The organism is Sinorhizobium americanum (assembly GCF_001651855.1).
Lineage (GTDB): Bacteria > Pseudomonadota > Alphaproteobacteria > Rhizobiales > Rhizobiaceae > Sinorhizobium > Sinorhizobium americanum.
Map to the genome: position 1 here is coordinate 1 of NZ_LNQC01000064.1, position 55,299 is coordinate 55,299.

The window sequence follows — 55,299 nt, forward strand, 5'->3', positions numbered from 1 at the left end:
CCGCTCGCCGCGCTGATCGTCTCGCTGGCCGGCAGCTACGACACCATCGTTGCCGCCGCCACCTCGGTCGGCAAGAACGTCCTGCCGCGGGTTGCAGCACTTCTCGACGTCGCCCAGGTGTCGGAGATCATCGAGGTCATCTCTGCCGACACTTATCGGCGGCCGATCTATGCCGGCAATGCCATCCAGACGGTGCAGACGAGCGAAGCCAAGAAGGTCATCACCGTCAGGACTGCCTCGTTCGCCGCCGCCGGTGAAGGCGGTTCAGCGGCCATCGAGACGGTTGCGGCCGTCGCCGATCCGGGGCTTTCCAGCCATGTTTCCGATGCGCTGTCGTCCTCCGATCGGCCGGAGCTGACCTCGGCGAAGATCATCATCTCCGGTGGCCGGGCGCTCGGCTCGTCGGAGAAGTTCAAGGAGGTCATCCTTCCGGTCGCCGACAAGCTCGGTGCCGCCGTCGGTGCATCCCGCGCCGCCGTCGATGCCGGCTACGCCCCGAACGACTGGCAGGTCGGCCAGACCGGCAAGGTGGTCGCCCCCGACCTCTACATCGCCTGCGGCATCTCCGGCGCCATCCAGCACCTCGCCGGCATGAAGGATTCGAAGGTGATCGNACGCCGCACTCCGGCACGAAAAGGGCTGGAAAATCTGCCGGCTTGGCATTAACAATCGTACCGGGCCGTACCATCGGCCCGGTTTTTTGCATCTTCGGCAGCGCCGCTGCCGAGATTTCCTAAGGTGGATGTTCGCTTCGATGATCAAGACAATCGGAATTATTGGCGCGGGGCAGATGGGCTGCGGCATTGCCCATGTTTCAGCAGCCGCCGGTTACAAGGTACAGATCTACGATATTGCTGCTGACCGCATCGAGGCAGGGCTGGCGACCATCAACGGCAACCTCGCCCGGCAGGTTTCCTCCGGCAAGATGAGCGACGACGACCGCAAGAAGGCGCTGTCGCTGATGAAGGGTTCGACCGACATCAATGACCTTTCGCAAGCCGATCTCGTCATCGAGGCGGTCACCGAAGACGAAACCGTCAAGCGCAAGATCTACGGCCAGGTTTGTCCGGTCATGAAGCCGGACGCGCTGCTCGCCACCAACACCTCGTCGCTGTCGATCACCCGGCTCGCCTCGGCGACCGACCGCCCGGAACGCTTCATGGGCATCCACTTCATGAACCCGGTTCCGGTGATGAAGCTGGTGGAGCTGGTGCGCGGCATCGCCACCGACGAAGAGACCTTCCGGACGGCCAAGGAATTCGTCGCCCATCTCGACAAGACCGTCACGGTCGCCGAAGACTTCCCCGCCTTCATCGTCAACCGCATCCTGCTGCCGATGATCAACGAGGCGATCTACACGCTTTACGAGGGCGTCGGCACCGTCGATGCCATCGACACGGCGATGAAGCTCGGCGCCAACCATCCGATGGGGCCGCTGCAGCTCGCCGACTTCATCGGCCTCGATACCTGTCTGTCGATCATGCAGGTACTGCACGACGGCCTGGCCGATTCGAAATACCGTCCCTGCCCGCTGCTGGTGAAATATGTCGAGGCCGGCTGGCTCGGTCGCAAGTCCGGTCGCGGCTTCTACGATTATCGCGGCGACGTTCCGGTCCCGACGCGCTGAGGCCCGCGAGAGCCCTCAGCTTTCCGGAGGCGGCGCTATCGCCGCCTCGATCAGCCGCTTCGCATCGTCGCTATCCCAGGCGGCCGGCCCGTTCATCGAACCGATAAGGCAACCCTTCTCGTCGATCAGCAGGGTGGCCGGCAGACCGAAGGCAAGCCCCTCCTTCTTCAGCGTGTTGAAGACGCCCATCGAGGCGTCGCGATAATAGCGCAGGTCTTTGACCCCGATCTCGTCGAGGAAGGCCTTCGGCTTGTCGTCGCCACCGGTGTCGATGTTGACCGCAACGACCTCGAAGCGGTCGCCGCCAAGCGCTCCCTGCAGCCCGTCGAGCGCTGGCATCTCCTCGCGGCAGGGCAGGCACCAGGTTGCCCAGAGATTGACGAGCAGCGTCTTGCCGGCAAAAGAGGCGAGCGTCAGCGGCTTTCGGTCCGGCCCTGTGAAGTCGAGACCGCCGATCGGCCGCGGATTGGCGGCCGGTGTCATCGCCGCTACCTGGCCGCGCATCAGCGGCGTCAGCGCCGCCACCTTTTCGCCGGCGAGCGGGCATCTTGCGTCCGCCGTCCGGGCTGCGCCGCCATTGCCAGACCCGGTCTCCTTCACGTATACCGCAGCCGCACCGGCGATCACCCCAAATAGGGCGGCGAGCGCGAACAACTTCACGGCCGGAGGACGTTTCTTCTGGTCTTGCATTTCATTCTCCAAAGGCGGGCATTCCGATGGCTGACGGCAGTTCCGAGACGAAATCCTCCAACCAGATGTGGGGCGGACGCTTCGCCTCGGGCCCGGACGCGATCATGGAGGAGATAAATGCCTCGATCGGCTTCGACAAGAAGCTCTATGCCCAGGACATCCGCGGCTCAATAGCGCACGCCACGATGCTCGCGCATCAGGGCATCATTTCCGCCGAGGACAAAGACAAGATCGTTCACGGCCTCGACACGATCCTGTCAGAGATCGAAAGCGGCGCCTTCGAGTTCTCGCGCCGGCTCGAAGACATTCACATGAACATCGAAGCGCGGCTGGCGACGCTGATCGGCCCCGCCGCCGGACGCCTGCATACGGCACGCTCGCGCAACGACCAGGTGGCGCTCGATTTCCGCCTCTGGGTGAAGGAAGAACTGCAGAAGACCGAAAGGGCCCTGACAGCGCTGATCGGCGCCTTTCTCGACCGGGCGGAAGAGCATGCCGAAACGGTGATGCCCGGCTTCACCCATCTGCAGACAGCCCAGCCGGTGACCTTCGGTCACCATTGCATGGCCTATGTCGAAATGTTCGGCCGCGATCGCTCGCGCGTCCGCCACGCAATCGAGCATATGGACGAGAGCCCGATCGGCGCCGCCGCCCTTGCCGGCACCGGCTTCCCGATCGACCGGCACATGACGGCCAAGGCACTCGGCTTCCGCGAGCCGACCCGCAACTCGATCGATACGGTTTCCGACCGCGACTTCGCACTCGAGTTCCTGTCGATCGCGGCGATCGCCGCCACGCACCTGTCGCGTCTTGCCGAAGAGATCGTCATCTGGTCGACGCCGCAATTCGGCTTCATCCGCCTGTCGGATGCCTTCTCGACCGGCTCTTCGATCATGCCGCAGAAGAAGAACCCGGATGCCGCCGAGCTCGTGCGCGCCAAGACCGGCCGCATCAACGGCTCGTTGATCGCGCTGCTAACGGTGATGAAGGGGCTGCCGCTCGCCTATTCCAAGGACATGCAGGAGGACAAGGAACAGGTCTTCGACGCAGCCGAAAGCCTGGAGCTGGCGATCGCGGCGATGACCGGCATGGTCCGCGACATGACGATCCGCGCCGACCGGATGAAGGCGGCCGCCGGTTCCGGCTATTCGACCGCCACCGACCTTGCCGACTGGCTGGTTCGCGAGGCGGGTCTCCCCTTCCGCGACGCCCATCACGTCACCGGTCGCGCCGTAGCACTTGCCGAAGAGAAGGGCTGCGATCTCGCCGATCTCCCGCTTGCCGAACTGAAGGCGATCAACCCCGCCATTACCGACAAGCTCTTCGACGTGCTGACCGTCGAGGCGTCGGTCGCAAGCCGCACCAGCTTCGGCGGCACCGCACCGGCCGAGGTGCGCAAGCAGATCGCCTGGTGGCGGGCGCGCAATTAGCCACGCAGAATCAGGGTGCACAAGGGTTTGAAAACCCGATAAGAGATCGCACCAGAGCGAGAATGCGGGGCGCGCCCGCTGTCGCTTGTGACCTATCTGCTTCAGCTTCGGCGAGGGACATGACGATGACATTCACCAAGGCGGCCCGGCTTGCGCTCCTGCTGGCAATTCCGGGGCTGGTTCTCACCGGCTGCGGGCGCAAGGGCGATCTCGACCGGCCGGGCGCCACAACGGCGATCAACACGAAGGCGCCCGCCGGCACCGCCGAACCGAAGGAAACGGTCGAGGACCGCCCCTTCCTGCTTGACCCCCTCCTCTAAGCGAGCGCCCCCGTGAACCACTTCGACTATCGCGACGGAATTCTCTACGCCGAAGACGTCCCAGTGACGGATATCGCCCGTGCCGTCGGCACGCCCTTCTATTGCTATTCCACCGCGACGCTCGAGCGACACTACCGCGTGTTCGCACAGGCCTTTGCCGACGTCGATGCGATGGTCTGCTATGCGGTGAAGGCCAATTCCAACCAGGCCGTGCTGAAGACGCTCGGCCGCCTCGGCGCCGGTGTCGACGTGGTCTCCGAAGGAGAACTCCGCCGGGCGCTCGCCGCCGGCATTCCTGCAGAGCGGATCATGTTTTCGGGTGTCGGCAAGACGCCGCGCGAAATGGACCTCGGGCTCGAGGCCGGCATCTATTGCTTCAACGTCGAATCCGAGCCGGAGCTGGAGATCCTGAACCAACGGGCCGTGCGCGCCGGCAAGCAGGCGCATGTCTCCTTCCGCATCAATCCGGACGTGGACGCACGCACGCACGCCAAGATTTCGACCGGCAAGAAGGAAAACAAGTTCGGTATATCCTGGGAGCGGGCGCGCGCCGTCTACGCCCATGCAGCGACACTCCCCGGCATCAAGGTGACCGGCATCGACATGCATATCGGCAGCCAGATCACCGAGCTGCAGCCCTTCGACGATGCGTTCAAGCTGCTGCGCGAACTGGTCGATACGCTGCGCTCGGATGGCCACGCCATCGATCATGTGGATATCGGCGGCGGCCTCGGCATCCCCTATCGTGAAGACAACAATCCGCCGCCGCTCCCCGATGCCTATGCGGACATCGTCAAGAACCAGCTCAAGGGCCTCGACTGCAAGATCGTCACCGAGCCGGGCCGGCTGATCGTTGGCAATGCCGGCATTCTCGTCACCGAAGTGATCTATGTAAAGGATGGCGGCGAAAAGACCTTCGTCATCGTCGACGGCGCAATGAACGACCTGATCCGCCCGACCCTCTACGAGGCCTATCACGAGATCAGGCCGGTGAAGATTTCTGCCGCCAATGCGCCACGCATCAAGGCCGACGTCGTCGGCCCTGTCTGCGAAACGGGCGACTATCTGGCGCTCGACCGCGAGATGGCGATGCCGAAGCCGGGCGATCTCTTCGCGGTCGGGTCGGCCGGTGCCTACGGAGCGGTCCAGGCCAGCACCTATAATAGCCGGCTTTTGGTGCCCGAGGTACTCGTCAAGGGCGACAGTTTCCACGTGATCCGGCCGCGCGAGGACTATGACGCTCTGATCGGCCTCGACTCGGTGCCGGATTGGCTTGACTGAGTCCCGGTGTGGGACTTTCGACGGACCGCGCCCCGGCGCGATCACGGTTTGTTTTTCCTGTCGCCCTCGCCTTCGCCACAAAGGATGTTATCCTGACCTTTGACCGCCGCGGCGGTCAAAGGGATCGAAAGGGAACTTGGGCGGATGACGCAATTCCGGCAGGATGAAACGCCACAACCGAAGTCATTCGGCAGAATGCTGGCGACGAAGCGGTTCCTGGCACGCCTGATCCTGCTTTCCGAGCAGCTCCTGCCCCGTGCGCTCGCCCCTGCCTCGCTCGTCCTCCTCTTCCTCTCCGCAGGCTGGCTCGGCTTGTTCCGCGTTGCCCCTTTCTGGCTGCATGTCGTCATTCTGCTCGCCTTCGTCGCAGGGCTTTTCCTGACGCTGCTGCCGCTCACCCGCCTGCGTTGGCCGGATATCGCCGAAGCCGACCGGATGCTCGAAATCCGCAATCGGCTGCCGCATCAGGCGATCCGCGTGCAGGACGACGCGCCGGCGACGGAGGGAGCCGTCGGTGCGGCGCTCTGGCGCGAGCACCAGGCGCGCATGGCGCGTCTCGTCCACGGCCTCGATACGGGCCTGCCACGCCCGGACGTCGCGAGACACGATCCCCTCGCCCTGAGGGCTGTGCCGATACTCATCGCCTGCGTCGCCTTTGCCTATTCCTATTCGAACCGCGCCGGTCTGGTATCGGATGCGTTTCGGCTGCCCGAGCGTCAAGTCGCTGCTTCCGACATCCGCATCGACGCCTGGGTGACGCCGCCGGCCTATACCGGCCGCGCCCCCATTTTCCTCACCGGCCGGGAGGATATGGCAGCCGCCGACAGGGAGGCTGCCATCACCATCCCGCAGTTCAGCGACGTCACGGTCCGCGTAACCGGCGCCGGCCAGGAGACGCAGGTCAGCTATGCCGACACCGGCAACCCGCAGCCGACGGTCATCCCGGCCGTGGCCGGCAAGCCGTCGTCGCAGCAGTCGGCGGGAACGGATGCGGCCGGCACGCCGGCGAACGGCGCCCGCAATCATCTCTTCAAGATCACCCGCGACGGGACGCTTTCCGTTGCCGGACAGCGCTGGAACTTCAAAATCATTCCCGACAGTGTCCCGGACATCGCCTTCGACGGAGCTCCCCGTCCGACGGCGAACTCGTCGCTGGAGATAAGCTTCCTCGCTCATGACGATTACGGCATCGCCCAGGCCTGGGCAGAGATCAAGCCTCTGGATCAACCGGCTGCCGGCGCCAGGCCGCTCTATGCCCCGCCGGAATACCGCCTCGACCTGCCCCGCCGCAATCCGCGTGACGCCAAGGGAACGACCAGCCGGAACTTGAGCGAACATCCGCTCTCCGGCAAGCGCGTCGAGATCACCCTCGTCGCCCGCGACGCTGCCGGCCAGGAAGGACGAAGCGTGCCGGAGGAAATGGTGTTGCCGGCGCGGCGCTTCTTCGAACCGCTGGCCGCAGCGGTTGCCGAACAGCGGCAGGTCTTCGCGCTCGACGCCAACCAACTCCCCCACGCCATCGATCTCAATGATGCGCTGACGCTCTATCCCGAGGAGACGATCCCGAATCTCACGCATTTCCTGCTGATCCAGTCGGCCCGGACGCGGATGGAGCTCGCCCGCAACGACGACATGCTGCGCGATGCGGCCAAGCATCTCTGGGAAATCGCACTCGGCATAGAGGACGGCGACCTGTCGCTCGCCGAGCGCCGGCTCCGCGATGCCCAGCAGGCGCTCTCCGACGCGCTCGAACGCAACGCCTCGGATGAGGAGATCGCCAGGCTGATGCAGGAACTACGCCAGGCGATGCAGGAATATATGCGCGCACTCGCCGAGCAGGCGGCCAAAAACCCGGCGATCGCCGCCAATCCGGACATGAACAATGTGCTGCGCCAGCAGGATCTGGAAAAGATGATGGACCAGATCGAGAATCTGGCGCGTTCCGGCGCGCGCGATCAGGCGCGCCAGCTTCTGTCCGAACTGCAGCGGATGATGAACAATCTGCAGGCCGGCCGCATGCAGCAGGGCGGCGAGCAGAACAGCGCCATGCGCCAGCAGATGGACAAGCTCGGCCAGCTCATGCAGCAGCAACAGCAGCTGATGGACGAGACATTCAAGCTGGACCAGGCGCTGCGCGACCGGATGCAGCGCGGCGATCCGCTTCAGGGCGAGGACAACGAGCTCTTTGGCCAGGACATGCCCCAAAATCCCGGACAGCAGAGCGACCCGAACGGACAGCCGAACCCGCTGGACGAGATGACCGCAGAACAGCTGAAGGAAGCCTTGAGGCAGCTCAGACAGCAGCAGGAGGCGCTCGGCAAGCAACTGGGCGAGTTGCAAAAGGGCCTGGAGCAACTCGGCATAAAGCCTGGCAAGGGCTTCGGCCAGGCCGGGCGCGAAATGAAGGACGCCGCGGGCGCCCTCGGCCAGGGCCAGGGCGAACGGGCGGTGGGCAGCCAGGGCCGGGCGCTGCAGGCGCTGCGCGAAGGCGCCCAGGACATGATGAACCAGATGCAGGCCCAGGGTCAGGGGCCCGGCCCCGGTCAAGGAGTCCCGCAATACGGCCAGAACGGGCGCGATCCGCTCGGACGGCGCCAGCAGAACGCCGGACCGGATTTCGGCGACCAGGTGAAAGTGCCGGACGAAATCGACACGCAGCGCGCCCGGCAGATCCTGGACGCGATTCGGCGCAAGCTCGGCGATAATCTGTCGCCGGAAGTCGAGCGGCAATATCTCGAGCGCCTGCTCGATATGCGCTGAGGCCCCGCCGAGCAGGGCCTCAGGAAACGGTCAGGCTGCGAGCGCGTGCGCAACCGCCTTGCGGATGTCAGGCAGGGAAAACGGCTTGGCGATCACATCCACCACCTTGCCTGAGAGATCGTCGGCGCGCTCGCGTTGCTCGGCATAGCCGGTCATCAACAGGATCTTGAGCTGGGGAAAGGCCGCCGATGCCTGATGCACGAGTTCGATGCCGTCCATGACCGGCATCCGGATATCGGAAAGCAGCAGGTCGAAGCGTTGGTCCTTGAGGCGGGCGAGCCCGTCGGCTCCATCCCCGGCCTCGACCGTTTCGTGCCCATCGAGTTGCAACGCCCGCGCCACAAACGAGCGCAAGGCATCTTCATCCTCGGTAATCAGGATTTTCGCCATCATGGCCTCCCGTGTTCGCTCTCACAGAGCGCCGGCGTCATTCGCAAAGAAGACGCTCTACGTCGTTGAACATCCGTATCCACGCCGACTGCGGCCGTGACACCGCTCCAACCAAACAGGTTTTTGTTTGCTTTCGGTAAACGCGATCCCATCGATTTTCAGCATCTCGCGCTTGCAGGTAGAGAAAGAGCGAGTACTCGCCCGTGAGGCGCAAGGAATCACCGCCCTCGCCGCAAAGAGTGCAACCGGGAATCGGGGGCTGGAGAGACGCTATTCCGCGTCGCCCGTGACGACGCCGACGAACGGGAGTTCGCGAAAGGCGTAGGCGACGTCCATGCCGTAGCCCACCACGAAGTGGTCGGGGCATTCGAAGCCGACATAATCGGCTTCCAGATCGACGCGGCGCTTCATGCGCTTGTCGAGCAGCACGGCGACCGTGACATGGCGGGCGCCGCGTTCGTAAAGCAGATCCTTGGCAAAGCGCAGCGTCCGCCCGGATTCGAGAATATCGTCGATCAAGAGCACGTCGCGATTGTGCACGTCGCTGTCGATATCCTTGGTGATCTTCACGCCCTTGGATTCGGTTCCGGTGCCGTAGCTCGACAGCGTGATGAACTCGACCTCCGGCGCAAGTCCTGCGCCGTGCATGGCGCGGATCAGATCGGCCGCAAAGATGAAAGAGCCTTTGAGGATCGAGATGACGAGGAGGTCCTTGTGCGGCCCGCGCATGATCTCTTCCGCCATGTCTCGATTGCGACTGGCGATTGCCTCGGGACTATAAAGAATCTCGATATTCTTGCCGCGGACGACGGGCATGGCGGGTCTCCATTTTCCAGGAAGAACGCCTGCCCTCCCTTCAAGCGCCGATTAGCACAATCAGCGAGGCGAAACACTGTTTTCCGCAAAGGAAACGGCGACGTCGGGCATTTTTCCGCCAGTATAGGGAAGCCGGGTGACGAAGCGGCGGCTTTCGCCCGGCGCGATTGCCGCGCCTTCGTGCATCAGGCGCGTCGCCGTCACCGGCCGTCCATTGCTCATGATTTCGACGACCACAGGCGGCAGGCGCTGTTCGAGATCGGAGCGGTTGCCGATCGCCCCATAGACGGAAAGCACGCGCATGCCGCCGATATAATCGAGCGAGGTGGTGACCGCCTCAATGGCCAGCGGACGGGCATCTGCCTCTTTGTTCCCTCCGAGCCCTGCCACCAGAAGGAAGGCGGTCACGCCGAGGCCGGCGGCGAGGGCGGCGAAGCGCCGCGCCGGCATCGCACGCAGTTTCGCCTCCGCAATCGCGAGGAACCGGGTCCCTACCCCGCTTCGAATGGTCGTCGTCGGACGCGGCACCGGACGCGCCGCCGATCGCCGATTATCGTTGAAGACTGGATAGGGGCCGCGCCGCGGACCGGGAGCAACGGTCTCGAACTCGACGTCGACATAGTCGCGCGTCCTGACCGGGGGGATGCCCGCGCGCGGCACGCGCTCCGGCGGAAGGAGGTCGATATCTGCGGTCTTCGCGCGAAACGCCTGCATGGGGCTCTCCCATCGGAGTGCCGCGCCTCTGTTACACCGGGCGCGGCAAGCTCGCTGCCGCAAGACCCTGCAAAAAACAGGGCATTGCATCAAATCCTCACGGAACGTAAATCGGAATGGTTAATGTTTCGGAAAGAGCCGCGAAAGTGGCGTGTTTTCCTGGGACATTAACCGTCGCTTAACCATGGTTCCGCACTCGGTTTTGCCTTGGCAGGCGCGCTGTCCTACTGCATGGTCCTTCAATCGGCACCGCAGTTCAAAGCGATGCAGCGCGCTTCGTGCGCCCGGCGGGATGTAACGACGCTGGATGTGCGAACGGCCGGCTGCGGCGGTTGTCGAGGATCGTGACGAGAGATTGGGCTGTCCCGTTGATTCATTTCGAGAATGTCGGATTGCGCTATGGCATGGGGCCGGAAATTCTCCGGGACCTGACATTCGACATTCCGCGCCGTTCCTTTCAATTCCTCACCGGCCCATCGGGGGCCGGCAAGACGACGCTGCTGCGGCTGCTGTTTCTGTCGCTGAAGCCGACGCGCGGGCTCATTCGCATGTTCGACCGCAACATCTCCTCCATTCCGCGCGAGGAATTTCCGATGCTGCGGCGCCGCATCGGCATCGTCTTCCAGGACTTCCGTCTTCTCGACCACCTGACGACCTACGAGAACGTCGCCCTGCCGTTGAGGGTCCGCGGCAAGGAAGAGACGAGCTATCGGTCGGACGTGCTCGAGCTTCTCAAATGGGTCGGCCTTGGCGAGCGCATCAACGTGCTTCCGCCGGTACTTTCCGGCGGCGAAAAACAGCGCGCCGCAATCGCCCGGGCGCTGATCGACCGCCCGGAAATCCTGCTGGCCGACGAACCGACCGGCAATGTCGATCCGCCGATGGCAAGACGGCTGTTGAACCTTTTCCTCGAATTGAACAGGCTTGGCACCGCCGTGGTGATCGCCACGCACGACCTGTCGCTGATGGACCAGGTCGAGGCCCGGCGCATGATCCTTTCACAGGGGCGGCTCGATATCTATGAATGAGCAGCGCCCCCGCCGCGAGCCCGACCCGCCGCCGCAGCAGCGCCGCAGCGAAATGCGCGTGCGCCCGACCGGGCCGATCGTACCCTCCGCCAATGTCTCCGGTCATGCCCTGATGTGCGTCATTGCCATCATGTCCTTCCTCGCCTGCCTGACGCTCGGCGGGGTCAGTATGGTGCGGGCGACGGCGCAAAGCTGGCAATCGCAGATTTCTCGCGAGATCACCATCCAGATCAAGCCGGACGAGAACTTGGATATGGAGAAGGCGCTCGCCGACGCGCGCGACCTCGCCTTGACCTTCCCCGGCACGACGGGCGGCAACATCATCGACCGCGCCGCAACGGCCCGACTGCTCGAACCCTGGCTCGGCGGCAGCCTCGATCTCGACGAACTGCCGGTGCCGCGGCTCGTGGTGATAACCATCGATGAAAACAACCCGCCAGATTTTCCCGCCATGCGCAAGGCCTTGACGGAGACGATCCCGGAAGCCTTTCTCGACGATCACCGCACCTGGGTTGACCGTCTGGTCGCCATGGCCAACACAACGACGATGATCGGGACCGGCGTTCTGGCGCTGGTCTTTTCGGCCATGGTGCTGACGGTCGTCTTCGCCACGCGCGGTGCCCTCTCCGGCAATCGCCACATCGTCGAGGTCCTGCATTTCGTCGGGGCCGAGGCGGGCTTCGTGGCGTCCGAGTTCCAGAAGCACTTCCTCAGGATCAGCCTCAAGGGCGCCGGCGCCGGCGGGCTGCTTGCGGCGCTGTCGTTCGCCATCGCCAGTTTCTGGCAATCGCAGACGCTCGCAACTCCGGAAACGGACCAGGCGACCGCGCTCTTCGGCACCTTTGCGATCGGCTATACCGGCTATCTCGGCATCTTCGCGATCATCATCGTCATCGCCCTGCTGACGACGCTGACGGCGCGGCTGACCGTCACCCGCACGATCTACGAGATCGACCTCATCCGGTCTGACCCGGGCCGGACGGATACCTATCAGGGCTAACCCCTTCATGGACCCTGCAAAACCGTGAATCTCCCTCGACCGATCTATCCCCTGCCGCAATCGGCGGCTATGTGAGAGAATCACGATGGTTGAGGAGCTTCGCGAGAGCGGAATGGCCGATAGGGGCAAATGGCGAGACAGGGCCGCGCGCCGCCGTCGGTCTCGCAGCCTGCTGCGCAAAATCCTGCGGCGCGGCTTTTTCGTGCTGCTCGCCTTTCTCGCAATCTTCGTCGCCGGTTTCCTGCACTTCGCCGATACGGTCGCCTCGCTGCAGCCGCCTGCCACACCCAAGGCGGATGCGATCGTCGTGCTGACCGGCGGCTTCCAGCGGATAGACCAGGCGGTCGAGCTTCTGAAATCCGGCGCCGGCAACCGGCTTCTGATCTCCGGCGTCAATCCGGCGACGACGGAAAGCCAGATACGCCGCAACACGCAAAGTTCGGCTGACCTCTTCAAGTGCTGCGTCGATATCGGCCATGAAGCGGTCGACACGATCGGCAATGCGACCGAGGCGGGACAGTGGATCCTCGATCGCGGCTATCGAAGCGTCCTCGTCGTCACCAACAACTACCATATGCCGCGCAGCCTGCTTGAGCTGCGCCGGGTTCGGCCGGACACGCAGTTCATTGCCTATCCGGTTGTCAATTCGGATCTGAAGACATCCAACTGGCTGCGCAATCCGCTCTTCATCAAGGCCATCCTGCTCGAATACGCCAAATATTCGGTTGCGTCGCTGCGAGAGTTTGCGCGCAAGCACCTGGTGCCGGATTCGGAAGTCGACGCCCCTCGCCAAGCCCCGCAGGAAGAGTAGCGCGCTCGATCCTGCAAGAACTGTTTTCCTTGCTGCGAGTTTCGTGTAGGCAGCGGAACGGCAACCGCATTGCGGCCAGCGTCGCCTTCCCATCGAGAGCCTGCCTGATGATCATCCTGCGTTCGATCTTCTTCAACCTGGTCTTCTATGCCAATCTGATCGCCCAGATGATCGTGCTGACCCCGGTCTATTTCCTCGTGCCGCGCAAAACAGCCTGGTTCGTGCCGAAGAACTGGGTGCGCAGCAACCACTGGCTGATGGAGAAGATCGTCGGAACGACCTTCGAGATCGAGGGCCTCGATAACATTCCGCAGGGCGCCTACATCTTCGCGCCGAAGCACCAGTCGTTCTGGGACGCCTATGCGCTTCTGCCCTGGCTTGACGATCCGTTCTATATCCTGAAGCGCGAGCTGACCTGGATCCCGCTCTTCGGCTGGTACATCATCAAGCAACGCATGGTGCCGGTAAACCGCGCCGCCCGCGGCAAGGCGATGACGGAGGTCATGGAGCGTACCAAGCGGGAAATGGCCACGGGGCGCCAGCTGATCATCTATCCGGAAGGCACACGGCGGCCGCCCGGCGCGCCGCCGGAGTACAAGTACGGCATTGCCCGTCTCTACCGCGACCTGCAGGTGCCGGTCGTCCCCGTCGCCATGCATCCGGGCCTCTTCTGGCCACGCCGCAAGTTCCTGCGCTTCCCCGGCCATTTCAAGGTGCGGGTGCTGCCGCCCATCGAAGCCGGCCTGGATCCGGACGCCTTTTTGGCGAAGCTCGTCGAGGTGACCGAGGCCGCAAGCGACGAGCTCCTCGTCGAGACCGCCAAGGCCAATCCGCACCTGCCGCTGCCGCCGACGGCCAAACAGCGTCTGCGCGAGCTTGGCGCGGGATGAGGAAAAGTGTACGCGGTTTTCCGCGCGCATCCGGCGTTAAATTTTTGACGACCGATCAGGCCTGAGCCGATGCGGCTGTACCGTCGGTAAGATTGGCGGCGACTTCCTCAAGCCAATGGTCGCGGATGCCCATCTCCCTCAGATGGGCAAGCGTGTTGAGCACGTATTCGCGATTGTTTCCCGACTTGCCGACGGCGGTGGCGACCGTCGCAGCCGCCTGCTCCGCTTTCAGCGTCCCCGCATACTGCACGTGATTGCGGTCGATCACATAGGCGAGCGCCGGCACGCGGCGTCCGTCGGAGAGTTGCACCCGCATGGTCCGCTCCTTGTAGACATGCGTAACCAGTTCGCGCTCACGCAGGTAGTCGACCACCTCCGTCCTTTCGGCAGGAGGGACGCGAAATGCCATGCCGATGCAGGAGCCGCCATGGTCGAGACCGAGGACAAGGCCTGGATGCCGCTCGGTGCCGCGATGCACCCAGGAATGAACGCAAAGGGAGCGGCGATAGCCGAAGGCCCTTGCCGTCCGCTTCTCCTCGAAGCGAAAGCCCGGATTCCACATCAACGACCCGTAGCCAAAGACCCAAAATTCGTCCATATCCGCTGCCATTCAACCGATGTTGCCGCTATCGCCGAATCACCCATGAGCATGGCAGCGGCCGTCCAGAACTTTCTAGAGCGGGATCGGCAAAGGTGTGAAGCGGCTTTCCGCCTTCATCCTGCCCTAAGATCTTGAGAACTACGACGCAGCGCGGAAGAAAGGCCCCCGCGTCTGCCGCGCAGAAGTTAGTTTGTGGAACGGAACCGGCCACACGAAAAGCCGCTTTCGACGCAAGAGTGGAGTACGCGATACCATGACGGTAACCGAGGTCGCCAAGGGACGGCCAGCCAGCAGGAAGTTTCTCTGGCTTGCAACGGGCATCATTCTTGTCGCCGGCATCTATTCCGGCGCCTGGTTCGTCGCCGCCGACCAGATCGAGAAGCGGCTGCCGGCCTATCTGGCGGAAAAGCAGGCGAGCGGCCTTGGCGGCGAGTGTAGCGAACCCGAGGTGCGCGGGTTTCCATTCCGCATCGGCCTCTTCTGCGACAAGGTGCGCGTCGACGACACCCGCCATGGTGCGTCCGCATCCTTCGGCGCCTTGAGGACGGCGGCACAGGTCTACCAGCCGGGACGCGCCGTCGTCGAACTCGACGGCCCCGCGGAAATTCGTGTCTCACCCGGCGTTTCGGTGTCCGCCGATTGGACGCTGCTGCATGCCAGCCTCGCGGCGACGCTCTCGGGTGTCGACCGAAGTTCAATCGCCTATGACAATCTGACCGGCACCGTCCGCTCGCCGCTTCTCGGCAAGGGCATAGGCTTCGGTGCCAGCCACGGGGAGATTCATCTGCGACAGAACGGCGATGATCTCGACGCGGCGCTGAGCGTCGATAAGCTCGACCTGCGGCCCGAGGAAGGGCCGAGCCTCGCACCGCCGGCCAATGTTGCGGCCGACCTTACGGTCACCGGCAAGGCCGAATGGCTGCAAGGCGGCGCGATCAACCCGCACATGATGCGCGGCACCAGAGGCGAACTGCGACAATTGACGTTGGACGCAGGAAGCGGAATGACCGCCAAGCTCTCCGGGCCCTTCTTGGTCAACGACCAGGGGCTCGTTTCCGGCGAGTTCTCCCTGACACTGGTGAACATCGACGCATGGCGCGAGAACCTGGTGAAAGCCGTTCCCGAGGAAACCGACCTCATCAACAACGTCGCCAACGTCCTGGCGGCGCTCGCCGCCGGCAAGAACGAGGCGACCGTCAAGCTCAATGTGCGCGACGGCACCGCTTTCCTGGCGTTCGTTCCGATCGGTATCCTGCCGGCTCTTTGAATCCGGAAGTCAGATCTACTTCTGGTCCATGGCATGCCGGCCGAAGTCCGGCATCGCCGTATCCTGGCCGGCCTGGATGATCGACCGGCGGATCGCCCGCGTACGGGTGAAGAGATCGAACAGCTTGTCGCCGTCGCCCCAGCGGATCGCACGTTGCAGCGAGGCAAGGTCCTCCGAGAAGCGCGCCAGCATTTCGAGGATCGCGTCCTTGTTGTGCAGGCAGACGTCGCGCCACATGGTCGGATCGGAGGCGGCAAGGCGGGTGAAGTCGCGGAAGCCGGAGGCGGAATATTTGATCACTTCCGACTCGGTCACGGTTGCGAGGTCGTCCGCCGTGCCGACGATGTTGTAGGCGATGATGTGCGGAAGGTGCGAGACGATCGCCAGCACCATGTCGTGGTGCTCCGGATCCATCTCGTCGACCATCGAGCCGAGCGCCTCCCAGAAAAGCCTGAGCCTGGCGACCGCCTCCTCGTCCGTGCCAGGCGGCGGCGTCAGAATACACCAGCGGCCGCGGAACAGCCCGGCAAAGCCCGCATCCGGACCGGAGTGCTCGGTGCCGGCGATCGGGTGGCCGGGCACGAAGTGGACGCTGTCCGGCAGGTGCGGCGCCATCTGCGCGATCACCGACCCCTTCGTCGAGCCGACATCTGTGACGATCGCCCCGGGCTTCAGGTGCGCGGCGATTTCGGCGGCGACGGCGCCGGAAGCTCCGACCGGGACGGAGACGATAACGAGATCGGCATCCTTCACCGCCTCGGCGGCCGACAGCGTATAGCGGTGTCCGAGACCGAGCTCGCCGGCGCGCTTCAGGGTCGCTTCGCTGCGCGTCGAGACGACGATCGTCCCGGCGAGTTGCCTGTCGAGGATATCCCGCGCGATCGACGAGCCGATCAGGCCGATGCCGATAAGGGCGATGGTTTCGAACTGCTGAGCCATCATTTCCGTCCCATGAATTCGGTTAGCGCCGCGATCACGCCCTCATTCGCCTCTTCCGAGCCGATGGTCATGCGCAGCGCATTGGAAAAGCCGTAAGCGCCGACGGCACGCAGGATCAACCCGCGGCCCGTCAGGAACGCATCCGCTTCCTCGGCCGATCTGCCGCCCGTTTCCGGGAAATGGATCAGCACGAAATTGGTCACCGACGGCGTGACGCGGAGACCAATCGCCGTCAGGGCTTCGCTCACCCTTGCGAGCCAGGCAAGGTTGTGATCGACCGCCGCGGCGACGGATGCCTGGTCCCGGATCGCCGCCGCCCCGGCCGCGATCGCCGGTGCATTGAGGTTGAAGGGACCGCGCACGCGGTCGACCGCCTCCACAATGTCGCGCGGCGCATACATCCAGCCGATCCGCAGGCCCGCTAGGCCGTAGATCTTCGAGAAGGTCCGCGTCATCACCACGTTTCGGTTGCCCGAAACCAGCTCCACTCCCGCCTCGTAATCGTTGCGCCGGACATATTCGGCGTAGGCGGCATCGAGCACCAGCACGACGCCGGACGGGAGCCCGGCATGGAGGCGCCGCACCTCGTCGACAGGGATGTAGGTGCCGGTCGGGTTCGCCGGATTGGCGATGAAGACGATCTTCGTCCGTTCGGTGACGGCAGCGAGGATCGCGTCGACGTCGACGCGCGCGTGGCTCTCCTTGACCGTCACCGGCGTGCCGCCTGCCGCGGTGATCTGGATCTTGTAGACGAGAAAGCCATGCTCGGTGACGATCCCTTCGTCGCCGGGGCCGAGATAGGTGTGGCAGAGGAGCCCGAGCAGTTCGTCCGAGCCGTTGCCGCAGAGAATATTGGCCGGGTTCAGCCCGTGAACTGCCGCGATCGCGTCTTTCAGCGCGTGAGCCTGGCCATCCGGGTAGCGCTCGAGGTTGAACGCCGCCTGCTGGAATGCCTCTATTGCACGCGGACTCGCTCCGAGCGGCGTTTCGTTCGACGACAGCTTGTGGACCTTCGCAACGCCCGGCGCATGTTCCCTGCCCGGCACATAGGCGGCAATGTCCAGGATGCCGGGACGGGGCTCGGGGCTCTTCAGGGCAAGGTTCATCGGATCGGCTTTCGCGGGAAGAATGCGGTCCAGCCAATACCGGGGCGCAGCAAATTTGTCGAGTGCGACGTCGCTGCCGCGCTTACGGAGCTTTGATCTCTGACGCCCAAATGCGGGTGCTGGGAACGCCATGCGGCGCCAGCACCGGGACGAAGACGCGGCGCGAGGCGCGCGCCGCCACCGGCAGGCCCTGATAGAGCCGCTTCTGCGCCTCGACGATGATCACCCCGGAAAAAACCGGCCAGAGCGAGCGGCCGAACCGCTCGAGACCGTGGCGCAGGCGCAGGATCATCTTGCTTCTCGATGGCGGGAAGAAGAGCGCCTCGGAGCTGGCTCCCGGCGTGAAGTTGGTCTCGCGCAAAAGTGCAGTCAGTTGTCCCCGCGAATAGGGCCTTCCGGAACCGAAAGGCGTGTGTTCCATCCGCGCCCACACGCCGCGACGGTTCGGCACGACGATGACGAGCCGCCCGCCGGGAGCAAGGACGCGCCAGATCTCCTTCATCGTCTCGCGCGGGCTCTCGGCGAATTCCAGCGCATGGACCATCAGCACCCGGTCGATCGAGGCATCCGGCAGCGGCAGTTCCTCGTCGAAGACGAGCGCGGTGGAGGAGAGTTCGGCAACCGGCCAGTTCACTGCCCCCTGGCCGGCCGGCATGAAGGCGAAGGTACGTTCAGTGTCGGCGCGGAAACGCTCGAGATAGGGAACCGCGTAGCCGAGGCCGACCAGCCGCTCTTCCGGCATGCGCGCCCAGAGGGAAGCGATCGCCATGCTGACGGCTTGCTCCGCCATCCGGCCGAGCTCGGAATGATAGAATTGGCGGAGATCGACGATATCTGTATGCATGCGCAACATGTTAGCTTTGAAGCGGTAGACTTCAAGGCGATGCTCGCTACATTCGGCTAGACTGGAAACAGGCACCCCGAATGCCCGCCGCATGCTCCAAGGGAGGACCAAGCCATGGCCGCGCTCGAACTTGACCTCTTTCTCTGCCGTAGCGACAATTTCGGCGTTCTGGTCCACGATCCGGAAACTGGCGCCACGGCGTCAATCGACGCACCCGAAGAGAAACCGATCCTCGAGGCGCTGGAGCGGCGCGGCTGGCGCCTCACCCACGTCCTGACGACCCATCACCATGGCGATCATGTCGCGGCAAATGTCAGCCTGAAGGAACGCTTCGGCGTGACGATCATCGGCCCCAAGGGCGAGGCGTCGAAGATTCCCGGCATCGACAAGCAAGTGGCGCATGGGGAGCGCTTCGAATTCTCCGGTCGTCCGGTCGAAGTGATCGAAACGCCCGGTCATACGGCGGGGCACATCTGTTTCCATCTCCCGGAGGACAAGCTGCTCTTCGCCGCCGATACGCTGTTCGCGCTCGGCTGCGGGCGGCTCTTCGAAGGGACGGCCGAGACGATGTGGCAGTCGCTGAACCGGCTGATGGCGCTTCCCGACGATACTGCGGTCTTTTTCGGCCACGAATACACGCTGTCGAACGCTCATTTCGCCGTGACGATCGATCCCGAAAACACTGCGCTGAAAGAGCGCGCCGCCGAAATCGAGGAGACCCGTTCGGACGGCGGCTTCACGGCGCCGACGACGATCGGCCTTGAGAAAAGAACGAACCCGTTCCTGCGCGCCGCCGATTCGAAAATCCGCGCTCGCCTCGGAATGGAGAAGGCGAGCGATGCCGCCGTCTTCGCGGAGATCCGCAAGCGCAAGGACAATTTCTGATGAACGCCGCGCGAGAGATGACGGCGGCCACGATCATCGAGACTCTGGGGCTTGTCAGGCATCCGGAAGGCGGCTGGTACGCCGAGACCTTCCGCGATGCCGACGGCGGGCGGCGCGGTCACTCGACGGCAATCTACTATCTTCTCGAAAAGGGCGACCGCTCGCATTGGCACCGCGTCCGCGACGCCGCCGAAGTTTGGCATCACTACGCCGGGGCACCGCTCGAACTCAGCATTGCCGAACCGGACAGGCCAGCAGCGCGCCATCGGCTCGGGCCAGGCCTTTTTGGCGGCGAACGGCCGCAACGGGTGGTCCCCGCCGGCTGGTGGCAATCGGCCACCTCGCTCGGAGACTGGACGCTCGTCGGCTGCACGGTCGCGCCGGGCTTCGACTTTTCCGCCTTCGAGATGGCCGCACCGGATTGGCAACCGCCGCGAGATTGAGTGTTACTCGGCCGCCTGTGTCGCTGTCGCGCCGCTTCCGAGGATCATATCCTTCGCCGCGAGCACGGCGCCGCCCGTGACAAGCAGGCAGGCCAAGGCGATCCGCCAGGACGGCTCGGCAAAGTCGAACAGGACGAGGACCAATGTCGAGAGCACGGGCGCCGCATAGCTCGCAACGCCGAGTAACTGAATGTCGCCGTTCTTGACGCCGAAGTCCCAGGCATAAAAGGCGGCGCCGACCGGCAGAAGGCCGAGGCCCGCAACCGCCAGCCATTCCAAGGACGTCTGCGGCCAGACCGTGGTCTCGAGGCCGAGATGGCAGAGAAGGGAAAGGATCGAGGTCGCCAGGCAAAAGCCGGTCACCACGTCGGTCGAAACTGCGCCGAAACGCCGGGTGATCAGCGAATAGCCGGACCAGGTGAAGGCGCAGAGGAGAGCAGCTCCATAGCCGAGCGCATAGGCGTCGTCGAAGGCGACGCCATCGCGTGCCACGATCATGATGGTACCGGAGAGCCCCGCAAGCGCGCCGGCGATATGGTACCAGCGCAGCCTCTCACCCGGCAGCAGCGCCGAACCGACGACGATCAGAAGTGGCCAGAGATAGGCGATCAGGCCGGCTTCCACCGCCGGGGCATTCCGAAGCGCCGTGAAATAGAGAAAATGGTAGCCGAAAAGCCCGGCGATGCCGGTGATCCAGACCTTGGCCGGCTGCTTCAGAAGCGCGAGGCGTTGGGGTTTCGACGCCAATACGATGATGCCCGGCAGGCTGCCAATCAGGAAGCAGATCGCCGAAAGCTGGAAAGGAGGCACCTGGCCGGAGGCCGCGGTGAAGAGTGCCAGCAGTGACCACATTAGGATCGCCAAAAAACCGACCAGCGTTGCCTTGAACTTCATCCCACTTCCCCTCACGCATCCCTCGAAGGCGACGCCCGGCACCGGTACGGCCGCGTACCGCCGCCCTTCGAATTGTCCTGGATGTATCGCGCCCGTGCGATTTTCGAAAGAGGCGAGCGGCTCGCGTGACTACCCGCCAAACCGCGTCGCCGACACGGTCACGGGACCGATCTTGGTCGGAATGCGGACATAAACTGGGGCATAGACGTCAACCGCCTCGGACTTGGCGAACCAGATTTCCATGGTTGCCAGGCGGCGCAGATATTCGACGTCCTCGCGACCCTTCCTGTATCCCGCCTTCGGCACAAACTGGACTCCGCAGACGATCACCTCGCCGTCGAAGCCCTTGGTTTTGAAGTTGCGCGTCCCCTTGGCCGACAGCCTTATGTCGAGCCGCGATTCGCCGTCGAAGATCGGCAGCGTATTGGGGCAGACGCGGCTTGTCGCCGGAATGATCAGCCCGGAGAGCGGATCGAGGACGTTGCGCATGTCGCGGCTCGTCACCGGCACCCAGTTTTTCGGCAATGGCGTGCGCTTCGGAACCATGCTTGCGCGGACCACATTGCCGTTGCGGAAGCTGACGCTGATCGCCCGGGATTTCTTGCCGCTGCGATAGGACATCGAATACTGAGTCGCCCGGAGACGGTCGCGGCCGATCAGCCCGGAAACCCGCGTCTGGCCGGCGGTCGGGCTGATGATGTTCACCAGGCCGGCGGAATTCAACGTTCCCGAGATCGTATAGCGATTCTGTTCGACCTCGGTGTGGAACGAGGCCCGAGCCAGCGGCAGGCCGGCGAGCGCGATGCTGTAGTCCGTTTGATGCTCGATCTCCGCAGCGAAGCAGGCTGTGGAAAACGTCGCGGCGGCCAGGAGTGCCGGCACGCGAATACCAGTGCGCAACATCATTCCCGAAAGCCCCATTGCCAATCTCCTGCAGGATCCGTGAAGCGCAACCGGTTCAAGGACGAAACCATGCAGCAGCTCAAAATGTTACAGCGTCTTTCTGCTTCTCGACGACGACCGGCGCGGCCCTGCCGCAATCCCCTGAGATGCAAGCGGTTTGCGGCATTTCTGCGCCCGGTTCGTCACAATCACTCCACAAGCGAGACCAAGGGCTTGATTCCGCCTGCGCCAGGAGGAGATAGCGCGGCACGGCACGGCCGGAAAGATGACGGCTCGCAACCGCGCTGATTTTTTGGTAATCCTAGGCGAGGCACGGATTTTCAGGAAAGCGCAGGTTTGGCTTGACTGGCAGGCCATCACTGACTATAGAACCGCGACTTTCCAATAATGGCCAGTAGGAACGCGGCCTGGGCTCTGGGCCCGCTACCGCATTGTCCGGCGGCGAAAAGAAAATAGGTGTACCATGTCCCGTAGTTGCGAATTGACCGGCAAGGGCGTCCAGTCGGGTCACAATGTGAGCCACGCCAACAACAAGACGAAGCGCAAGTTCCTGCCGAACCTGTGCAATGTCACGCTGATCTCCGACGCGCTCGGCCAGCGTTTCCGGCTGCGCGTCTCCGCTGCCGCTCTGCGTTCGGTCGAACACCGCGGCGGTCTCGACGCCTTCCTGCTGAAGGCCGACGAGAACGAGCTGAGCATGCGCGCCCGCCTGCTGCGCCGCCAGATCGTCAAGAAGGCTGCCGAAGCCGCCTGATCGGCGCCGGAACCTTTCCGAACACGGCTTGAAAGGCTTGCGGATCCATCCGGCAAGCCTTTTTCTCGTGTTCGATTCATCGGCCGGTGCCTGCATTCGGTAAGATCCTCTCACTGGTGGCATCTCCCAGGATAAAAAAATGCTGATCAACCGTACGTTCTTCGTCTATGTCGCGCTGATGACCTTGGTGGTCGTCGCGTCGAACATCCTCGTGCAGTATCCCCTGCCCGGCTCGATCGCTGGCATGCAGCTCGGCGACCTCCTGACCTGGGGCGCTTTCAGCTATCCCTTCGCCTTTCTGGTCACCGATCTCACGAATCGCCAGTTCGGCCCGCGCATTGCGCGCCGCGTCGTTGTCGCCGGCTTCGTGGTCGCCGTCGCGCTTTCCTTCTTCGCCGCGACGCCGCGGATCGCGATCGCCTCGGGCTCGGCCTTCCTGCTCGGCCAGCTTCTCGACATTTCGGTATTCAACCGGCTGCGGCGTCAGACCTGGTGGCGCGCGCCGCTCGCCGGCTCGCTGATCGGCTCGGGCCTCGACACGGCGATGTTCTTCTCCTTCGCCTTCGCACCGTTCTTCGTCTTCCTCGGCCCGAACGACAGCTTCGCACTCGAAGCAGCACCGCTCCTCGGCCTCGTCGCCGATGAAGCGCCGCGCTGGATCTCCTGGGCGCTCGGCGACCTCGCGGTGAAGATCCTGTGCGGCATCGTCCTTCTGCTGCCCTATGGCGCGCTGATGAGCGTCATCAAGCCGATGCCGGCGGTCAAGGCCACCGCGTGAAGTTGAAGAGATGAACAGACCGGGCCGGTTTGGCCCGGTCGCGCTTCAGTTGGTGTAAGCGTCCCTCAGCCGAAACTCGAGCATCAGGTTGCGCTCGAGGATCGAATGGTTGTCGTCGGAAACCAGGATCAGCCGGGTCTCGCCGTCGGGCCGGACGACGACATCGAGCCCTTCCATGTTGTCGATCTGGTAGCCCATGTCGGCCTCGAGCAGCACCTCGCCGTCGACCACGGCGCCCGGGCGGATATCGGCGGCGGCGAGCCGCCGGATGCGCATGCCGAGTCCCGAGGCGAGATTGAAGCGGCGCTCCAGGACGAGCAGATCGCCATTCGGCAAGAACGCGCCGTCGGTCACCGCATAGGGATCGTTGCGCACCACCGCGAAGGCGCCCCGCAGCGGACCGTCGAGTATGCCGGCCAGGAGATTGTCGGACGGATCGACGCTCCGTTCCGCGACGATCACGGCAGCGCCGGCGAGCGGCCCATCCTTCGGCGCAATTGCGATCGTCTCCAGGCCGCCATTGCTGCGCAGCTCCTCGACCGGAAAGGGTAGGCTCATCTGGCCGATCGGCCGCGATGCGGCAAAACCCGGGTCCGGATAAACGTCGACCCGCGCCGCCTGCTCGAAGCTGACGATGACCGCGGCGTCGCGCAGCGCCAGCCCTTCGGAATCCACCTTCCATTTCTTGAGCTGAGCCCCGCCATTGGCATCGGTCATCGCGGTGATGGCAAGGTCGGTCAGGCCCTGTAGCCTGCCCGCCGCATCGCGAATAACGGCGCCCTCGACCCAATGTCCGGTATCGAGAACGGCGACGAAGGATTCGCCGTCCGGCCGGAAGCGGATCGCCGAAACCGCTCCGAACAGCGCATTGGGCGAGGTCATCTCGATGCCGCCGATGAATTCAAGCCTGCCGAAGGTCGTGGCGTCCGAGCCGACCTTGAACTGCGAGATCTGCCGGCTGTGGATCGGAACGATCTCACGGAGTGCCTCCGCCTCCGCAGCGACGGTCGACGCCAATAGGAAGAGAACGGCAAGGGATCGGCGGAGCATGGTCTAGGCACAACCTTCCAAGGAGGCGACGCAGGTGCTGACGGACGGGCAGCCTCCTAGCAGATGATGGAGATGCAGGCGAATTTGCGGCGTGGCAAACCGATCAGCCGGCCCGGCGCAGGCCTCCGACGCGGCCATGCCTCTCTTCCTCGAAGAGGGCGGCAAGCTGCTCGGTCATCGCGCCGGCCAGTTCGTCCGCGTCGACGATCGTCACGGCGCGGCGATAATAGCGGGTCACGTCATGCCCGATGCCGATCGCCAGAAGCTCGACCGGCGAGCGCGTCTCGATCTGCTCGATGACGGCCCGCAGGTGACGCTCGAGATAGTTGCCGGCGTTCACCGACAGGGTGGAATCGTCGACCGGCGCGCCGTCGGAGATCATCATCAGGATGCGCCGCTGTTCCGGCCGGCCGAGCAGCCGGTCATGGGCCCACATTAGCGCCTCGCCATCGATATTCTCCTTGAGCAATCCCTCGCGCATCATCAGGCCGAGATTGCGGCGCGCGCGGCGCCAGGGGGCATCGGCCGACTTGTAGACAATGTGGCGCAGGTCGTTGAGGCGGCCCGGCGACTGCGGTTTGCCGCCCGCCAACCATTTCTCGCGGGACTGCCCGCCCTTCCAGGCCTTGGTGGTGAAACCTAGGATCTCGACCTTGACGCCGCAGCGCTCCAGCGTGCGGGCGAGGATGTCCGCACAGGTGGCGGCGACGGTGATCGGCCGGCCGCGCATCGAGCCGGAATTGTCGATCAGCAGCGTAACGACCGTGTCGCGGAAATTCGTATCCTTCTCCCGCTTGAAGGAGAGCGGCTGCATCGGATCGATGATGATCCGCTGCAGGCGGGCAGTATCGAGGAACCCCTCCTCGAGGTCGAACTCCCAGGAGCGGTTCTGTTGCGCCATCAGCCGCCGTTGCAGGCGGTTGGCGAGGCGGCCGACGGCCCCCTGCAAATGCGCGAGCTGCTTGTCAAGGAAGGCGCGCAGCCGGTCGAGTTCCGCCTCGTCGCAAAGTTCCTCGGCGGTGATGGTCTCGTCAAACTCGCGCGTATAGACCGCGTAGTCGACCTTTTCGTTCAGGTCGGCGAAAGGGTGGTTCGGCCGCTTGACCTCGCCGGGCGTCTCGCTGTCCTCGTCGCCCTCGTCCTGAAGGTCGTCGTCGGAGATCTCGGCGCCGTCCATCTCGCCTTCTTCCATCTGCTCTTCGGCAGACTGGTTTTCGTCGGCGGGGGCGGCGTCGGACCCCTCCTCCTCTTCGCTGGCGTTCTCGTCCTGCTCCTGGCTGCGCGGCTGGTCCTCGTCGGTTTCGCTTTCCTGCTCGTCCGGCTCGATGTCGTCCTCGCCGTATTTCTCTGCGACATCCATCGAAGCGAGCATGTCGCGCACGACCCGGGCGAAAGCCTGCTGGTCGTTGATCGCCGCCGGCAGGTTCGTGATGTCGGTGGAAGCCTTCTGCTCGATGAAATCGCGCCAGAGGTCGAGCACCTTGCCGGCCGCCGCCGGCGGCTTCTTGCCGGTCAGCTTTTCCCGCACCAGCAGCGCCACCGCCTCTTCAAGCGGCGCATCCGCTTGCGCTTCGATCGCGCCGAAATTGGCCTTGGCATATTTCTCCTCCAGCATGGAGGACAGATTGTCGGCGACGCCGGGCATGCGGATCGACCCGATCGCCTCGACCCGCGCCTGCTCGACGGCATCGAAGATCGCCCGCGCATCGGCGCCCTGCGGCGACATGGTCGCATGGATGCGGTCGTTGTGGCAGGCCTTGCGCAGCGCCATCGAATCGCCCAGACCGCGCGCCACGGCGAGCTCGTGCCGGGTTGGACGCTTGGAAAGCTCCGGGAGCCGGATGCGCTCGCCGGTCATCCCCGGGCGCTCGTTCGCGAAGGCGACTTCGAGCTCCGCATCCCCGGCGATCGACCGGACGCAGCCGGAAAGCGCCCGCTTGAACGGCTCGGCGGCGTTTTCCCTCGTTTGCGGCTTCGCCTTGGAATTCGAGCTCACGACAGTTCCTTCTTCAGCCAGGTCCAGCTGATACCGAGCGCATCACCAATCTACCCGACAGCCGGCCCGGTACGGCCGGGGCCGGCGCCTGGGCGAACTCAGGCAGTCGCTTCCAGCACGATATTGGCAGCGCTTTCCTTGAGCTCGACTCCGAAGGCACGCTGGTAGTGCTCGGCGACCAAGGCCCGCTCCAGCTCGTCGCACTTGTTGAGGAAGGTCACGCGGAAGGCGAAGGCGATGTCGCCGAAAATGTGGGCGTTCTCGGCCCAGGTGATCACCGTGCGCGGGCTCATCACGGTCGAGAGATCGCCATTGATGAAGGCGGCGCGGGTGAGATCGGCGACGCGCACCATCTTCGACACGGTCTCGCGGCCCTTGTCGGCCGTGAAGCCCTTCACCTTGGCAGCGACGATGTCGACTTCCTTATCATGCGCCAGGTAGTTGAGCGCGGTTACGATCGACCAGCGATCCATCTGCGCCTGATTAATCTGCTGGGTGCCGTGATAAAGGCCGGTCGTATCGCCCAGGCCGATCGTGTTGGCGGTGGCAAACAGGCGGAAGGCCGGGTGCGGGCGGATGACGCGGCTCTGATCGAGCAGGGTGAGGCGGCCGGAGGATTCCAGCACCCGCTGAATGACGAACATCACGTCCGGCCGGCCGGCATCATACTCGTCGAAGACGAGCGCGACATTGTGCTGATAGGCCCAGGGCAGGATACCGTCCTTGAATTCGGTAATCTGCAGCCCGTCCTTGACGACGATTGCATCCTTGCCGACAAGATCGATACGGCTGACATGGCTGTCGAGGTTGATGCGCACGCAGGGCCAGTTGAGCCGCGACGCCACCTGCTCGATATGGGTCGACTTGCCGGTCCCGTGATAGCCGGAGACCATCACGCGTCGGTTGTGCGCAAAGCCTGCAAGAATGGCGAGCGTCGTTTCCCGGTCGAAAAGATAGTCGGGATCGAGATCGGGCACATAGGCGTCACCCTTCGAATAGGCTGGAACGCGCAGGTCCGTATCAATGCCGAAAGCCTCCCGGACCGAGATCGTCGTGTCGGGGAGGTTGGAAATGTCGAGGTCAATCTTGCTCATCATGTCTCCAGAGCGGCCGCCGAACGGCCGCCGCGCATTCGCCTGCAAAAGTGTTTTCTGTCTTAATCCGCGTTGTTAGCAGAAACCAGCCTGTTTTAACAATTGATAGGCTTGAATCACGGCCCGAAAACGGTCTTCCGAGCCCCTGTCTCCGCCATTCGCATCGGGGTGGTGTTTCTTGACGAGATCCTTGTAGGCGGCCTTGATATCGGCGGAGGTTGCCGAGGCAGCAAGCCCAAGTGTTTCGAACGCCTTGGCCTCGAGCGTCTTCAGCTTGCGCAACCGCGGCTCGTGCCGCGCCTGCCGGGCGCGCGCCTCATTGAAGAAGCCGAACGGATCCCGCATCCGCGCCTGGGCGCCGGCGCTGCCGGAACGCATCTGCGATTGTGTCGGACCATTACGGGTATTCTTGTTGACGCCGACCGTCCAGGTGGGGCGATGCCCGGTGACCGCTTCCTTCTGGTAGCGGGCGATCTCGGTGTCCGAGAGCCCGGAGAAATAATTGTATCCCTTGTTGTACTCCTTCACGTGCTCGAAGCAGAACAGGAAATACTCGCCCTCGGCATTGCGGCCGACCGGAGCCCGATGCACGCCCGTCTTGTCGCAGCCGTCCCACTGGCACGTCGGCGTAGTCGGCTCCACGCGCGCCTGTGCCCCCTTGGGGCGCGTGCGGATGCGATCGAAGTATTTTGAATCGAGCTTCATGACAGCCATTATGGGGTTTGCGACGGGTCACAACAAGAATTGACAAAGCGGAATGTTGCTGGCTTTGTGCGCGCATTTTGCATCGCCGACGCTATATCGAGGCGCCAGAGCAACAGGAAAATGGGACGGAAGCATGTCGCTGCAAAGCCGCATCGAAGAGAAGCTTCAGAAGGCCTTCCATCCCGAACGGCTGATGGTAATCAACGAAAGCCATCTGCACGCCGGCCACCAGCCCGACTTCGACGGCGGCGGCGAAACCCACCTGCGCATCCGGATCATCTCGAGCGCCTTTGCCGGCATGAGCCGCGTGGCGCGCCACCGGGCCATCAACGACCTGTTGAAGCCCGAACTCGATGCCGGTCTCCATGCCCTGGCCGTCGAGCCGTTTGCCCCCGGCGAACCGACCCGCTGGTAGACCTCAGAGCCCTGCCGCCTCCTCCTCGGCCGGGCGGATGCGCAGCTTGGTGATCCGGTTCTTCACCCGCTTCATGACGATGAAACGCTTGCCGTAGAAGGTGAAGGCCTGCCGCTCCTCCGGAATGCTCTTGGATTCATGGATGACGAGACCGGCGACTGTGGTCGCCTCCTCATCGGGCAGCGACCAGTCGAGCACCCGGTTGAGGTCGCGGATCGGCACCGAGCCGTCGACGACGATCGAGCCGTCAGCCTCCTGTCGAACGCCCTGGATGTCGAGGTCGTGCTCGTCGGCAATGTCGCCGACGATCTCCTCGAGAATGTCCTCCAGCGTGACCAGGCCCTGAACCTGGCCGTATTCGTCGACGACGATCGCCAGATGCAGTTTTCGCCTCAGGAAGGCGTTGAGCTGGTCCTTGAGATTGGTCGTGTCCGGCACGAACCATGGCTTCTGCGCGATCCTGACGATGTCAACGGTATGCGGTTCGACACCCGGCTCGGCGAGCGCTCTCTGGAGATCCTTCGAATGGACGACGCCGATGATGTTGTCGGTCGAGCCGCGCCACAGCGGCAGGCGCGTGAAGGGGCTGCCGAGGATCTCCCGGACGCAGACCTCCGGCGGCTCCTCCGCATTGACCGCCTGCATGGCGGTGCGGTGGATCATGATGTCCGATACCTCGAGCTCGCCGAGATCGAGGACGCCGCCGAGCCGGTCGCGATCCGCCTTGACCACCGCCCCTTCCCGGTGCAGCAGGTCGACGGCACCGCGCAATTCCTCCTGGGCCGAAAGCATCGGCCGGTCGGAGGAAACATTCACGCCGGACAGGTTCAGCAGGCGGCGCACGATCCCATTTATAAGTGCCGATATCGGGCCGACGATCGCCACGAAGCGCCTCACCATGGGCGCCACGGCAAGGGCGAACCGATCGGGAGAGGCGATCGCCCAGCTCTTCGGCAGCACCTCGCAGAAGAGGACGAGCAGCACCGTCATGCTGAGCGTCGCGATCAGCACGGCGAAGTTGCCGACGAGGCCGATCAGCAGGCTGGTCGTCAGCGAGGTGGCCAGGATGCTGACGAGGTTGTTGCCGAGGAGCAGCGTTCCGACCAGCCGGTCACGCCGCTCGATCAGCCGGTTGACGAGGCCGGCGCGCCGGTCGCCATTGACCTCGAGCGAATGCATGCGTGCCCGGGAGGTTGCGGTCAAGGCCGCTTCCGAACCGGAGAAGAAGGCGGAGAGGAGCAACAGGCAGACGACCGAGAGAAGCGACAGCCAGTGCTCCGCCAAGAACAGCCATGCCGCCTCGATGCTCATCGCGGATGCTTTTCCTTGAGAAAGCCCAGCACCTCGGAAGCCGGAACGTCGTCGGCGACGAAGGACTGGCCGATGCCTCGCGTCAGGATGAAAGTGAGCTTGCCGCCCTTGACCTTCTTGTCCTGGGCGATCGCCTCCATCAGCCGCTCGGCCGGCGGGAGGTCGCCGGGAATGTCGGCCATGCGCGTCGGTAATCCGACCGCCTGGAGGTGGGCTTCGACGCGCCGCGCATCGTCCGGACTTGCAAGGTTCATCCGGGTGGAGAACTCGTGCGCCAGCACCATGCCGATCGCAACGCCTTCCCCGTGCACGAGCCTGCGGCTGTCATATTCGGTCGCGGCTTCGAGCGCGTGACCGAATGTGTGTCCGAGATTGAGCAGCGCGCGCAGGCCGTTCTCGCGCTCGTCGGCGGCGACGACGTCGGCCTTCGCCTGGCAACTGACGGCGATCGCCTCAATGCGAGCCGACCCGCCGGCAAAGACCGCCTGCCAATTGCGCTCGAGCCAATCGAAGAAATCCGGCTTGTCGATCAGGCCGTATTTCGCAACCTCTGCATAGCCGGCGCGGAACTCGCGAGGGCTGAGCGTATCGAGCACGTCGGTGTCGGCGAGCACCAGATCCGGCTGGTGGAACACGCCGATCAGGTTCTTCCCGTGCGGCGAGTTGATGCCGGTCTTGCCGCCGACGGAAGAATCGACCTGTGCGAGAAGCGAGGTCGGAATCTGGATGAAGCGCGAGCCGCGCCGGACAATCCCGGCGGCAAAGCCGGTCAGGTCGCCAATCACGCCGCCGCCGAGCGCGATCACCGCATCGTTGCGCTCGATCTTCGCCGCGAGAATGGCGTCGCACACGGGGATCAGATGCTCGAAGCTCTTGGTCTTCTCGCCCGCCGGCAGGACGAGCGAGACCGCATCGATGCTGCTCTCCTTAAGGCTCGCCATCAGCGGCTCCAGATAACGCGGTGCCACGTTTTCGTCCGTGATCACCGCCATCCGGCGGCCTTTAAGGCGGGAGGCGATTTCCCTACCCGCCGCGGCGATCAAGCCGGGGCCGATGAGAATGTCGTAGGACCGGTCTCCGAGGTCCACCCGGACCTTTCGCTCGGCGGGCGTCACATGGTTCATCATGGCATCTCGGCTTTCTTGCAGTCGGCGATGGCGGCGAGGACCTCCTCGACCATCGTCTCCTTTTTCACGTCGCGCGACAGGACCACGAGGTCCGCTTCGGCGTAGATCGGGTAGCGGGCCCGCATCAGGTTCTCGAGCGTCTGCTTGGGGTTTTCCGTCTTGAGGAGCGGCCGGGTGTCGCGCTTGTTCACCCGCTCCCACAGCACGTCGAGATCCGCATTCAGCCAGACGGTCAAACCGCCCTTCTTGATCTGCCGGCGCGAGCGTTCGTTGATATAGGCGCCGCCACCGGTCGAGACGACCCGCGGCCCCGATCTCAGCAACCGCTTCAGCACCCTCGCCTCGAGCGCACGGAACTCCTCCTCGCCATAGGCGGCGAAAAGCTCGCTCACCGTCATCCGCGACACCCGTTCGATCTCGTGGTCGGAATCGACGAAGGGTATCCCGAGCGCCTGTGCGGTCAGCCGACCGATCGCCGATTTTCCCGCCCCCATCAGCCCGATAAAAATGAGGTTGCGTCTACCGAGAGCGAGCTTCGCCCGCTCGGCGAGCGTCGCGGAATCCGGTTCGGTCACATCGTTCATTAGGCGTCACAGTCCCCATTCCCCTTCCGTATCGACAAATCGGCGGGGGGCGTCAAGTCGTCGCGCCGGCCGGGCCACGCTTCTTGAACTTGCCGGACGAGCCGTTCATATAGATCACGGTCCGCAATGGCGTTACCCGCGTACTGGAGACTGAAATGCCAACCCTGTTCCGGTTCCTGTTCTTCTGCGCCGTGGTGGCCGGCATGATCTATGGAACCATGGTGGCACTCGTCACCTTCGTCGAACCGGTAGAGCGGGACGTGACGGTGCGCATTCCGTCTGAACGGGTCAACAAGCCGCAATGACCGATCTTTCGGAGGCCCACCTCGAAGCTTTCCTGGAAATGATGAGCGCCGAACGGGGCGCGGCGGTCAACACGCTGCAATCCTACGAACGCGATCTCAGGGATGCCAGCGCCTTCCTGCGCACCTGCGGCACGCGGCTCAATGCGGCCACTGCCGACGATCTGAGACGCTATCTCTCGCATCTTGCCGGCGAAGGCTTCAAATCCTCCTCGCAGGCACGCCGACTGTCGTCCCTCCGGCAATTCTACAAGTTCCTCTATGCGGAGGGGCTGCGCGGCGACGACCCGACCGGGATTCTCGACGCGCCCAAGAAGGCGCGCACCCTGCCGAAGACGCTCAGCATCAACGATGTCATCCGGCTGATCGGCCAGGCCGAGGCGGAGGCCGGCTCCGGCGGCGAGGACGCCTTCGCGAAGCTTCGCATGCACGCCCTCCTGGAGCTTCTCTATGCAACCGGCATGCGCGTCAGCGAGCTCGTCTCGCTGCCCGCAAGCGTGCTTGCGCAGAATGGCCGCTTCCTGGTCATCCGCGGCAAGGGAAACAAGGAAAGGCTCGTGCCGCTGTCGCAGGCGTCGATCCGCGCCATGCGGACCTATGGCGATGCGCTGCGTGCGATAGAGGCGGAAACGGAGAGCCCGTGGCTGTTCCCCTCCTCCGGCAAATCCGGCCACCTGCCGCGCCAGGTCTTTGCCCGCGACCTCAAGAGCCTCGCGGCTCGTGCTGGTATCAGGGTCGCGGCGATCTCGCCGCATGTGCTGCGCCATGCCTTCGCCAGCCACCTCCTCGCCAATGGCGCCGACCTGCGCGCCGTGCAGGAACTGCTCGGCCATTCGGACATTTCGACGACACAAATCTATACGCATGTGCTTGAAGAACGGCTGCACGAGCTGGTGCAAAACCACCACCCCCTTGCCAAACAGGCGAAAAAACAGGATTAGGACCGCCGGGCAGGTTGGCTTTGCCGGACGGTCCTTGTCGCAAAACGATCGGAAACGCATCTCATGCACAACTATCTCGACTTCGAAAAACCCATCTCTGATCTCGAGGGCAAGATCCTCGAATTGAAGAAGCTTGCCGGCGAAGACGAGAGCGTGAACACCTCCGACGAGATCGCGCGGCTCGAAGGGCGCGTTCGCGATGCGATGATGGAGATCTATTCCAAGCTGTCGCCCTGGCAGAAGACGCAGGTCGCGCGCCACCCGTCCCGGCCGCATTTCCTCGACTATGCTGCGGAACTCTTTACCGAGTTCACGCCGCTTGCGGGCGACCGCAACTTCGCCAATGACGATGCGATCCAGGCGGGCCTCGCGCGGTTTCGCGGCGCGCCGGTCGCGGTGATCGGACAGGAAAAGGGCAACGACACCAAGTCGCGCATCAAGCACAATTTCGGCAGTCCGCGTCCCGAAGGCTATCGCAAGGCGGTCCGCGTCATGGAAATGGCCGACCGGTTCGGCCTGCCGCTGATCACGCTCGTCGACACCGCCGGCGCTTATCCGGGCGTCGGCGCCGAGGAGCGCGGCCAGGCCGAGGCGATCGCCCGGTCGACCGAAATGTGCCTCAACGTCAAGGTGCCGATCGTCACCGTTGTGATCGGCGAAGGCGGCTCCGGCGGCGCGATCGCGATTGCGACCGGCAACCGTGTCTATATGCTCGAGCATGCGATCTACAGCGTCATCTCGCCAGAGGGGGCGGCCTCGATCCTCTGGCGCGACTCGACGCGCGCCAAAGAAGCGGCCAGCAACATGAAGATCACCGCCGAGGATCTGAAGTCCCTCGGCGTCATCGACGGCATCATTCCCGAACCGGTCGGCGGCGCCCACCGCGACCCGCAGGCCGTCATCGGTCGCACCGGCACGGTCATTGCCGATGCGCTGAAGGAGTTGTCCGGACGCAATGGCGAAGAATTGCGCGCCGACCGCCGGCAGAAATATCTGAACATTGGCCGCAATCTCTGACCGGCGAGGTGCGGCGTGATCAGCGGCGGCCTTTCGCTTTAACCTCGTTCGGAGCCCAAGGTTAACCATTGCGATCAACTTGGCGCTCTCGACAACCGGAAATCGGGACTGTGGCCAAATCTTGGCCATATTCATGACGTCATGAGAAACGGCCGTTCGCAGGGGGCGCCTGCACGGTTAAGATTTCGTGAAGGATAATGACTTACTGATTCGTTGACACCTCTCCCTCGCGGAAGGGCGTGTACGGATGGAATCTGGCTAAAACGGGCCTTTGCCAATGCGTTTCAGGAATCTTGTTGCCACCGCCGTCATTGCAGCCGCGCTCGCCGGCTGCACCAACGAAACGCTCGATTCGGTCAATCTCTCCTCCGTCAAGAACAAGACCGAATACCAGCTGTCCGGCAAGATGGTCGGCAAGATGAAGGAACTGGGGATGCAGAAGACATCCCCGATCCTGTTGCGCATCTTCAAGGAAGAGGGAACGCTCGAGGTCTGGAAGGCGAATGCGTCGAGCCGCTTCCAGCTTCTGAAGAGCTACAAGATCTGCGCCTGGTCGGGCAAGCTCGGCCCCAAGGTGAAGGAAGGCGATCGTCAGGCGCCGGAGGGTTTCTATCCGCTCTATCCGCACCAGATGAATCCCAATTCGAACTACTATCTGGCGATCAATACCGGCTTCCCCAACACCTATGACAAGGCGAATGGCCGCAGCGGCACGCATCTGATGATCCACGGCGCCTGCTCATCGTCGGGCTGCTATTCGATGACCGACGAGCAGATCATCGAGATCTTCGCGCTCGCCCGCGACGCCTTCAAGGGCGGCCAGGAGAACGTCCAACTGCAGGCCTTCCCCTTCCGCATGACGGCCGAGAACATGGCCCGCCACCGGGACAATCCGAACATCGAATTCTGGAGGATGCTGAAGGTCGGCTACGACCAGTTCGAGGTGACCAAGCGCCCGCCGCAGGTCAATGTCTGCGAGAGGAAATACGTCTTCAACCAGGAGTCCGATGGCAGCTTCAACCCGGCCGGCCAGTGCCCCGCCATGTCGACGCCGCCGGCCTTGCAGGTGGCCATGGCGAATTTCGATAAGGACTACCAGCGCGACTATCAGAAGGCGCTGAGGAAATACGACGGCATGGTCTGGTACGAGCCGAGCGAAGCGGAACGCAAGGCGATCGTTGCCGAGCAGCGCAAGGGCCGCGAGCTTGCCTATGCGCCGACAGGCACATCGCTCGACGCCGGCAAGCTGATGAAGGTGAGCGATCTCGAGAAACGGCTCACTGCGCAGAAGGAGGCCGAAGAGGCCAAGCAGGCCGCGCTGATCCAGAAGGAAGCGCTGGAGAAGGCGACGCGCGACGGCAAGGCGGTGCCCGTGCCGCAGCAAAGCCCGATCGAACGCCCGGTTCAGCAGGCGGCGCTGCAGACGGCACCCGCTCGGAAATCCTTCTGGAACCTGTTTTCGAAGAGCGAGCCGGAAGCACAGGCGTCGGCACCCGTCAACGCGGCGCCCGCGGAGCCGAGCGCAGCTCAGGCGGCGGCTCAGCAGCCCGCCCCCGGTCAGCAGCAGACAGCCGCGCCGGCCGAGGCAGATCCTCAGGTGGCCACCGCCCCTGCAGCCGGCAGCGAAACGGCCCCGGCGGAACAGCCGCCGAAGAAGCGCCCGTTCTGGAAGATCTGGGGCAACTGATGCCGGACGAGTCAAGGATCGTCTATGATTTGAGGGGGCTGAAATGCCCCCTTCCCGTTTTGAAGACGCGCAAGCGCATGGAAACGATAGCGCCCGGCGGGCTCATCGAGGTCGAGACGACCGATCCCCTGGCGGTGATCGACATCCCGCATTTCTGCAACGAGGATGGGCACCGGCTCGAGCAGGCGGCATCGACCGCCGGCGGCCATCGCTTTCTCATTCGCAAGAAGACTTAGCCAATTGCCGCAAGCACGGCCCCGGCGCCGGCTTGCCTCAGCCTCGGCAGACCGGGCTCCAAGGTAATCGGAATTCTTGCTATCATCTCGAGCCGAGAGGGGGCGGTGGATGAACGAGGCGAATGACAATTTCCGAGACAGTTCCGGTGCGGTGGTACGGCCACCGATCGCCTGGGTTCTTGCGGTCGTGGCTGGGATCGTGTTCGACGCCGTCTTCCCTCTGCCGTTCCTGTCCCCGGACGTGCCCGCCGGTTGGCTGGGCGCCATCGTGTTTCTCGCCGGGCTGGCAATGCTGATCTGGGCGGCGGCGACCTTCCGTCGGGCGGGCACACATATCCAGACTGTCGAGCCGACGACAAAAATCGTCGAAGACGGGCCTTACCGCTACAGTCGCAACCCAATCTATATCGGCATGTTCGTCGGCCTGATCGGCCTCGCTCTCGCCTTCGACAGCCTGTGGCTCCTCTTCATGCTGGTGCCGTTCTACTTCGTCATCCGCAACGGGGTGGTGGCCCGCGAGGAAGCCTATCTCGAGCGCAAGTTCGGAGACCTCTACCGCGCCTACAAGACCCGCGTCCGTCGCTGGCTGTAGCGCGCAGAGAAAGGCGTATCGGCCTTCCGGCGGCCCACCCAGTCTTCCCTTTACCGGCGCCCGGCGCGAGCACGCCGCTGTCGACATGCCGCAAAATTCTGCAGGGAAAATCGCCTGATCGCGCATCTTCTATCCGGTTAGCGCGGAAGATTGGTGACGTCCCGTTGCTGCTCTGCTGAGCCGTCTGTATCCAACTGCCGATTGAAGCAGATTGGATGGGAAATCGTCGATGGCAACCTACAAGCGCGTCGCTTCCTCGAAGAATGCGGTCACCGACGGTGTGATCGGCGGCTACGCCTGGACGTCGAAGACGCTGACCTTCGGGTTCACCAAGCAGGACATCGACAAGAACGGCGTAGACGATTTCGCAGAGGGAGACTGGAAGGACTTCTATCGCGAGATGTTCGCCGATATCGCGGCCTGCATCAACGTGACCTTCCGCGAAACCGCGGCCGCCAATGCCACGCTGAAGCAGACGCTGCTCGACACCGGCGGCGGCGGCTTCTCCGGCGGACCGGGACCGACCGAAGATACGGTAACGACCGCCGTCGGCATCGACCCGAAGAGTGTGAAGGCAGCCGCCGACATCATTCGCCTCGGCACCTTCTCGGACGTCTGGCTGCACGAGATTGCCCATAGCCTCGGCCTCAAACACACGCATGACTCCTTGGCGGGACCAACCTTGCCCGGAGTCGCAGACGAGGACGACAAGGGCACGGGCCTGCTCAACTCGTCGATCTATTCGGTCATGGGCTATACCTACGCCTTCTGGGGCGAGGACAACCCGTTTACCTCGGCCAAGGATTTCGGAGCGACGCTGAACGCGCAGCCGGGCTCGCTCGGCGCAATCGATATCGCCGCGCTCCAGCACATGTACGGCGCCAAGGCCCACAACACCGGCAACGACCTTTATCGCTTCAGCGACGATGTCGACTTCAACCGCGGCTATACGACGCTATGGGACACCGGCGGCAATGACACGATCGCCTATACGGGCACCAGCCGGGCAAAGATCGACCTGCGTGCCGCGACGCTGAAGGCGGAGATCGGCGGCGGCGGCTGGCTTTCCACCTCGGAGACGCTGACCGGCGGGTTTACCATCGCCAACGGCGTGGTGATCGAAAACGCCAAAGGCGGCGCCGCGGCGGATATCCTGATTGGCAATGCTGCCGGCAACGTTCTCGACGGCGGCCGCGGGGCCGATCAGTTGCAGGGCCTCACCGGCAACGACACCTATATCGTCGACAACAGCGGCGATCGCGTGTCCGAGGCGGCTTCAGCCGGAACGGATCTGGTGAAGAGCAGCGTCTCCTTCACGCTGGGTGCCAATGTCGAGAGCCTTCTCCTGGCGGGCACCCTCGGCATAAATGGAACCGGCAACGGCCTCGCCAACAGGCTCACCGGCAATGCCGCCGCCAACATTCTGAGCGGCGGCGCCGGCAACGACACGCTGGATGGAGGCCAGGGGGCGGACAATCTGGTTGGCGGTTCGGGCAGCGACGCCTATATCGTCGACAACAAGGGCGACAAAGTCGTCGAAGCGGTGAATGCCGGGACCGACCTAGTGAAAAGCAGCATTTCCCTGACGCTTGCGGCCAATGTCGAGAACCTTGTCCTGACCGGTAACGCAAGCATCAGCGGCAAAGGCAACGCGCTCGCAAACGCGATCACCGGCAATGCGGCGGCCAACACGCTGGACGGCGGAGCCGGCAGCGATCTGCTCTCCGGGAATGCAGGCCGCGATCAATTCGTCTTCAGCACGGCGCTCGGCGCCAGCAATGTCGATCATATCCGCGACTTGTCGGCCATGGACGATACGATCGTACTGTCGAGCAAAATCTTCACGACATTGATGCCCGGCACTCTGTCGCCGGGTCTCTTCAAGGAAGTTGCGGCTGCAAAGGTCGATACAAGCGATCGGATTCTCTACGACAGCAGAACCGGCGCTCTCTTTTATGACGCCGATGGTTCGGCCGCGGGCAAGGCGGTGCAATTTGCCCATCTCGACAACAAGGCGGCAATTACCTCTGCCGACTTCTTCATCGTGTGACGATCTCGGCACTGCCGCGCTCGGGCGGCGGCATGATCAGAACTTCAGGCCGAGCACGGCCAGCGGATTGTCGGTAAGCGCCTGCGCATCCGGACGATCGACGCGCGGCTTGCCGGTGAAGGCGTCGAACAGATCGCGCACGAAATCCTCTTCGAGGCCCTTGGTGATCAGCACCATCCGTGTCCGGCGGTCGGACGGATCCGGCCAGGCGGCAAGCCGTTCGGGCGCGTGAAAGACAGATTGGACGCCGTGCAGAACCACCGGCCGCTCCGGCCTATCCGCGACGCAAACGATCGCCTTCATGCGCAACAGCTTCTCGCCGTGGGCGGAGCGCAGCAGATCGATGAACATTTCCAGCGCCATCGGCTCGATCGGTCGGTCATGAACGATGCTGAACGAACGGATATCGGAACCGTGGCGATTGACATCGTGATGATGGTGGTGGCTGTGGTGGCCGTGGTGGCCATGGCCGTGATGATGGTCATGATCGTGACCATTCCCTTTCTCGTCCTGCAGCCAGCGGCCGACATCGGCGACCTTGGTCGATGCGTCGTAGAGGCCGCAGGCGAACAGTTCGGCGCGGCCCGCCTCCTGCCCGTCGCCGTCGATGATCGGTGCGCGCGGATTGAGGTCCTTCAGAATATCGGAAAGCGCGTCGAGCTGCTCCTTGCTCGCCAGCCCCGTCTTGCTGATGACGAGCCGGTCGGCAACCGCGACCTGCTTCAGCGCCTCGACGTGGCCAGCAATCGTCTGCGCGCCATTGACCGCATCGACGACCGTGACCACGCCGTCGAGGCGAAAGTTCTGGGCGATGACCGGGTTGCCGAGCACCGATTGCAGCACCGGCGCCGGGTCGGCAAGGCCGGTCGTCTCGATGACGACGCGCTTCAGCGGCTTGATGCGGCCGGTCTGCATGCGATCCATCAGGTCGGCAAGGGTATCGACGAGCTCGCCGCGCACTGTGCAACACAGGCAGCCGTCGGAAAGCTCGATCACGCCGTCGCTCGACGACTCGACAAGCAGATGATCGATCGAGACATCGCCGAATTCGTTTATGATGACGGCCGTATCGGCAAGAGCCGGATCCTTCAGCAAGCGGTTCAGAAGGGTCGTCTTGCCCGCACCGAGGAAGCCGGTGAGGATCGACACCGGCACGACCGGCAATGGACCGTTCATGAAAGGACTCCGTTATAGACTTGGGCGAGATCCAGGCGGAAATCGCGCACGCATTCTCATCGCGCTCAGAAGCTGGGGCGTGGCACCGGAACCGGGACGTTGGCGATCTCGGCGACATCGCCCTGGCCGGCGACATCACTGCCCGCCTTGGCGGTCTTGTCGCCACTGCCCGGAATAAGCCCGGCGAAGGCAAGCTTCAGCGGACGGTTGAACTCGTGGATATAGGGCGACAGCAGCTTTTGCCGGCCGGCCTCGTCGCGGCCTTCGCTGCGGACCTTCGCCGCCTGCTTGGAGCAGATCTCCTTGCTGACGTCCGAAACCACTTCACGGCCTTCGCCGTAAGGCGCGATGGCGGTCAGCGACGGTTTTTCGGCCGCAGGGGTCGTCAGCGCCATTTGAAGAAGCCGGGCCGACTCGTCGGCGCGGGCGCCGAGGCTATCCTCGCCGAGCACCACCGATATGACGCTGCGGCCAGAACGGGTCGCCGACGATACCTGGTTGAAACCCGACGCGCAGATGAAGCCGGTCTTCATGCCGTCGGCGCCTTCGAAGCGGCCGATCAGCATGTTGTAATTTGCATAATCCTTCTTGCCGGTGGTGAAGCCTTCCAGCGAGAAATAGGACGCGTATTGCGGAAATTCGCGCTTCAGCGTGATCGCCAGAACGGCAAGGTCGCGCGCCGTCGTATACTGGCCCTGCCCCGGTAAACCGTTGGCATTGATGAAGTGCGACGAGGTCATGCCGATCCGCCGCGCTTCCGCATTCATTCGGTCGATGAAGGCCTGCTCCGATCCGCCGACCGTCTCCGCGATCGCCACGGCGACGTCATTGGCGGATTTGACGAGCATCATCTTCAGCGCGCTGTCGAGCGTCATCGCCTGCCCGGGCTTGTAGAACATCTTGCTCGGAGGCTCGGCCGCCGCATTCTTCGTCATGATCACCGGGCTTTCCAGCGTCAGCTGTCCGGCCTGGATCGCCCGAAACGTCGTATAGGCCGTCATCAGCTTGGTCAGCGAGGCCGGATACCATTTCTGGAAGATGTCCTGATGCTCATAGACTTTGAGAGTTGCGACATCGACGACGAGCCGCGGATTGGCCGACGCCGGAAGCGCCGCCGCCAATGCCGCACAAACACCGGCGAGAACGCCCACCGCGCCTGCCCTGTTGCGCATCAGAAGTCGAACTGTCACCACTACCTTAACCTCGAATTTCCGCAGTTGCCTCGTATCGTCCGGCTATTTAGCCTATATGGCAAGGAGATGGCAAAGCCATTCCGCCTGCCCGTCCACCGAACAGACCCACAGGGAAGCATCATGCCGATATTGAACCGCGCCGCCGAACTCCAGAACGAAGTGACCGAGTGGCGGCGCCATCTGCACATGAACCCGGAGCTCCTGTTCGCGGTGGAAAATACGGCAGCCTTTGTCGAAAAGAAACTGAAGGAATTCGGCGTTGACGAGATCGTGACCGGCCTCGGCCGCACCGGCGTCGTCGGTCTCATCCGCGGCAATCTGGGCCCCGGTCGGACCATCGGGCTCAGAGCCGACATGGACGCCTTGCCGATCACCGAGACCAGCGGCCAGGCGTGGTCCTCGACCACCCCCGGCAAGATGCATGCCTGTGGCCATGACGGCCACACGGCCATGCTGCTCGGTGCGGCGAAATACCTCGCCGAGACGCGTAACTTCGCCGGCAGCGTCGCCGTCATATTCCAACCGGCGGAGGAAGGCGGCGGCGGCGGCAACGAGATGGTCAAGGACGGCATGATGGAACGCTTCACCATCGAGGAGGTCTACGGCATGCACAATATGCCGGGCATGCCGGTCGGCCATTTCGGCAGCCGCGTCGGGCCGATCATGGCCTCGACGGACGAGTTCACCATCACCATCAAGGGTCGCGGCGGCCATGCGGCGCAGCCGCACAAGACCATCGATCCGATCGCCATCGGCGCCCAGATCGTCAGCGCGCTGCAGACGATCGCCTCGCGCACCGTCGACCCGCTTGCCTCGATCGTCGTCTCCGTCACCAAGTTCAATGCCGGCTTCGCCCACAACGTCATTCCGGAACAGGCAGTCCTGGCCGGCACGGTTCGCGCGCTGACCCCTGAGGTGCGCGACACCGGCGAGGCGCGCATCCGCCAGATCGCCGAAAGCATTGCCGGCGCCTATGGCGCGACCGTCGACGTCTGGTACGGCCGCAACTATCCGGTCACCGTCAACCATGCCGAAGAGACCGGCCACGCGCTTGCCGTCGCCGCGGCGGTCGCCGGCCAAGGCAACGTCAATGCCGGGCTTGATCCGATGATGGGCGGCGAGGACTTCTCCTACATGCTGCTTGCCCGGCCCGGCGCCTTCGTCTTCATCGGCAACGGCGAATCCGCCGGCCTCCACCATCCCGCCTACGACTTCAACGACGAAGTGATCCCGCACGGGATTACCTATTGGGTGAAGCTCGCCGAAGCGCGGCTCGCCGCCTGAGAGACGCGAGCGGGGGCGGGCAGATGCACCAGATCGACAAGACCGACCGCCGGATCCTCAATATCCTGCAGGCCGACGGGCGGATCACCAATCTCGAACTGGCGGACCGCATCGGCCTCTCGCCGACCGCGACGAGCGAGCGGCTGCGGCGGCTCCTGAAAGAAGGCTACGTATCCGGGTTCGGCGCGCGCCTCGATCCGCATAAGCTCGGTTTCGGATTGCTGGTCTTCATCGAGGTGATGCTCGACAAGACGACGCCGGAAGTCTTCGACCAGTTCGCCGCCGCCATCAAACAGGCGCCTGCGGTGCTCGAATGTCACATGGTCGCCGGCGGCTTCGACTACCTCGTCAAGACCCGTTTCGAGGACATGACCGCCTACCGCAATTTCCTCGGCCAGGTGCTTTGGACGCTGCCGGGCGTCAAGGAGACGCGCACCTATGCGGTGATGGAGGAGATCAAGAACGACGGGCCGCTGCCGCTTGTTTGACGGCAGCGGCTCATCAGATCATGCCTTGATCGAAGCCATGTCGATCACGAAGCGATAGCGCACGTCGCTCTTCAGCACCCTCTCATAGGCGGCGTTGACCTCCTCCATCCGGATTGTCTCGATCTCCGAGACGATGCCGTGCTCGCCGCAGAAATCCAGCATCTCCTGGGTCTCCTTGATCGAGCCGATCATCGAGCCGGAAATGCTGCGCCGCGCCGGCACCAGCGAGAAGGCATGCACCGGCACCGGCTTCTCGGGAATCCCCACGACCACGAAATCGCCGTCGACCTTCAGCAGGTTGAGATAGGCATTCCAGTCGATCTCGGTCCCGACCGTGCAGATGATCAGATCAAAGTTTCCGGCCAGTTTCTCGAAGGTCTGCGGATCGTTCGTTGCATAATAGTGGTCGGCTCCGAGTTTCAGCCCGTCTTCCTTCTTCGAAAGGCTCTGGCTGAGGACGGTGACCTCCGCACCCATCGCATGGGCGAGCTTGACGCCCATGTGGCCGAGACCGCCCATTCCGACGATCGCCACCTTCTTTCCGGGCCCTGCCTTCCAGTGGCGGAGCGGCGAATAAAGGGTGATGCCGGCGCAGAGCAGCGGGGCGGCCGCGTCGAGCGGCAGGTTCGCAGGGATCGAGAGGACATAGCCCTCCTTGACGACGATGTGATCCGAATAACCGCCCTGGGTGGGGGTCTTCCCATCGGCCTCGACACCGTTATAGGTCACGACCAGGCCGGGCATATAATGTTCGAGATCGAGATCACGGGTCGCACAGGTCGTGCAGGAATCGACGAAGCAGCCGACGCCGACCCGGTCGCCACGCTTGAACTTGGTGACCTTGGAGCCGACCGCCCGAACGATGCCGACGATTTCGTGGCCGGGCACCATCGGGAAGGTCGAGTTCCCCCATTCATTGCGGGCCTGGTGGATGTCGGAGTGGCAGACGCCGCAATATTGGATGTCGATGACGACGTCGTCGTCGCGCGGTTCGCGACGTTCGAAGGTGAAAGGGGCGAGCGGCTGCGATGCGTCCGTTGCCGCATATCCTCTTGCGATGGCCATGGGGTCTTTCCTTCATGTCTGGGAATAGCGCGCCGCGCGGAGGCATGGACCTCGGGCGGCAAGGCGGACTATGCTGTTCCCGTACGACACTGCGTTAGTGCGATCCTGCAAAGTTTTTGCACAATCCTGCAAGAATGAGAGAACGGCGTTGCGCCGCAACGTCCTCCTCCTATCTGTGCCCCATCTCGCAAGCCCCAAGCACCGGAAAGAATACCGAAGATGTCAGATATGCAACGGACGCCGCGCCAGGAGATGATCGAGATCATTGCCCGGATTGCCGGGGTGGACGGCGATCACCCGACGATCGTTCCGGGCCTCAGCGTTCATCGCCATTCAAGCTCCGCCAAGCCGAATTGTGCCGCCTACAAGCCGAGCCTGGCAATCATCGTCCAGGGAGCCAAACGCGTCCTGCTCGGCGGGGAGCTGTTCGTCTATGGCGCTTCGGACTATCTGCTGACCTCGATCGACCTGCCGGTCCTGTCGCAAATTTCCTTGGCTTCCAGCGAAGAACCCTATCTCAGCATGAATTTCCAGATCGATACGGCGAAGATTCCGGGACTTCTCGACAGGGTCGGCGACCAGACGGCAAGGTCACCCGCTTCGCCGCGGGGCATGACGGTCAACAAGCTGACTGCGGAGCTGGAAGACGCGGCGCTGCGCCTGCTGCGGCTCCTTGAGCGCCCCGCCGAGATGCCCGTCCTGTTGCCCCTCATCGAACAGGAAATCCTCTATCGGCTGCTGATGGGGCCGCATGGCGCGAGGCTTCGGCAGATGACGACCGCTGAAAGCCAGCCGCACCAGATCGGCCGGGCCGTCGCCTGGCTGAAGGAGCACTATTCCCGCCCGCTCCGCATCGACGACCTGGCAAGCCGGGTCAGTATGAGCGTCTCCTCGCTCCACCATCATTTCAAGGCGATCACGGCGATGAGCCCGCTGCAATACCAGAAGCAGCTCCGCCTGCAGGAGGCCCGGCGCCTGATGCTGGAGGAGCGCCTCGACGCGGGCGATGCCGGTCATCAGGTCGGCTATGACAGCCAGTCGCAGTTCAGCCGCGAATATGCGCGCCACTTCGGCGAGCCGCCGATGCGCGACATCGGCCGGGTTCGCCGAAGCCTCGTCGATCTTTTGACCGGTGAGCCGGAACTGCTGAGCGAGGGATAGGCTGCTACCACCCCTCCTCCAGCACCTTTGCCAGCATGTCGGCAAAGAAGTCGGCACTCTCGCGGCTGAGGCAGAGCGGCGGCTTGATCTTCAGCACATTGAGGTGGTCGCCGGTCGGCTGCATGATGACGCCGAGGTCGAGCAGACGGTCACAGATCGCCGCCGTCTCCTCCGTCGCCGGCTCCAGCGTCCCGCGGTCGCGGACGAATTCCACGCCGAGATAGAGCCCCATGCCGTGGACTGCACCGACGATCGGGAATCGCTGACCGAGCGCTTGCAACCGCTCCTTGAGGTGATCACCCACCGTGCGGGCGTTCTCCTGCAGTGCCTCGTCATGCAGGATGTCGAGCACGGTCAGCCCGACGACGGAGCTCACCGGGCTGCCGCCGGCGGAAGAGAAGAAATAGCCCTCCTTCTCGAGCGCCTCGGCGATTTCGCGGCGGGTAATCACCGCACCGAGCGGGTGGCCATTGCCCATGCCCTTGGCGACGGTGATGATATCCGGCACGACCCCCTGTTCCTCGAAGCCCCAGAAATAGTGACCGAGCCGGCCGTAGCCGACCTGCACTTCGTCGGCGATGCACACGCCGCCGCGCGCCCTGACCATCTGATAGACTGCTTCGAGATAACCGGGCGGCAGCGGGATGCCGCCGGCATTGCCGTAGACGGTTTCGCAGATGAAACCGGCGAGGCCCCCGCCCTTCTCATCCAGTTCCTCAAGCTTTGCCGCGACCGCCCCGACATAGTCGCCGGCCGAGCTTTCGCCGCGATAAGGGCCGCGATAGGTGTTCGGCGAGACGACCGGTTGCACCCATTCCGGCCGCGTGGTGAGCGCCTGCGGATTGTCGGCGATCGAGGTCGAGACCGCGTCGCTTGCGACCGTCCAACCATGATAGGCCTCCAGCAGCGAAAGCAGATTGCGCGCGCCGGAATAGGCCCAGGCGAGGCGGATGGCGAGGTCGTTCGCCTCCGAGCCGCTGTTGACGAGAAAGACCGTATCGAGCCCTTCCGGCGCAAGAGCGGTAAGCCGCTCGGAGAACTCGGCGACGGCCGCGTAGTGGAAGCGGGAATTGGTGTTGAGCAGCGACCATTGCCGTCCGACCGCAGCGGAGAGGCGCGGATGGCCGTGCCCGACAATGGTGACGTTGTTGACCATGTCGAGATAGGCCCGCCCCTCGACGTCGAAGAGATGCTCCTTCCAGCCGCGCTCGATCTGCGGCGGCTCGCGGTAATAGTTCTTCTGCGGCCGCGCGAAATGGCGCTGCCGTCGATCGAGCAGCGCCGCCGCTTGCGGCGGCGGCGCATCGCAATCGAAACCGAGGATTGGCCCCGGCGACGGAGAGAGCCTGCGCCAGGCCTCCGCCTGATGCGGGGCCGCGAAAGGCGGCGGGTCGATTTCCGCGGCGGTACAGAATTGCACGCGCATGAAGCCGAGCGCTGAAGCGTCGCCGGGGACCGTGCCGATCCGGTCCCCTGCCTCGACGCTCCCATCTTCAAGTCTTGCCGGCTCGATCCCCAGCAGATGGAGGTGGAGGCCATGCGTCGAAAGAATCAGCCTGCCGCCGCGCTGGTGCAGCTGGCCGGCAAAGGGGGCATGAACTGCGGTTTGCCCGTGCAGGCAGAGGTCGACGTGGAGGGCGAGCGTCTGGGGAGGCTTGGCCTGGAGGAGCCGTGTTTCCGTCAGGCGGAATTCGCCGTAGCGGGTCGCGGCCGTGCCGGCCGCCCGCGCCGCCGACTGAAGGAGCAGCGCCTCGGTATCCTCATAGTGCCAGCGGTCGGCGGGCAGATGCGGCCCGAGCAGCGACAGGTCGACGATGCCGACCCGGTGAGTGTCGATGTCCGGCAACAGGCGGCCAGTCTCCGGCAGGGCGGGCGATGCCTCCTCCTTGCCGATCGCCTGATGGATGGCGTGATCCATGAGCTCGAAGGGGACGGAGACCGCGACATCGAAGATTTCGCGCTCATGCGCGGCATTTCCCTGCACATAGGCATTCTCCGGCTCGATCTCGAGCTGCCGTGCCGAGCTCGCGACGAGAATGCCGGCGCGCGCGACGATCAGCGGCCAGAGCGCCTTGATTTCCGCCTCGGTCAGCGGGCAGACGGCATGGAACGCCGTGACCGCGGGCAGGATGCGGAAAGGATCGCCATCGGCGTGGTGAAGCAGCGACGCACAGGTGACGGCAAGTTCGGCGACTAGCCAGCCTTGGATCACGTCGCCGAAATCGATGATGCCCTCGGGCATCAGGCGGCCGCCCTTCTCCGCCCTGCTCACCACATTGTCGTCGGTGACATCGTGATGGATCGCCTGCAGGCGCAGCTCCGGCATCAGCGGCTGCACGCGGCGCATCGCCCCCACCATCGCCTCGGCGATGCGCTTGCGCAAATCGACATCGGTCATCGCCGAAAGCAGCTGGAGCGCCACCGGACCGGCCCGTCGGAGATCCCATTGCAGCTGCCGGACGAGCCCCGGATGGTCGAAGTCCGCGAGTGCCACGGCGAGCCGGCCGGCGAGGTCGCCAAGGGCCGAGACCGTTTCTGCCGACAGGTGTTTGCGGCGCGTAAGCGGCGTTCCCTCGAGAAAGGTCAGCAGCCGGAACTGGTAGATAACGTCGCGCACGGCGGCGCTGACGATCTCTTCGCCATCGCCTGCCGGGATGACCCGCGGCACCATCGGCGCGTTGGTCTTGGCGCCCACATGGCGCAACGCCGCGTTTTGGGCATCGAGTTCGACGCGCTCATATTCCGCCCTCGCTATCTTCAGCACGAAGCGGCCCTCGCCGGTATCGACGCGATAGTTGCGGTCCTGCTGGCTGCCGAGTTCGGTAACATCCTCGGAGATGCCGTAATGCTCGAGCAGGATCGCCTTTGCCTCGTCCACCGACACGTCGGGCCTTGCGAGCTCAGTGCGGCGTTTCAGCGAGTCCTCTTCCATCATTCCGCTCCCGTCCGTCTCAAGGCTTCTTACGATGAAACGCCTTCGAGGCGATAGCGCGTGCCGGGATAGATGAGCCGCGCGACCGTGACATTCCTGTTTTCCGACCAGGTCCGGCGGCGGATCATCAGGCAGGGTTCGTTGCGGCCGATCGAAAGCAGCTTGCACTCCCAGGGCTGCGGCAGCACTGCCTCGACGACCTGTTCGGTGCGGGTGATCGGCGCCACCAGCGTCAGATAGGCGTTCGGCGTCGTGCTCACGAAATCCTGCTGCAGATAGTCGGGGCAGATCACCGGATTGACGAAACGATCCTCGAGCTGGATAGGCATGCCGTTTTCCGCGTGAACGATGATCGAGTGGAAGACCCGCGCCCCGGTCGAGAGCCCCAGCGCACCGGCAATGTCGGGGTTTGCCGATATCTCCTCGAGACGATCGATGCGAGAGCTGTGACGATGACCCCGCTCGCGAATCTCATCGGCGATGTTGCGGACTTCGAGCAGCGCCGTGCTGCCCTTGTGAGGCGCGACGAAGGACCCGACACCTTGCACCCGGGTGATGGCGCCCTCGCTTGCCAGCTCGCGCAAGGCGCGGTTCGCGGTCATGCGGCTGACCCCGAGATCGGCAACAATGTCGTTTTCGGAGGGGATGCGATGATGCTCCGGCCACTCGCCGCTTTCGATGCGGCTGCGGATGAACTGCTTCACCGCCTCATAGCGCGGGATGGGTCCATCCTCGAAGGCGGATGCGTCGCTTTTGCGCTCCATTGATGGCATAGAATGCTCCGTTCGTCGATGCCGGACCGACATGCGACCGGCGACCACGACTTGTTTTCGACGATTTTCAGGTTGCGCGCCACCAGAAAATATCTATAGTTCCATATACAACCACGTACAGGGAGGAAGCGATGTCTGCCTTTTCCGCTCACCGGCTCTTTGCCGAGCAGGCGCTTCTGTCGACCGGTTGGGCGGAGAACGTGATCATTTCCCTCGACAGTGACGGATGGATTGCCGCCGTCGAAACGGCCCAGGCGCCGGCAGCGGGCGACGAACGCATCGCCGGCCCCCTTGTCCCGGCCGTGCCGAACCTGCATTCCCATGCCTTTCAGCGCGCCATGGCCGGCCTTGCCGAAGTGGCCGGTAGCGGCGACGACAGCTTCTGGACATGGCGCGAGACCATGTACCGCACCGTCGGCCTTGTCGATCCGGACGATGTCGAGGCGATCGCCGCGAAGCTTTATGTGGAAATGCTGAAGGGTGGTTTCGGTCGCGTCGTCGAATTCCACTATCTTCACCACCAGGAGGGCGGCACCCCCTATGCCGATCCGGCGGAGATGTCGCTGCGAATCCTCAACGCTTCGCACCGCGCCGGCATCGGCCTCACGCACCTGCCGGTCTTCTATGCCCATGCCAATTTCGGCGGCATGGAGCCCAATCCGGGCCAGCGCCCATTCCTTCACGATCCGGATCGCTTTCTTGCCCTGCTCGAACGGCTGGTTCCGGCGAGCGCCGAGGCCGGCGCCGAGCTCGGCTATGCCATCCATTCCCTCCGCGCCGCCACGCCCGACGAGATGCGAACGATCCTCGGGTCGGCACCGGTTTCCGGACCGATCCACATCCACGTCGCCGAACAGACCCGGGAGGTCGAGGATTGCCTCGCCTGGAGCGGCCGTCGCCCGGTCGAGTGGCTGCTCGACGAGATGCCGGTCGACAAGCGCTGGTGCGCCATTCATGCGACGCATATGACGGCGGAGGAAACCAAGCGGCTGGCGAAATCGGGAGCGGTTGCCGGCCTCTGCCCGGCGACCGAGGCGAATCTCGGCGACGGCATCTTCCTAGCCACCGATTTCCTGGCAGCCGGAGGACGCCTCGGCATCGGCACCGACAGCCATGTGGCGACCAGCGTCGCGGAAGAATTGCGGCTTCTCGAATACGGCCAGCGGCTGCGCGACCGCAGGCGCAACCGGCTCGCCGCTCCCGGCGCCTCGGTTGGCAGGACGATCTTCGAGGCCGCACTCGCCGGCGGTGCCCAGGCCGCCGGCCTCGGTTCGGCGGGCATTCAGGTCGGCACGCGAGCGGACCTTGTCGTGCTCGACGGCGCCAATCCCTATATCGCCGCTGCAAGCGGCAATCAGATTCTCGACCGCTGGCTCTTTGCGCTTGGCGGCGAGACGGTCCGCGACGTCATGGTGGCGGGCGAATGGAAGATCCGCAATGGACGCCATGACCGGGAGGAAGACATAGACCGCGCCTTCGCGCGGGTTCTGACCAAGCTGAAATAGCAATCCAGTCGACGATCAAAAAAGGGGAATGCGCATGTCGATCAGCACAATTAAACTCACTTTCGCCGCCGCCGGCCTGATGCTTGCGGCTTCTGCGAGCACGGCGAATGCCTCCTATTGCGGCGACGGAAAGACCGTGACCTTCGCCGGCATTGATTGGGAAAGCGGCGCCTTCATCACGGAAGTCATGAAGACGATCCTCGCCAAGGGCTACGATTGCCAGGTGGATTCCATCCCCGGCAATTCCGTGACGCTCGAACAGGCGACCGCCAACAATGACGTCCAGATTTTTGCCGAGGAATGGCTCGGCCGCTCGGACATCTGGAACAAGGCGGTCGAGGAAAAGAAGGTGGTTGCTGTCGGCAAGACCTTCGTCGGTGCCAGCGAAGGCTGGTTCGTGCCGGACTATGTCGTCCACGGCGATCCCGCTCGCAACATCGAAGCCAAGGCGCCGGATCTCAAGAGCGTCTCTCAGCTTTCCGACCCGAAGCTCGTCGAAGTCTTTGCCGACCCGGAGGAGCCGTCCAAGGGACGCTTCCTGAATTGCCCCTCCGGCTGGACCTGCGAGGGTGTCAGCACCGCCAAGCTCGAGGCTTACAAGCTCGGCGAGGCTTATGTGAACTTCCGCCCCGGCACCGGCACGGCGCTCGATTCGGCTATCACCTCGGCCTATCTCCAGGGCGAGCCGATCCTCTTCTACTACTGGTCGCCGACCGCCATCATGGGCAAATTCAAGCTCGTCCAGCTTGAAGAGCCGGCTTACAACGAGGCTTGCTGGAAGGAACTGAGCAGCGCCAATGGCAAGCGCGACCAGGGCTGCGCCTTCCCCTCGGTCGATGTCGCCTATGGCGTGAACAGCACCTTCGCTTCGGAGGCTCCGGAGATCATCGCTATCCTCGAAAAGGCGACCTTCCCGCTCGAAGCGGTCAACGGCAGCCTTGCCTATATGGCCGACAACAAGGTCGATGCCGCCGCTGCCGCCGCGGAATTCCTGAAAGCCAAAGCCGACGTCTGGGGCAAGTGGGTCTCCGAAGAGGCCCGCGGCAAGATCGAAGCGAGCCTCAAGTAAGACGAGCTGAACTCCGTCTGCGTTCGCCGCGCCTTACCCTTCGATCATGGTGAGGCGCGGCGCCTGCAATCTGCCAAGGTGCCCGCGGACAGGCGGCGATGATCGCCGGCGGCTATCCGAGCAAGGATTTTTCCGATGTTTCCGGACTCTCTTAATCTTTCGATCCGCGCCCCGGTGAATGAGTTCATCCAGGCGCTCGTCACGAACTACGGCTGGGTGTTCAAGGCGATCAGCGGCGTCATCCTGAAGGCCGTGCTGTTCATCGAATGGATCCTGCGTGGCCTGCCCTGGTGGCTGGTGATTCTCGCCTTCATGGCGCTTGCCTGGCAGAGTTCGAAGCGCTGGACGCTGACGCTTGCCGTCGGTGCGCTGCTTCTCGCCGTCGGCGTGCTGGGCCTCTGGGACCTGACGATGCAGACGCTGGCCCTGATGCTGATGGCGACCATCGTCTCGGTGGTGATCGGAGTGCCGATCGGCATCCTGGTCGCCAAGAGCCGCATCGTGCGCAACGTCACCCTGCCGGTCCTCGACGTCATGCAGACCATGCCGAGCTTCGTCTATTTGATCCCGGCGCTGATGCTTTTCGGTCTCGGCAAGGTGCCGGCGATCCTCGCCACCATCATCTATGCGGTGCCGCCGCTGATCCGTCTGACCGATCTCGGCATCCGCCAGGTCGACGGCGAAGTTGTCGAAGCGGCAACCGCCTTCGGCGGCAGCCCGACGCAGATCCTGTTCGGCGTCGAGTTACCGCTCGCGACCCCGACCATCATGGCCGGCCTCAACCAGACGATCATGATGGCGCTGTCGATGGTCGTCGTCGCCTCGATGATCGGCGCGCGCGGCCTCGGCGAGCAGGTGCTGAACGGTATTCAGACGCTCGACGTCGGCAAGGGGCTCGAGGCCGGCATCGGCATCGTCATTCTCGCAATCGTGCTCGACCGCATCACCCAGGGCTTCGGCAAGCCCCGGACGGAGGACGCCCGCAATGGCTGATATCGAAATCCGCAACGTCTACAAAATCTTCGGACGGGACGCGAAGAAGGCTCTCGCCATGGCGAAGGACGGCTTGGTCAAGGCCGACATCCTTGCCCGCTCCGGCTGCAGCGTTGGTCTCAACGATGTCAGTCTCAAGATCGGCGCCGGCAAGATCTTCGTGATCATGGGGCTTTCCGGGTCTGGCAAGTCGACGCTGGTGCGCCACATCAACCGGCTGATCGAGCCGACGAGCGGCGAGGTCCTGTTCGACGGCAGCAATATCCTCGATCTCGACGCAAAGGCGCTGCGCGCCTTCCGCATGCGCCGCGTCAGCATGGTGTTCCAGAGCTTCGCGCTGATGCCGCACCGGACCGTGCTGCAGAACGTCGTCTACGGACAGCGCGTGCGCGGTGTTTCGAAAGCCGATGCTCGCGAGATCGGCATGAAATGGATCGAGACGGTCGGCCTTTCAGGCTATGACGCGAAGTTCCCGCACCAGCTCTCGGGCGGCATGAAGCAACGCGTCGGCCTGGCGCGGGCGCTCGCCGCGGACACCGACGTGATCCTGATGGACGAGGCCTTCAGCGCCCTCGATCCGCTGATCCGCGCCGATATGCAGGATCAATTGCTGCAACTGCAGCAGAACCTTGCAAAGACCATCGTCTTCATCACCCACGATCTCGACGAGGCCCTGCGTATCGGATCCGAGATTGCGATCTTGAAAGACGGTCAGGTCGTGCAGGTCGGCTCGCCCAGTGATATTCTCGATAATCCGGCAAACGACTATGTCGCGCGCTTCGTCCAGCGCCGGCAGGGAAGACCCGAGAAGCATGATTGAAACGATCACCATCGATGGTTCGCTGACGTGGAGAGAGATCGCCGCCGTTGCCGACGGTGCGCGCTTCGCCCTGTCCGAGCGGACGCGTCAGCGGATCATCGATGGCCGGCGGATCGTCGATGCGCTGGTCGAGCGAGGCATCCGCGGTTACGGCATCAATACCGGCGTCGGTGCGCTTTGTGATGTCGTCATCAGCCGCGAGAACCAGGAGGCCCTGTCGCGTAACATCATTCTGAGCCACGCCTGCGGCGTCGGCGAGCCGCTCGGGCGGGCCGAAGCCCGTGCCGTGATGGCAGCGCAGATCGCCAATTTTGCGCATGGCTACTCCGGCGTTCGCATCGAGACCGTCGAGGCGCTGCTTGCCCTTCTGAATGCGGATATCATTCCGCACATCCCCTCGCGCGGGTCGGTCGGTTATCTCACGCACGCTGCCGCGATCGGGCTCGTTCTGATCGGTCATGGCACGGCCGCGCACGGGGCCGAAAAGCTCACCGGCGCGGAGGCGATTGCCCGCATCGGGCTGGAGCCCTTGCGGCTCGAAGCGAAGGAGGGTCTCAGCCTCGTCAACGGCACGCCTTGCGCCACCGGCCAGGCGGCGCTGGCGCTGGCCCGCACGGAACGGCTCTTCGGCTGGGCCGACGTGGCCGCGGCGCTGACCTATGAGAATCTCGGCAGCCAACCGGAGCCCTTTGCCGAGGCACCCCTGGCACTACGCCAATCGCCGGGTCTTCAGGCGGTCGGCAAGACCTTGCGCCGCTGGCTCGCCGAAAGCCCGATGCTCGCGGAGACAGCCGGCAGCCGCACGCAGGATCCTTTAAGTCTGAGAGCCGTACCGCAGGTGCATGGCGCGGCCCGCGACTCCTTCTCCCAGGCAGCCGAAATCGTCGACTGGGAACTTGCGAGCGTTACCGACAATCCGGCCGTTTCCGGTTCGCCGGAGAACCCCCAGGTCCACTCACAGGCGCATGCCGTCGGAGCTGGACTCGGACTTGCGATGGACAGTCTCGCCGTCGCCGCCGCGGAAGTCGCCGCGATTTCGGAGCGCCGCATCGACCGTTTGGTCAACCCGCTGGTGAGCGGTCTTCCGGCCTTCCTTGCCGATGACAGCGGCGTCTCCTCCGGTTTCATGATCGCGCAGTACACTGCCGCGGCCCTCGTCGCCGAGAACCGCCGGCTGGCTGCGCCGGCAAGCCTTGACGGCGGCATCACCTCGGCGCTGCAGGAGGACATCCTGACCCATGCCACGCCCGCCGCATGGAAGGTCCTTTCGATCCTCGACAATCTCGAACGGATCGTCGCGATCGAATTGCTGGCGGCGGCCCAGGCCTATGACAAGCAGCCCAAAACGCGCGGCAGGGCGCCGCGCACCGATGCTCTTTATGGCCGCATTCGCGGAGCAATCTCAACCTATGCAGACGACCGGCCGATGAACGAGGACTTCGACCGGATGCGCGACCTCATGCGAGGAGTGGCACCATGAAAATCCTGCGTTCAAACGACTACAGGCACATGCCCTGGAAGAACGGCGGCGGCGAGACCATCGAAATCGCCGTGTCGCCGGATCGCGCGCCGCTTTCCGATTTCGACTGGCGCGTCAGCATGGCGACGGTTGCCAATGACGGCCTGTTTTCCAGCTTTCCCGGCATCGACCGGACCCTCTCCATCCTCGAGGGCGCCGGCATGACGCTCTCGATCGAGGGCCGGCCGCCGAAGCTGTTGACGACGGCCGACGCCCCCGTCTCCTTCCCTGCCGATGTTGCGACCTCGGCCAAGCTCGCGAATGGCCCGATCACCGACCTGAATGTGATGAGCCGCCGGCAGACGCTCCGGCACCGGGTGCGAAAGCTCCATGTCGAGCACTCGCAGCCGATCACCTCGCACGCCCGGGAACTCATCCTTTTCTGCCACCGCGGCAGCGTCGCGCTGTCGACCGAAGGCGTCTCTGCGACGCTGCACGCGCTGGACACCGCAGTCCTTCAGCAGCCCGTCGCCGTCACGCTTTCGGCCGACATCGCCTCGGAAGTCTTTCTTGTCGAGATCAGCTCCGCTTAGAGCACCAGGGCGTAGCGGATCGCACCGAAAAGCAGCAGTATAGCGCCCAGCGCCATCATTGCCACCCCGGGCCAGTTCCGCGTCAGCCCGAGGAATCGCAGGCTTTGATGTCCGGGTTCCAGGGTCTGTGGATCATTGTCGAGGGGATGCGGCGGCTCGCTCAGCCGCCTTCGGCCAAGCGCTTCCCATGTCATGACGAGAACGCCGCAGATAAACAGGAATGCACCGGCGAGGACTGGCCACACGCGCTTGCTCCGCAATCCACTGCGCGATCACGCCTCAGCGTGTGCGCGTTTGAGGACGCACGACATTCATCTGCAGCTCATGGGCCGAAGCATATCTGCCGAGCACCTTGATCAGGCGCTGCTCCTCGGCCTTGTGAAGGCCGGTTCGCCTGCAGTACTCCGCCACGTCCCAGACATGCTTGGCATCGGTTCTTTCGAGCTTGCGGATGTCCATGTGTCTCATTCTACACCTCCCACCTCTAGCGAGAAAACGTCGCCACGCCGG

Annotated in this window: 56 protein-coding genes; 32 read left to right on the forward strand and 24 right to left on the reverse strand. The window is 63.9% G+C overall.

Features of this window, described 5'->3' with window-relative positions; all coding sequences use genetic code 11:
* Together ATC00_RS18880 and ATC00_RS18885 are read left to right on the forward strand one after the other, a co-directional pair.
* Positions 1-613 (forward strand): electron transfer flavoprotein subunit alpha/FixB family protein (locus tag ATC00_RS18880; RefSeq protein WP_153045249.1); only part of this gene is annotated, 613 nt, incomplete at both ends.
* Between the two features lie 141 nt (positions 614-754).
* Positions 755-1,627 carry a 3-hydroxybutyryl-CoA dehydrogenase gene (locus ATC00_RS18885; RefSeq protein WP_037388924.1) on the forward strand — a complete coding sequence of 291 codons (873 nt, stop codon included), beginning with the start codon at positions 755-757 and terminating at the stop codon, positions 1,625-1,627.
* Positions 1,628-1,642: 15 nt separating this feature from the next.
* Here ATC00_RS18885 and tlpA read toward each other — a convergent pair whose 3' ends face one another.
* Positions 1,643-2,317, reverse strand: coding sequence for a thiol:disulfide interchange protein TlpA (gene tlpA / locus ATC00_RS18890; RefSeq protein ID WP_037388554.1), 675 nt, complete (start codon positions 2,315-2,317; stop codon positions 1,643-1,645).
* Positions 2,318-2,343: 26 nt separating this feature from the next.
* Here tlpA and argH point away from each other — a divergent pair, with 26 nt between their 5' ends.
* The 4 genes from argH to ATC00_RS18910 all read left to right on the forward strand — a co-directional run bounded on the left by argH (position 2,344) and on the right by ATC00_RS18910 (position 8,108).
* On the forward strand, positions 2,344-3,747 hold the full coding sequence (gene argH, locus ATC00_RS18895; RefSeq protein WP_037388556.1) for an argininosuccinate lyase: 1,404 nt from the start codon (positions 2,344-2,346) through the stop codon (positions 3,745-3,747).
* A 119-nt stretch (positions 3,748-3,866) separates the two neighbouring features.
* Positions 3,867-4,067: an LPS translocon maturation chaperone LptM gene (lptM, locus tag ATC00_RS18900; protein WP_037388559.1), complete on the forward strand. Its 201-nt coding sequence runs from the start codon at positions 3,867-3,869 to the stop codon at positions 4,065-4,067.
* A 12-nt stretch (positions 4,068-4,079) separates the two neighbouring features.
* Entirely contained in the window at positions 4,080-5,348 is a 1,269-nt protein-coding gene (lysA, locus tag ATC00_RS18905; protein WP_037388561.1) for a diaminopimelate decarboxylase, read from the forward strand.
* A gap of 144 nt (positions 5,349-5,492) precedes the next feature.
* A complete protein-coding gene (locus ATC00_RS18910; RefSeq protein ID WP_064253964.1) occupies positions 5,493-8,108 on the forward strand; it encodes a TIGR02302 family protein in 2,616 nt (871 codons plus the stop codon).
* A gap of 30 nt (positions 8,109-8,138) precedes the next feature.
* Here the strand turns inward: ATC00_RS18910 and ATC00_RS18915 are convergent, their stop codons facing one another.
* From ATC00_RS18915 to ATC00_RS18925, 3 genes are all read right to left on the reverse strand, one after another.
* Entirely contained in the window at positions 8,139-8,498 is a 360-nt protein-coding gene (locus ATC00_RS18915; RefSeq protein ID WP_037388564.1) for a response regulator, read from the reverse strand.
* Between the two features lie 270 nt (positions 8,499-8,768).
* A complete protein-coding gene (hpt, locus tag ATC00_RS18920; RefSeq protein WP_037388568.1) occupies positions 8,769-9,314 on the reverse strand; it encodes a hypoxanthine phosphoribosyltransferase in 546 nt (181 codons plus the stop codon).
* A 60-nt stretch (positions 9,315-9,374) separates the two neighbouring features.
* The gene (locus tag ATC00_RS18925; RefSeq protein ID WP_037388570.1) at positions 9,375-10,028 is read right to left on the reverse strand and encodes a hypothetical protein; all 654 of its coding nucleotides are present in this window, start codon (positions 10,026-10,028) and stop codon (positions 9,375-9,377) included.
* 404 nt (positions 10,029-10,432) lie between these two features.
* Between ATC00_RS18925 and ftsE the strand changes: the two genes are divergently transcribed.
* The 4 genes from ftsE (at position 10,433) to ATC00_RS18945 (ending at position 13,757) form a co-directional block, all read left to right on the forward strand.
* Complete coding sequence (gene ftsE / locus ATC00_RS18930; protein ID WP_234782359.1) at positions 10,433-11,056, forward strand: cell division ATP-binding protein FtsE; 624 nt, start codon at positions 10,433-10,435, stop codon at positions 11,054-11,056.
* The gene (locus tag ATC00_RS18935) at positions 11,049-12,056 is read left to right on the forward strand and encodes a cell division protein FtsX (protein WP_064253965.1); all 1,008 of its coding nucleotides are present in this window, start codon (positions 11,049-11,051) and stop codon (positions 12,054-12,056) included. The genes ftsE and ATC00_RS18935 overlap by 8 nt, the downstream gene beginning before the upstream one ends.
* A gap of 112 nt (positions 12,057-12,168) precedes the next feature.
* Positions 12,169-12,867, forward strand: a complete 699-nt coding sequence (locus ATC00_RS18940; RefSeq protein WP_037388929.1) for a YdcF family protein — start codon at positions 12,169-12,171, stop codon at positions 12,865-12,867.
* A gap of 107 nt (positions 12,868-12,974) precedes the next feature.
* Complete coding sequence (locus ATC00_RS18945) at positions 12,975-13,757, forward strand: lysophospholipid acyltransferase family protein (protein WP_037388578.1); 783 nt, start codon at positions 12,975-12,977, stop codon at positions 13,755-13,757.
* Positions 13,758-13,812: 55 nt separating this feature from the next.
* Here ATC00_RS18945 and ATC00_RS18950 read toward each other — a convergent pair whose 3' ends face one another.
* Positions 13,813-14,367 carry a gamma-glutamylcyclotransferase gene (locus ATC00_RS18950; RefSeq protein WP_064253966.1) on the reverse strand — a complete coding sequence of 185 codons (555 nt, stop codon included), beginning with the start codon at positions 14,365-14,367 and terminating at the stop codon, positions 13,813-13,815.
* Positions 14,368-14,611: 244 nt separating this feature from the next.
* Here ATC00_RS18950 and ATC00_RS18955 point away from each other — a divergent pair, with 244 nt between their 5' ends.
* Positions 14,612-15,625 carry a DUF2125 domain-containing protein gene (locus tag ATC00_RS18955; protein ID WP_064253967.1) on the forward strand — a complete coding sequence of 338 codons (1,014 nt, stop codon included), beginning with the start codon at positions 14,612-14,614 and terminating at the stop codon, positions 15,623-15,625.
* A 15-nt stretch (positions 15,626-15,640) separates the two neighbouring features.
* Here ATC00_RS18955 and ATC00_RS18960 read toward each other — a convergent pair whose 3' ends face one another.
* From ATC00_RS18960 to ATC00_RS18970, 3 genes are all read right to left on the reverse strand, one after another.
* On the reverse strand, positions 15,641-16,567 hold the full coding sequence (locus ATC00_RS18960) for a prephenate/arogenate dehydrogenase family protein (protein ID WP_037388586.1): 927 nt from the start codon (positions 16,565-16,567) through the stop codon (positions 15,641-15,643).
* Positions 16,564-17,670 carry a histidinol-phosphate transaminase gene (gene hisC / locus ATC00_RS18965; protein ID WP_064253968.1) on the reverse strand — a complete coding sequence of 369 codons (1,107 nt, stop codon included), beginning with the start codon at positions 17,668-17,670 and terminating at the stop codon, positions 16,564-16,566. The genes ATC00_RS18960 and hisC overlap by 4 nt, the downstream gene beginning before the upstream one ends.
* An 82-nt stretch (positions 17,671-17,752) precedes the next feature.
* Positions 17,753-18,523, reverse strand: a complete 771-nt coding sequence (locus tag ATC00_RS18970) for a class I SAM-dependent methyltransferase (protein WP_064253969.1) — start codon at positions 18,521-18,523, stop codon at positions 17,753-17,755.
* Positions 18,524-18,628: 105 nt separating this feature from the next.
* Between ATC00_RS18970 and gloB the strand changes: the two genes are divergently transcribed.
* A complete protein-coding gene (gene gloB / locus ATC00_RS18975; RefSeq protein ID WP_064253970.1) occupies positions 18,629-19,399 on the forward strand; it encodes a hydroxyacylglutathione hydrolase in 771 nt (256 codons plus the stop codon).
* Complete coding sequence (locus ATC00_RS18980; protein ID WP_064253971.1) at positions 19,399-19,842, forward strand: cupin domain-containing protein; 444 nt, start codon at positions 19,399-19,401, stop codon at positions 19,840-19,842. The genes gloB and ATC00_RS18980 overlap by 1 nt, the downstream gene beginning before the upstream one ends.
* Positions 19,843-19,845: 3 nt before the next feature.
* On the opposite strand, the gene yddG is transcribed toward ATC00_RS18980, so the two are convergent.
* Together yddG and ATC00_RS18990 are read right to left on the reverse strand one after the other, a co-directional pair.
* Positions 19,846-20,736, reverse strand: coding sequence for an aromatic amino acid exporter YddG (gene yddG, locus ATC00_RS18985; protein WP_037388595.1), 891 nt, complete (start codon positions 20,734-20,736; stop codon positions 19,846-19,848).
* 129 nt (positions 20,737-20,865) lie between these two features.
* Positions 20,866-21,657, reverse strand: coding sequence for a DUF3108 domain-containing protein (locus ATC00_RS18990; protein WP_161951930.1), 792 nt, complete (start codon positions 21,655-21,657; stop codon positions 20,866-20,868).
* A 445-nt stretch (positions 21,658-22,102) separates the two neighbouring features.
* On the opposite strand from ATC00_RS18990, the gene rpmB reads away from it, so the two are divergent.
* Positions 22,103-22,393: a 50S ribosomal protein L28 gene (rpmB, locus tag ATC00_RS18995; protein WP_012709220.1), complete on the forward strand. Its 291-nt coding sequence runs from the start codon at positions 22,103-22,105 to the stop codon at positions 22,391-22,393.
* Positions 22,394-22,532: 139 nt separating this feature from the next.
* A complete protein-coding gene (locus tag ATC00_RS19000) occupies positions 22,533-23,171 on the forward strand; it encodes a VUT family protein (RefSeq protein ID WP_064253972.1) in 639 nt (212 codons plus the stop codon).
* Between the two features lie 45 nt (positions 23,172-23,216).
* Here ATC00_RS19000 and ATC00_RS19005 read toward each other — a convergent pair whose 3' ends face one another.
* The 4 genes from ATC00_RS19005 to ATC00_RS19020 all read right to left on the reverse strand — a co-directional run bounded on the left by ATC00_RS19005 (position 23,217) and on the right by ATC00_RS19020 (position 28,025).
* Positions 23,217-24,221 (reverse strand): esterase-like activity of phytase family protein, encoded by a 1,005-nt coding sequence (locus ATC00_RS19005; RefSeq protein WP_064253973.1) that lies wholly within the window; start codon positions 24,219-24,221, stop codon positions 23,217-23,219.
* Positions 24,222-24,324: 103 nt separating this feature from the next.
* Positions 24,325-26,217: a cobaltochelatase subunit CobT gene (gene cobT / locus ATC00_RS19010; protein WP_037388602.1), complete on the reverse strand. Its 1,893-nt coding sequence runs from the start codon at positions 26,215-26,217 to the stop codon at positions 24,325-24,327.
* Between the two features lie 98 nt (positions 26,218-26,315).
* Complete coding sequence (cobS, locus tag ATC00_RS19015) at positions 26,316-27,311, reverse strand: cobaltochelatase subunit CobS (RefSeq protein WP_037388605.1); 996 nt, start codon at positions 27,309-27,311, stop codon at positions 26,316-26,318.
* A 75-nt stretch (positions 27,312-27,386) separates the two neighbouring features.
* On the reverse strand, positions 27,387-28,025 hold the full coding sequence (locus tag ATC00_RS19020; protein WP_037388607.1) for a J domain-containing protein: 639 nt from the start codon (positions 28,023-28,025) through the stop codon (positions 27,387-27,389).
* A gap of 124 nt (positions 28,026-28,149) precedes the next feature.
* Here ATC00_RS19020 and ATC00_RS19025 point away from each other — a divergent pair, with 124 nt between their 5' ends.
* Entirely contained in the window at positions 28,150-28,431 is a 282-nt protein-coding gene (locus ATC00_RS19025; protein WP_037388609.1) for a BolA family protein, read from the forward strand.
* Between the two features lie 3 nt (positions 28,432-28,434).
* On the opposite strand, the gene ATC00_RS19030 is transcribed toward ATC00_RS19025, so the two are convergent.
* The 3 genes from ATC00_RS19030 to ATC00_RS19040 are packed head-to-tail and all read right to left on the reverse strand — an operon-like array spanning position 28,435 to position 31,453.
* Positions 28,435-29,742, reverse strand: a complete 1,308-nt coding sequence (locus ATC00_RS19030; RefSeq protein ID WP_064253974.1) for an HlyC/CorC family transporter — start codon at positions 29,740-29,742, stop codon at positions 28,435-28,437.
* Positions 29,739-30,869, reverse strand: a complete 1,131-nt coding sequence (gene aroB, locus ATC00_RS19035; RefSeq protein WP_082912426.1) for a 3-dehydroquinate synthase — start codon at positions 30,867-30,869, stop codon at positions 29,739-29,741. The genes ATC00_RS19030 and aroB overlap by 4 nt, the downstream gene beginning before the upstream one ends.
* The gene (locus tag ATC00_RS19040; protein ID WP_064253975.1) at positions 30,866-31,453 is read right to left on the reverse strand and encodes a shikimate kinase; all 588 of its coding nucleotides are present in this window, start codon (positions 31,451-31,453) and stop codon (positions 30,866-30,868) included. Before ATC00_RS19040 ends, aroB begins: the two co-directional genes overlap by 4 nt.
* A 155-nt stretch (positions 31,454-31,608) precedes the next feature.
* Between ATC00_RS19040 and ATC00_RS32985 the strand changes: the two genes are divergently transcribed.
* The 7 genes from ATC00_RS32985 to ATC00_RS19070 all read left to right on the forward strand — a co-directional run bounded on the left by ATC00_RS32985 (position 31,609) and on the right by ATC00_RS19070 (position 38,278).
* Positions 31,609-31,758 carry a hypothetical protein gene (locus tag ATC00_RS32985; RefSeq protein ID WP_018235448.1) on the forward strand — a complete coding sequence of 50 codons (150 nt, stop codon included), beginning with the start codon at positions 31,609-31,611 and terminating at the stop codon, positions 31,756-31,758.
* Positions 31,755-32,696, forward strand: a complete 942-nt coding sequence (xerD, locus tag ATC00_RS19045; protein ID WP_064253976.1) for a site-specific tyrosine recombinase XerD — start codon at positions 31,755-31,757, stop codon at positions 32,694-32,696. Before ATC00_RS32985 ends, xerD begins: the two co-directional genes overlap by 4 nt.
* Before the next feature lie 63 nt (positions 32,697-32,759).
* Positions 32,760-33,713 (forward strand): acetyl-CoA carboxylase carboxyltransferase subunit alpha, encoded by a 954-nt coding sequence (locus tag ATC00_RS19050; protein ID WP_037388624.1) that lies wholly within the window; start codon positions 32,760-32,762, stop codon positions 33,711-33,713.
* A gap of 277 nt (positions 33,714-33,990) precedes the next feature.
* Entirely contained in the window at positions 33,991-35,400 is a 1,410-nt protein-coding gene (locus tag ATC00_RS19055; RefSeq protein WP_037388626.1) for a L,D-transpeptidase family protein, read from the forward strand.
* Entirely contained in the window at positions 35,400-35,636 is a 237-nt protein-coding gene (locus tag ATC00_RS19060; RefSeq protein ID WP_037388629.1) for a sulfurtransferase TusA family protein, read from the forward strand. Before ATC00_RS19055 ends, ATC00_RS19060 begins: the two co-directional genes overlap by 1 nt.
* Before the next feature lie 109 nt (positions 35,637-35,745).
* Positions 35,746-36,228, forward strand: coding sequence for a methyltransferase family protein (locus ATC00_RS19065; protein ID WP_037388632.1), 483 nt, complete (start codon positions 35,746-35,748; stop codon positions 36,226-36,228).
* A gap of 229 nt (positions 36,229-36,457) precedes the next feature.
* On the forward strand, positions 36,458-38,278 hold the full coding sequence (locus ATC00_RS19070) for a M10 family metallopeptidase C-terminal domain-containing protein (protein WP_064253977.1): 1,821 nt from the start codon (positions 36,458-36,460) through the stop codon (positions 38,276-38,278).
* Positions 38,279-38,314: 36 nt separating this feature from the next.
* Here the strand turns inward: ATC00_RS19070 and ATC00_RS19075 are convergent, their stop codons facing one another.
* Positions 38,315-39,454: a CobW family GTP-binding protein gene (locus ATC00_RS19075; RefSeq protein WP_064253978.1), complete on the reverse strand. Its 1,140-nt coding sequence runs from the start codon at positions 39,452-39,454 to the stop codon at positions 38,315-38,317.
* Positions 39,455-39,519: 65 nt separating this feature from the next.
* Complete coding sequence (locus ATC00_RS19080) at positions 39,520-40,626, reverse strand: D-alanyl-D-alanine carboxypeptidase family protein (RefSeq protein ID WP_037388639.1); 1,107 nt, start codon at positions 40,624-40,626, stop codon at positions 39,520-39,522.
* Positions 40,627-40,767: 141 nt separating this feature from the next.
* Here ATC00_RS19080 and ATC00_RS19085 point away from each other — a divergent pair, with 141 nt between their 5' ends.
* Both ATC00_RS19085 and ATC00_RS19090 read left to right on the forward strand, forming a co-directional pair.
* The gene (locus ATC00_RS19085) at positions 40,768-41,931 is read left to right on the forward strand and encodes a M20 aminoacylase family protein (protein WP_064253979.1); all 1,164 of its coding nucleotides are present in this window, start codon (positions 40,768-40,770) and stop codon (positions 41,929-41,931) included.
* 23 nt (positions 41,932-41,954) lie between these two features.
* Positions 41,955-42,419: an Lrp/AsnC ligand binding domain-containing protein gene (locus tag ATC00_RS19090; RefSeq protein ID WP_037388644.1), complete on the forward strand. Its 465-nt coding sequence runs from the start codon at positions 41,955-41,957 to the stop codon at positions 42,417-42,419.
* 18 nt (positions 42,420-42,437) lie between these two features.
* On the opposite strand, the gene ATC00_RS19095 is transcribed toward ATC00_RS19090, so the two are convergent.
* Positions 42,438-43,484, reverse strand: coding sequence for an NAD(P)-dependent alcohol dehydrogenase (locus tag ATC00_RS19095; RefSeq protein ID WP_064253980.1), 1,047 nt, complete (start codon positions 43,482-43,484; stop codon positions 42,438-42,440).
* Positions 43,485-43,703: 219 nt separating this feature from the next.
* On the opposite strand from ATC00_RS19095, the gene ATC00_RS19100 reads away from it, so the two are divergent.
* The gene (locus tag ATC00_RS19100) at positions 43,704-44,645 is read left to right on the forward strand and encodes an AraC family transcriptional regulator (protein ID WP_064253981.1); all 942 of its coding nucleotides are present in this window, start codon (positions 43,704-43,706) and stop codon (positions 44,643-44,645) included.
* 4 nt (positions 44,646-44,649) lie between these two features.
* On the opposite strand, the gene ATC00_RS19105 is transcribed toward ATC00_RS19100, so the two are convergent.
* Positions 44,650-47,580, reverse strand: coding sequence for an aminotransferase (locus ATC00_RS19105; protein WP_173827778.1), 2,931 nt, complete (start codon positions 47,578-47,580; stop codon positions 44,650-44,652).
* A 26-nt stretch (positions 47,581-47,606) separates the two neighbouring features.
* Positions 47,607-48,350 carry a histidine utilization repressor gene (hutC, locus tag ATC00_RS19110; RefSeq protein ID WP_064253982.1) on the reverse strand — a complete coding sequence of 248 codons (744 nt, stop codon included), beginning with the start codon at positions 48,348-48,350 and terminating at the stop codon, positions 47,607-47,609.
* 131 nt (positions 48,351-48,481) lie between these two features.
* On the opposite strand from hutC, the gene hutF reads away from it, so the two are divergent.
* The 6 genes from hutF (at position 48,482) to ATC00_RS19140 (ending at position 54,789) form a co-directional block, all read left to right on the forward strand.
* The gene (hutF, locus tag ATC00_RS19115) at positions 48,482-49,855 is read left to right on the forward strand and encodes a formimidoylglutamate deiminase (protein WP_064253983.1); all 1,374 of its coding nucleotides are present in this window, start codon (positions 48,482-48,484) and stop codon (positions 49,853-49,855) included.
* A 34-nt stretch (positions 49,856-49,889) separates the two neighbouring features.
* A complete protein-coding gene (locus ATC00_RS19120; RefSeq protein ID WP_064254038.1) occupies positions 49,890-50,924 on the forward strand; it encodes an ABC transporter substrate-binding protein in 1,035 nt (344 codons plus the stop codon).
* 135 nt (positions 50,925-51,059) lie between these two features.
* On the forward strand, positions 51,060-51,917 hold the full coding sequence (locus ATC00_RS19125; RefSeq protein WP_064253984.1) for an ABC transporter permease: 858 nt from the start codon (positions 51,060-51,062) through the stop codon (positions 51,915-51,917).
* Positions 51,910-52,737 (forward strand): quaternary amine ABC transporter ATP-binding protein, encoded by an 828-nt coding sequence (locus ATC00_RS19130; protein ID WP_064253985.1) that lies wholly within the window; start codon positions 51,910-51,912, stop codon positions 52,735-52,737. The genes ATC00_RS19125 and ATC00_RS19130 overlap by 8 nt, the downstream gene beginning before the upstream one ends.
* Positions 52,730-54,217, forward strand: a complete 1,488-nt coding sequence (locus ATC00_RS19135) for an HAL/PAL/TAL family ammonia-lyase (protein ID WP_064253986.1) — start codon at positions 52,730-52,732, stop codon at positions 54,215-54,217. The genes ATC00_RS19130 and ATC00_RS19135 overlap by 8 nt, the downstream gene beginning before the upstream one ends.
* Entirely contained in the window at positions 54,214-54,789 is a 576-nt protein-coding gene (locus tag ATC00_RS19140) for a HutD/Ves family protein (RefSeq protein WP_037388666.1), read from the forward strand. Before ATC00_RS19135 ends, ATC00_RS19140 begins: the two co-directional genes overlap by 4 nt.
* On the opposite strand, the gene ATC00_RS19145 is transcribed toward ATC00_RS19140, so the two are convergent.
* Positions 54,786-55,034: a hypothetical protein gene (locus tag ATC00_RS19145; protein WP_064253987.1), complete on the reverse strand. Its 249-nt coding sequence runs from the start codon at positions 55,032-55,034 to the stop codon at positions 54,786-54,788. The genes ATC00_RS19140 and ATC00_RS19145 overlap by 4 nt on opposite strands.
* Positions 55,035-55,068: 34 nt before the next feature.
* On the reverse strand, positions 55,069-55,257 hold the full coding sequence (locus ATC00_RS19150; RefSeq protein WP_064253988.1) for a hypothetical protein: 189 nt from the start codon (positions 55,255-55,257) through the stop codon (positions 55,069-55,071).
* Positions 55,258-55,299 lie beyond the last annotated feature (42 nt).

Excerpts from the sequence above, each read along its gene's own strand:
- ATC00_RS18885 (WP_037388924.1), top strand. The coding sequence starts at position 755 with ATGATCAAGACAATCGGAATTATTGGCGCGGGGCAGATGGGCTGCGGC.
- tlpA (WP_037388554.1), bottom strand. The coding sequence starts at position 2,317 with ATGCAAGACCAGAAGAAACGTCCTCCGGCCGTGAAGTTGTTCGCGCTC.
- argH (WP_037388556.1), top strand. The coding sequence starts at position 2,344 with ATGGCTGACGGCAGTTCCGAGACGAAATCCTCCAACCAGATGTGGGGC.
- lptM (WP_037388559.1), top strand. The coding sequence starts at position 3,867 with ATGACGATGACATTCACCAAGGCGGCCCGGCTTGCGCTCCTGCTGGCA.
- ATC00_RS18910 (WP_064253964.1), top strand. The coding sequence starts at position 5,493 with ATGACGCAATTCCGGCAGGATGAAACGCCACAACCGAAGTCATTCGGC.
- ATC00_RS18915 (WP_037388564.1), bottom strand. The coding sequence starts at position 8,498 with ATGGCGAAAATCCTGATTACCGAGGATGAAGATGCCTTGCGCTCGTTT.
- hpt (WP_037388568.1), bottom strand. The coding sequence starts at position 9,314 with ATGCCCGTCGTCCGCGGCAAGAATATCGAGATTCTTTATAGTCCCGAG.
- ATC00_RS18925 (WP_037388570.1), bottom strand. The coding sequence starts at position 10,028 with ATGCAGGCGTTTCGCGCGAAGACCGCAGATATCGACCTCCTTCCGCCG.
- ftsE (WP_234782359.1), top strand. The coding sequence starts at position 10,433 with ATGGGGCCGGAAATTCTCCGGGACCTGACATTCGACATTCCGCGCCGT.
- ATC00_RS18935 (WP_064253965.1), top strand. The coding sequence starts at position 11,049 with ATGAATGAGCAGCGCCCCCGCCGCGAGCCCGACCCGCCGCCGCAGCAG.
- ATC00_RS18940 (WP_037388929.1), top strand. The coding sequence starts at position 12,169 with ATGGCCGATAGGGGCAAATGGCGAGACAGGGCCGCGCGCCGCCGTCGG.
- ATC00_RS18945 (WP_037388578.1), top strand. The coding sequence starts at position 12,975 with ATGATCATCCTGCGTTCGATCTTCTTCAACCTGGTCTTCTATGCCAAT.
- ATC00_RS18950 (WP_064253966.1), bottom strand. The coding sequence starts at position 14,367 with ATGGCAGCGGATATGGACGAATTTTGGGTCTTTGGCTACGGGTCGTTG.
- ATC00_RS18955 (WP_064253967.1), top strand. The coding sequence starts at position 14,612 with ATGACGGTAACCGAGGTCGCCAAGGGACGGCCAGCCAGCAGGAAGTTT.
- ATC00_RS18960 (WP_037388586.1), bottom strand. The coding sequence starts at position 16,567 with ATGATGGCTCAGCAGTTCGAAACCATCGCCCTTATCGGCATCGGCCTG.
- hisC (WP_064253968.1), bottom strand. The coding sequence starts at position 17,670 with ATGAACCTTGCCCTGAAGAGCCCCGAGCCCCGTCCCGGCATCCTGGAC.
- ATC00_RS18970 (WP_064253969.1), bottom strand. The coding sequence starts at position 18,523 with ATGTTGCGCATGCATACAGATATCGTCGATCTCCGCCAATTCTATCAT.
- gloB (WP_064253970.1), top strand. The coding sequence starts at position 18,629 with ATGGCCGCGCTCGAACTTGACCTCTTTCTCTGCCGTAGCGACAATTTC.
- ATC00_RS18980 (WP_064253971.1), top strand. The coding sequence starts at position 19,399 with ATGAACGCCGCGCGAGAGATGACGGCGGCCACGATCATCGAGACTCTG.
- yddG (WP_037388595.1), bottom strand. The coding sequence starts at position 20,736 with ATGAAGTTCAAGGCAACGCTGGTCGGTTTTTTGGCGATCCTAATGTGG.
- ATC00_RS18990 (WP_161951930.1), bottom strand. The coding sequence starts at position 21,657 with ATGGGGCTTTCGGGAATGATGTTGCGCACTGGTATTCGCGTGCCGGCA.
- rpmB (WP_012709220.1), top strand. The coding sequence starts at position 22,103 with ATGTCCCGTAGTTGCGAATTGACCGGCAAGGGCGTCCAGTCGGGTCAC.
- ATC00_RS19000 (WP_064253972.1), top strand. The coding sequence starts at position 22,533 with ATGCTGATCAACCGTACGTTCTTCGTCTATGTCGCGCTGATGACCTTG.
- ATC00_RS19005 (WP_064253973.1), bottom strand. The coding sequence starts at position 24,221 with ATGCTCCGCCGATCCCTTGCCGTTCTCTTCCTATTGGCGTCGACCGTC.
- cobS (WP_037388605.1), bottom strand. The coding sequence starts at position 27,311 with ATGAGCAAGATTGACCTCGACATTTCCAACCTCCCCGACACGACGATC.
- ATC00_RS19020 (WP_037388607.1), bottom strand. The coding sequence starts at position 28,025 with ATGGCTGTCATGAAGCTCGATTCAAAATACTTCGATCGCATCCGCACG.
- ATC00_RS19025 (WP_037388609.1), top strand. The coding sequence starts at position 28,150 with ATGTCGCTGCAAAGCCGCATCGAAGAGAAGCTTCAGAAGGCCTTCCAT.
- ATC00_RS19030 (WP_064253974.1), bottom strand. The coding sequence starts at position 29,742 with ATGAGCATCGAGGCGGCATGGCTGTTCTTGGCGGAGCACTGGCTGTCG.
- aroB (WP_082912426.1), bottom strand. The coding sequence starts at position 30,869 with ATGATGAACCATGTGACGCCCGCCGAGCGAAAGGTCCGGGTGGACCTC.
- ATC00_RS19040 (WP_064253975.1), bottom strand. The coding sequence starts at position 31,453 with ATGAACGATGTGACCGAACCGGATTCCGCGACGCTCGCCGAGCGGGCG.
- ATC00_RS32985 (WP_018235448.1), top strand. The coding sequence starts at position 31,609 with ATGCCAACCCTGTTCCGGTTCCTGTTCTTCTGCGCCGTGGTGGCCGGC.
- xerD (WP_064253976.1), top strand. The coding sequence starts at position 31,755 with ATGACCGATCTTTCGGAGGCCCACCTCGAAGCTTTCCTGGAAATGATG.
- ATC00_RS19050 (WP_037388624.1), top strand. The coding sequence starts at position 32,760 with ATGCACAACTATCTCGACTTCGAAAAACCCATCTCTGATCTCGAGGGC.
- ATC00_RS19055 (WP_037388626.1), top strand. The coding sequence starts at position 33,991 with ATGCGTTTCAGGAATCTTGTTGCCACCGCCGTCATTGCAGCCGCGCTC.
- ATC00_RS19060 (WP_037388629.1), top strand. The coding sequence starts at position 35,400 with ATGCCGGACGAGTCAAGGATCGTCTATGATTTGAGGGGGCTGAAATGC.
- ATC00_RS19065 (WP_037388632.1), top strand. The coding sequence starts at position 35,746 with ATGAACGAGGCGAATGACAATTTCCGAGACAGTTCCGGTGCGGTGGTA.
- ATC00_RS19070 (WP_064253977.1), top strand. The coding sequence starts at position 36,458 with ATGGCAACCTACAAGCGCGTCGCTTCCTCGAAGAATGCGGTCACCGAC.
- ATC00_RS19075 (WP_064253978.1), bottom strand. The coding sequence starts at position 39,454 with ATGAACGGTCCATTGCCGGTCGTGCCGGTGTCGATCCTCACCGGCTTC.
- ATC00_RS19080 (WP_037388639.1), bottom strand. The coding sequence starts at position 40,626 with ATGCGCAACAGGGCAGGCGCGGTGGGCGTTCTCGCCGGTGTTTGTGCG.
- ATC00_RS19085 (WP_064253979.1), top strand. The coding sequence starts at position 40,768 with ATGCCGATATTGAACCGCGCCGCCGAACTCCAGAACGAAGTGACCGAG.
- ATC00_RS19090 (WP_037388644.1), top strand. The coding sequence starts at position 41,955 with ATGCACCAGATCGACAAGACCGACCGCCGGATCCTCAATATCCTGCAG.
- ATC00_RS19095 (WP_064253980.1), bottom strand. The coding sequence starts at position 43,484 with ATGGCCATCGCAAGAGGATATGCGGCAACGGACGCATCGCAGCCGCTC.
- ATC00_RS19100 (WP_064253981.1), top strand. The coding sequence starts at position 43,704 with ATGTCAGATATGCAACGGACGCCGCGCCAGGAGATGATCGAGATCATT.
- ATC00_RS19105 (WP_173827778.1), bottom strand. The coding sequence starts at position 47,580 with ATGATGGAAGAGGACTCGCTGAAACGCCGCACTGAGCTCGCAAGGCCC.
- hutC (WP_064253982.1), bottom strand. The coding sequence starts at position 48,350 with ATGCCATCAATGGAGCGCAAAAGCGACGCATCCGCCTTCGAGGATGGA.
- hutF (WP_064253983.1), top strand. The coding sequence starts at position 48,482 with ATGTCTGCCTTTTCCGCTCACCGGCTCTTTGCCGAGCAGGCGCTTCTG.
- ATC00_RS19120 (WP_064254038.1), top strand. The coding sequence starts at position 49,890 with ATGTCGATCAGCACAATTAAACTCACTTTCGCCGCCGCCGGCCTGATG.
- ATC00_RS19125 (WP_064253984.1), top strand. The coding sequence starts at position 51,060 with ATGTTTCCGGACTCTCTTAATCTTTCGATCCGCGCCCCGGTGAATGAG.
- ATC00_RS19130 (WP_064253985.1), top strand. The coding sequence starts at position 51,910 with ATGGCTGATATCGAAATCCGCAACGTCTACAAAATCTTCGGACGGGAC.
- ATC00_RS19135 (WP_064253986.1), top strand. The coding sequence starts at position 52,730 with ATGATTGAAACGATCACCATCGATGGTTCGCTGACGTGGAGAGAGATC.
- ATC00_RS19140 (WP_037388666.1), top strand. The coding sequence starts at position 54,214 with ATGAAAATCCTGCGTTCAAACGACTACAGGCACATGCCCTGGAAGAAC.
- ATC00_RS19150 (WP_064253988.1), bottom strand. The coding sequence starts at position 55,257 with ATGAGACACATGGACATCCGCAAGCTCGAAAGAACCGATGCCAAGCAT.